At 33.4% G+C, this 51,496-nt stretch carries 43 protein-coding genes and 6 pseudogenes; 24 read left to right on the forward strand and 25 right to left on the reverse strand.

Annotation, left to right across the window (positions count from 1 at the left end; genetic code table 11):
• Positions 1 to 686: 686 nt before the first annotated feature.
• The 19 genes and pseudogenes from QO200_RS16835 to QO200_RS16925 form a co-directional block, all read right to left on the reverse strand.
• A complete protein-coding gene (locus tag QO200_RS16835) occupies positions 687 to 1,151 on the reverse strand; it encodes a hypothetical protein (RefSeq protein WP_371542466.1) in 465 nt (154 codons plus the stop codon).
• A gap of 11 nt (positions 1,152 to 1,162) precedes the next feature.
• On the reverse strand, positions 1,163 to 1,543 hold the full coding sequence (locus QO200_RS16840; RefSeq protein ID WP_371542468.1) for a hypothetical protein: 381 nt from the start codon (positions 1,541 to 1,543) through the stop codon (positions 1,163 to 1,165).
• A pseudogene (locus tag QO200_RS16845) lies at positions 1,518 to 1,711 on the reverse strand (type IV toxin-antitoxin system AbiEi family antitoxin). Before QO200_RS16845 ends, QO200_RS16840 begins: the two are co-directional and overlap by 26 nt.
• Positions 1,712 to 1,778: 67 nt before the next feature.
• Positions 1,779 to 2,120, reverse strand: a complete 342-nt coding sequence (locus QO200_RS16850) for a type IV toxin-antitoxin system AbiEi family antitoxin (protein ID WP_371542471.1) — start codon at positions 2,118 to 2,120, stop codon at positions 1,779 to 1,781.
• A 209-nt stretch (positions 2,121 to 2,329) separates the two neighbouring features.
• Positions 2,330 to 2,467: a hypothetical protein gene (locus QO200_RS16855; protein ID WP_371542473.1), complete on the reverse strand. Its 138-nt coding sequence runs from the start codon at positions 2,465 to 2,467 to the stop codon at positions 2,330 to 2,332.
• A 462-nt stretch (positions 2,468 to 2,929) separates the two neighbouring features.
• Positions 2,930 to 5,098 (reverse strand): TonB-dependent receptor domain-containing protein, encoded by a 2,169-nt coding sequence (locus QO200_RS16860; RefSeq protein ID WP_371542476.1) that lies wholly within the window; start codon positions 5,096 to 5,098, stop codon positions 2,930 to 2,932.
• 709 nt (positions 5,099 to 5,807) lie between these two features.
• A complete protein-coding gene (locus QO200_RS16865; protein ID WP_371542479.1) occupies positions 5,808 to 7,196 on the reverse strand; it encodes an alkaline phosphatase in 1,389 nt (462 codons plus the stop codon).
• A 76-nt stretch (positions 7,197 to 7,272) separates the two neighbouring features.
• Positions 7,273 to 7,913, reverse strand: a pseudogene (gene folE, locus QO200_RS16870) (GTP cyclohydrolase I FolE).
• A gap of 39 nt (positions 7,914 to 7,952) precedes the next feature.
• Positions 7,953 to 8,294 carry a MerC family mercury resistance protein gene (locus tag QO200_RS16875; protein ID WP_371542482.1) on the reverse strand — a complete coding sequence of 114 codons (342 nt, stop codon included), beginning with the start codon at positions 8,292 to 8,294 and terminating at the stop codon, positions 7,953 to 7,955.
• Positions 8,295 to 8,350: 56 nt separating this feature from the next.
• Positions 8,351 to 8,740 (reverse strand): hypothetical protein, encoded by a 390-nt coding sequence (locus QO200_RS16880; RefSeq protein WP_371542485.1) that lies wholly within the window; start codon positions 8,738 to 8,740, stop codon positions 8,351 to 8,353.
• 24 nt (positions 8,741 to 8,764) lie between these two features.
• Positions 8,765 to 9,274, reverse strand: coding sequence for a hypothetical protein (locus QO200_RS16885; protein WP_371542488.1), 510 nt, complete (start codon positions 9,272 to 9,274; stop codon positions 8,765 to 8,767).
• A gap of 351 nt (positions 9,275 to 9,625) precedes the next feature.
• Complete coding sequence (locus QO200_RS16890; protein ID WP_371542491.1) at positions 9,626 to 10,069, reverse strand: DMT family transporter; 444 nt, start codon at positions 10,067 to 10,069, stop codon at positions 9,626 to 9,628.
• A gap of 112 nt (positions 10,070 to 10,181) precedes the next feature.
• On the reverse strand, positions 10,182 to 11,051 hold the full coding sequence (locus tag QO200_RS16895; RefSeq protein WP_371542494.1) for a lysophospholipid acyltransferase family protein: 870 nt from the start codon (positions 11,049 to 11,051) through the stop codon (positions 10,182 to 10,184).
• Positions 11,052 to 11,307: 256 nt separating this feature from the next.
• Positions 11,308 to 11,758, reverse strand: a pseudogene (locus QO200_RS16900) (NAD(P)H-binding protein).
• 305 nt (positions 11,759 to 12,063) lie between these two features.
• Positions 12,064 to 13,005: pseudogene (locus QO200_RS16905) on the reverse strand (NADP-dependent oxidoreductase).
• Between the two features lie 17 nt (positions 13,006 to 13,022).
• Positions 13,023 to 13,439, reverse strand: coding sequence for an organic hydroperoxide resistance protein (locus QO200_RS16910; protein WP_371542497.1), 417 nt, complete (start codon positions 13,437 to 13,439; stop codon positions 13,023 to 13,025).
• 59 nt (positions 13,440 to 13,498) lie between these two features.
• Positions 13,499 to 13,954, reverse strand: coding sequence for a ferritin-like domain-containing protein (locus QO200_RS16915; protein WP_371542500.1), 456 nt, complete (start codon positions 13,952 to 13,954; stop codon positions 13,499 to 13,501).
• Positions 13,955 to 14,005: 51 nt separating this feature from the next.
• A complete protein-coding gene (locus QO200_RS16920) occupies positions 14,006 to 14,584 on the reverse strand; it encodes a TetR/AcrR family transcriptional regulator (RefSeq protein ID WP_371542502.1) in 579 nt (192 codons plus the stop codon).
• A gap of 1 nt (position 14,585) precedes the next feature.
• The gene (locus tag QO200_RS16925) at positions 14,586 to 14,969 is read right to left on the reverse strand and encodes a DoxX family membrane protein (protein ID WP_371542505.1); all 384 of its coding nucleotides are present in this window, start codon (positions 14,967 to 14,969) and stop codon (positions 14,586 to 14,588) included.
• A gap of 184 nt (positions 14,970 to 15,153) precedes the next feature.
• On the opposite strand from QO200_RS16925, the gene QO200_RS16930 reads away from it, so the two are divergent.
• From QO200_RS16930 to QO200_RS16940, 3 genes are all read left to right on the forward strand, one after another.
• A complete protein-coding gene (locus QO200_RS16930; RefSeq protein ID WP_371542508.1) occupies positions 15,154 to 16,029 on the forward strand; it encodes a helix-turn-helix domain-containing protein in 876 nt (291 codons plus the stop codon).
• A 224-nt stretch (positions 16,030 to 16,253) separates the two neighbouring features.
• Positions 16,254 to 17,024, forward strand: coding sequence for an oleate hydratase (locus tag QO200_RS16935; RefSeq protein WP_371542511.1), 771 nt, complete (start codon positions 16,254 to 16,256; stop codon positions 17,022 to 17,024).
• Between the two features lie 25 nt (positions 17,025 to 17,049).
• On the forward strand, positions 17,050 to 17,700 hold the full coding sequence (locus QO200_RS16940) for an oleate hydratase (RefSeq protein WP_371542579.1): 651 nt from the start codon (positions 17,050 to 17,052) through the stop codon (positions 17,698 to 17,700).
• Between the two features lie 476 nt (positions 17,701 to 18,176).
• Here QO200_RS16940 and QO200_RS16945 read toward each other — a convergent pair whose 3' ends face one another.
• Positions 18,177 to 18,299 carry a hypothetical protein gene (locus tag QO200_RS16945; protein WP_371542514.1) on the reverse strand — a complete coding sequence of 41 codons (123 nt, stop codon included), beginning with the start codon at positions 18,297 to 18,299 and terminating at the stop codon, positions 18,177 to 18,179.
• Positions 18,300 to 18,735: 436 nt separating this feature from the next.
• Between QO200_RS16945 and QO200_RS16950 the strand changes: the two genes are divergently transcribed.
• The 6 genes from QO200_RS16950 (at position 18,736) to QO200_RS16975 (ending at position 27,371) form a co-directional block, all read left to right on the forward strand.
• Positions 18,736 to 19,725 carry an alpha/beta fold hydrolase gene (locus tag QO200_RS16950; RefSeq protein ID WP_371542517.1) on the forward strand — a complete coding sequence of 330 codons (990 nt, stop codon included), beginning with the start codon at positions 18,736 to 18,738 and terminating at the stop codon, positions 19,723 to 19,725.
• A 10-nt stretch (positions 19,726 to 19,735) separates the two neighbouring features.
• On the forward strand, positions 19,736 to 20,602 hold the full coding sequence (locus tag QO200_RS16955) for a hypothetical protein (RefSeq protein WP_371542519.1): 867 nt from the start codon (positions 19,736 to 19,738) through the stop codon (positions 20,600 to 20,602).
• Positions 20,603 to 20,761: 159 nt separating this feature from the next.
• Positions 20,762 to 22,696, forward strand: a complete 1,935-nt coding sequence (locus QO200_RS16960; protein ID WP_371542522.1) for an oleate hydratase — start codon at positions 20,762 to 20,764, stop codon at positions 22,694 to 22,696.
• Between the two features lie 123 nt (positions 22,697 to 22,819).
• Positions 22,820 to 23,716: a 3-hydroxyacyl-CoA dehydrogenase gene (locus QO200_RS16965; RefSeq protein WP_371542526.1), complete on the forward strand. Its 897-nt coding sequence runs from the start codon at positions 22,820 to 22,822 to the stop codon at positions 23,714 to 23,716.
• A 103-nt stretch (positions 23,717 to 23,819) separates the two neighbouring features.
• Complete coding sequence (locus QO200_RS16970; RefSeq protein WP_371542528.1) at positions 23,820 to 24,392, forward strand: DUF4833 domain-containing protein; 573 nt, start codon at positions 23,820 to 23,822, stop codon at positions 24,390 to 24,392.
• A 630-nt stretch (positions 24,393 to 25,022) separates the two neighbouring features.
• Positions 25,023 to 27,371, forward strand: a complete 2,349-nt coding sequence (locus tag QO200_RS16975; RefSeq protein ID WP_371542532.1) for a patatin-like phospholipase family protein — start codon at positions 25,023 to 25,025, stop codon at positions 27,369 to 27,371.
• A gap of 381 nt (positions 27,372 to 27,752) precedes the next feature.
• Here QO200_RS16975 and QO200_RS16980 read toward each other — a convergent pair whose 3' ends face one another.
• Entirely contained in the window at positions 27,753 to 28,196 is a 444-nt protein-coding gene (locus tag QO200_RS16980; RefSeq protein ID WP_371542582.1) for an SDR family oxidoreductase, read from the reverse strand.
• Positions 28,192 to 28,254 (reverse strand): annotated as a pseudogene (locus QO200_RS16985) (hypothetical protein); the annotation flags it as partial. The gene QO200_RS16980 and the pseudogene QO200_RS16985, both read right to left, overlap by 5 nt.
• Positions 28,255 to 28,393: 139 nt before the next feature.
• Between QO200_RS16985 and QO200_RS16990 the strand changes: the two are divergent.
• Together QO200_RS16990 and QO200_RS16995 are read left to right on the forward strand one after the other, a co-directional pair.
• Positions 28,394 to 28,534 (forward strand): hypothetical protein, encoded by a 141-nt coding sequence (locus tag QO200_RS16990; protein ID WP_371542584.1) that lies wholly within the window; start codon positions 28,394 to 28,396, stop codon positions 28,532 to 28,534.
• An 89-nt stretch (positions 28,535 to 28,623) separates the two neighbouring features.
• Positions 28,624 to 29,775, forward strand: a pseudogene (locus QO200_RS16995) (proline dehydrogenase family protein).
• 707 nt (positions 29,776 to 30,482) lie between these two features.
• Here QO200_RS16995 and QO200_RS17000 read toward each other — a convergent pair.
• Positions 30,483 to 30,701, reverse strand: coding sequence for an aspartate/glutamate racemase family protein (locus QO200_RS17000; RefSeq protein WP_371542537.1), 219 nt, complete (start codon positions 30,699 to 30,701; stop codon positions 30,483 to 30,485).
• A 363-nt stretch (positions 30,702 to 31,064) separates the two neighbouring features.
• Here QO200_RS17000 and QO200_RS17005 point away from each other — a divergent pair, with 363 nt between their 5' ends.
• The 11 genes from QO200_RS17005 (at position 31,065) to QO200_RS17055 (ending at position 47,597) form a co-directional block, all read left to right on the forward strand.
• Entirely contained in the window at positions 31,065 to 31,310 is a 246-nt protein-coding gene (locus tag QO200_RS17005) for a transposase (RefSeq protein WP_371542538.1), read from the forward strand.
• Positions 31,307 to 32,188: an IS3 family transposase gene (locus QO200_RS17010; RefSeq protein WP_371542541.1), complete on the forward strand. Its 882-nt coding sequence runs from the start codon at positions 31,307 to 31,309 to the stop codon at positions 32,186 to 32,188. The genes QO200_RS17005 and QO200_RS17010 overlap by 4 nt, the downstream gene beginning before the upstream one ends.
• 455 nt (positions 32,189 to 32,643) lie before the next feature.
• A complete protein-coding gene (locus QO200_RS17015) occupies positions 32,644 to 35,454 on the forward strand; it encodes a hypothetical protein (protein ID WP_371542544.1) in 2,811 nt (936 codons plus the stop codon).
• 274 nt (positions 35,455 to 35,728) lie between these two features.
• Entirely contained in the window at positions 35,729 to 38,812 is a 3,084-nt protein-coding gene (locus QO200_RS17020; RefSeq protein WP_371542548.1) for a SusC/RagA family TonB-linked outer membrane protein, read from the forward strand.
• A gap of 11 nt (positions 38,813 to 38,823) precedes the next feature.
• A complete protein-coding gene (locus QO200_RS17025) occupies positions 38,824 to 40,335 on the forward strand; it encodes a SusD/RagB family nutrient-binding outer membrane lipoprotein (RefSeq protein ID WP_371542551.1) in 1,512 nt (503 codons plus the stop codon).
• A 4-nt stretch (positions 40,336 to 40,339) separates the two neighbouring features.
• Positions 40,340 to 41,989, forward strand: a complete 1,650-nt coding sequence (locus tag QO200_RS17030; RefSeq protein WP_371542553.1) for an alkaline phosphatase family protein — start codon at positions 40,340 to 40,342, stop codon at positions 41,987 to 41,989.
• Positions 41,990 to 41,999: 10 nt separating this feature from the next.
• Positions 42,000 to 43,361: an aspartate aminotransferase family protein gene (locus QO200_RS17035; RefSeq protein WP_371542556.1), complete on the forward strand. Its 1,362-nt coding sequence runs from the start codon at positions 42,000 to 42,002 to the stop codon at positions 43,359 to 43,361.
• A 4-nt stretch (positions 43,362 to 43,365) separates the two neighbouring features.
• On the forward strand, positions 43,366 to 44,466 hold the full coding sequence (locus tag QO200_RS17040; RefSeq protein ID WP_371542558.1) for an alkaline phosphatase family protein: 1,101 nt from the start codon (positions 43,366 to 43,368) through the stop codon (positions 44,464 to 44,466).
• Positions 44,466 to 45,770, forward strand: a complete 1,305-nt coding sequence (locus QO200_RS17045) for a DUF5690 family protein (protein ID WP_371542563.1) — start codon at positions 44,466 to 44,468, stop codon at positions 45,768 to 45,770. Before QO200_RS17040 ends, QO200_RS17045 begins: the two co-directional genes overlap by 1 nt.
• Entirely contained in the window at positions 45,754 to 46,911 is a 1,158-nt protein-coding gene (locus tag QO200_RS17050; RefSeq protein ID WP_371542566.1) for a TIGR03364 family FAD-dependent oxidoreductase, read from the forward strand. Before QO200_RS17045 ends, QO200_RS17050 begins: the two co-directional genes overlap by 17 nt.
• Positions 46,912 to 46,913: 2 nt before the next feature.
• Entirely contained in the window at positions 46,914 to 47,597 is a 684-nt protein-coding gene (locus tag QO200_RS17055) for a phosphonatase-like hydrolase (protein ID WP_371542568.1), read from the forward strand.
• A gap of 77 nt (positions 47,598 to 47,674) precedes the next feature.
• On the opposite strand, the gene QO200_RS17060 is transcribed toward QO200_RS17055, so the two are convergent.
• Positions 47,675 to 48,241, reverse strand: coding sequence for a helix-turn-helix domain-containing protein (locus QO200_RS17060; RefSeq protein WP_371542571.1), 567 nt, complete (start codon positions 48,239 to 48,241; stop codon positions 47,675 to 47,677).
• Between the two features lie 211 nt (positions 48,242 to 48,452).
• Between QO200_RS17060 and QO200_RS17065 the strand changes: the two genes are divergently transcribed.
• Both QO200_RS17065 and QO200_RS17070 read left to right on the forward strand, forming a co-directional pair.
• Entirely contained in the window at positions 48,453 to 48,770 is a 318-nt protein-coding gene (locus QO200_RS17065; RefSeq protein ID WP_371542573.1) for a transposase, read from the forward strand.
• A 185-nt stretch (positions 48,771 to 48,955) separates the two neighbouring features.
• The gene (locus QO200_RS17070; protein ID WP_371542575.1) at positions 48,956 to 49,546 is read left to right on the forward strand and encodes an IS3 family transposase; all 591 of its coding nucleotides are present in this window, start codon (positions 48,956 to 48,958) and stop codon (positions 49,544 to 49,546) included.
• Between the two features lie 306 nt (positions 49,547 to 49,852).
• Here QO200_RS17070 and QO200_RS17075 read toward each other — a convergent pair whose 3' ends face one another.
• Positions 49,853 to 50,884 carry a DUF932 domain-containing protein gene (locus tag QO200_RS17075; RefSeq protein ID WP_371542577.1) on the reverse strand — a complete coding sequence of 344 codons (1,032 nt, stop codon included), beginning with the start codon at positions 50,882 to 50,884 and terminating at the stop codon, positions 49,853 to 49,855.
• Between the last annotated feature and the right edge of the window lie 612 nt (positions 50,885 to 51,496).

Below are 51,496 nucleotides of genomic sequence, written 5' to 3' on the forward strand. Positions count from 1 at the left end.
GGGGTTCGGAAAATCGACTTTTTCTTGTTCAGATTATCTAACCTTTTTGGATAATCCCCAACTTTTGCGCTTGATCCGTTTTCGACTTGATCCGAAACCAGACCAACGTCAACGTGATAATAAAGATACTCCAGGTAATACTCCTTCATTAAAAGCGCCAAAAAAGAAATCATAAACTTATTGGAATTTTATTTTTTTTTAAATAGGAATGTCGAACGTATCATAGGGATTTTAGTAAACTTAGTAACCATTTTAGTGGCTACTAAAAATGACATCACGAAAGACACCTTATTTTTGATATTTAATGAATAATCTGAACTTCCGTAAATGAAAAAACCCCCCTAAATCATAAGATTTAGAGGGGTTTGCCTCGTTTTGTATTTCTACTGGCGGAGAAAGAGGCTCCGATGCCTTTATAATAATACCAGTAAATACTGGGTTTTCAAAACATTTTTTAAGAACAGGGTCACCAATTGGGTCACTAGACTTTCAAAGTCTTTTTTTTAACTAAGCAAAGGTAAGGAATAAGTGTTTAATTCATTGGTTTTTATGTGTAGTATTATTTAGTTTTTTTTTAAGGCTAACTTATAAATAAGATACCATTTTGAATGATTTTTTTTAAATTTTGAATCTGCGGAAAGAACTCTAAGTGGAATTGAAGTTGTTCCTATATTGTGACAGAACCATCAGTTTTCCAAATACCCAATTTTTACCTGTTCCAGGAGTTTTACAATCTCTTCAATCGTATTTTGAAAAAACTCTGCCATAATTTTGGCGATAATACTGGAATGAATATCAATTGTGTTTTTCTTTAGTATCTTTATTATTCTGAGAAAAAGATCTTTATTTAATTGAGCAATTTTCCCCATTTCTCTCCCTAGGACCCTTGTTGCGATCCAATGCAGGTTGATATCCTTATCTCCAAAAAGGTTATTGTGGTTTTCATATATCTCATCTGCATACATATCAAAAAAATGCTTCATGATTTTACTAATGTCTTTGATATCATCACGTTTTATTTCAGGACGTTCTTGAAAAGTAATTAATTTGAGTAGTACAATACTGGGTAAGGTGCAAAACTTAAACCAGTGCTTTTCTTCTAGTTCAGCTTCTGGAAAACCAGAATCATATATTTCTTTGAAACCTGGCATATTGAGACTGGTTACCCAGTACCTTCAACGGTTATATTTGATGGTTTAGCTTCAATTTCTCCAAACGGCATTAAATTGATTTGTATTATATTTTTCCATTTGAGTACTAAACCATTGCCTTTGTAGGAGATGAACACTTCTATATTGATAAGATATTCTCTAAGATCCGCATAGGTATTTTTGTCATTTATAAAAACGGCAAAATCGATATCTCCAGTAACTCTGCTAGGTGGTATATAGTTTATGTCAGTCATCCAAACATCGCGTGCCACGGCGCCTACGAGATAGAAGTCTATTCCATATTTATTCAGTCCATTTTCTAATGCGGTAAGCATTTCTGAAAAATGAGGCTGTTGTTGTAATTGCTTAAAACTGATCGTGTAAGTACTCATCGTAAATTTTTTGTGCGGTTTCTGTACATCTGCGGTCTGCTTGATTAATTAAGTCGGCATAGGCTAGGAGCGGATGTACCGTGTTAGTATTTTCTTATTTGTTTCCCAAAACTGTTTAAATGCTTTAATATTGCCATGTAGGTCCGGAACGAGACGGTAATTTTTCATTAAATCGCTTGTTTCTTCATTAGTGTATAGGGTAGGTTCCTCCGGACGTAAATAATTAATTAATTAATTAATTAATGAGAACGCCACTTGCCGTCTCTCCGCCCCAGATTGTTTTTCCTTTTTTAATGGGAATATCTTTCCAGTTATAAAAATCGTCTTTTTTGAGGAAACGAAGGGTCCCTATCGTTAAGGTTGGCTTTAGGCGTTTTTCATATTCGATTATCCATTTATCTAACAATTTTTTCCTGTTCTCCATCTGGAGTTCATTCTTGGTTATCTGTATTAGAAAATCTTCCTCTTTTAAACCATTGAATATGGTGTTTAAAGTACCAATTCCAGTATCAGTTAATTCAGCAATTTCGTGATAGGTACTGTTGATACAATCCTTAATTCGAAATTGATAAATCACTTTTAATCCTGTTTTAGTAAAAGCCCTATTTGTTGTTTTATTTTTTATTCAATAGGGCCATTACCATCAATGTAAAGATAGATTTCATCTTTATTTAGGAATATATTACCATTGGCTTATAGATAGGCAATGTTTTTTTTACGTAGCTCTTCCTTTATCTTAGGAAATATACGTTGTGCGATAATAATAAAAGGACTTTTTGTAATAGCCTATTCTTCTATTTTAACAAGATGTATGTTTCTAAGTTCTTTTTTAATTTCTGCATATAGTTCTATATTAAGTGTATTCAAGTACGGGAGTAGTTTTCCATCAATAGCATTGTCATTGTTGAGTTCTTTCCACTCCACATTGATAGCACTGTCCTTTTGTATATTATTTATAGTCTACTGTATAATTTCCTTTTCATTTATTTGTTCATTAATTTTACTTGTTGACGAAAACGTGAACAAGTAAAATTAATGAACTCCTATGTTGCGAAAAAACCAGATGTTTAATCTGGGATCACTATGTTTAGATCCTTTTGTAATTTGGCGGCATAATTTTTCTAGTTTGATTACTTTATGTTTTAATTTGACAGCTGCACCAGCACTACTTCTTCAAATCCTGCATAAAATGGTTTGTAAATAGTTTCGTCTGGATACAAAAAATATAAACCTCCAAAGTCAGTTTGATTTTAGAGGTTTTTTTAAGGTTAGAGAATTACTTCGAAATTTTTCAAGTGTTTATTATCCCTCAGTTGTGCAGGGATTAGTGATTCGAATAACATAAGTAAAAAATGTTTCACCTTGATTTATAAATTTTCTGCTTTTTTATATTTTTATCTTGATTCCAGCATTAACAACAAAACCGTCAAGTGGAGCAAAAATATCTTTGAAAACAGGGTTGGACAATGATCCAGTGTAGATGCTGCCAAATCTCGTTTGTCTCGTATCAGTGAAGTTTTCGAAATTAGAGTAGATAGAAAAGTTGTCCCATAATTTCTCTATCATGACTCCAAAAATCCAGTAATCACGACCGGTAGTACCATCAGTTAATTGCTGTGGGCTATAATAATATGCTTCTAAACCTATCTTCCATTTATCTTCAACTTCATACATTAAAACGTTATTTAAACGGTGTTTTGCTGTCAAAGGATTTCTCGATTTAGTTCCATCATTTTCTACCATAGCATTTGTGAAAGTATATCCTATGAATAATTTGAAATCTTTATACCCCAGCTTAAGGTTAGTTTCGGTTCCTTTAGTATTTAAATTTCCATTAACATTTATAAATTGAAAGCTATCATTTGCTAGTGGCGTTAAAATTAATGGATCATTAACCTTCGTGTAAAAGAATAATTGATTTACTGATAGTGACAGTTCATCAGTTAGATTGGTTCTATAATTCACATCAAAATTGAAACCGTAGCTTTTTTCAAGTTTGTTAACACCGCTACTGATAGGCAATACATTTTGATACTGTATCGACTCACTTTCCTCTGTAAATATAGTGGGTGCTTTATAACCGAGTCCACCACCTAAACGTGAGCTAAACTTAGGGCTAATTTTAAATAATGCAGAAACTCTAGGCAATAGTGAAAAGCCATATTCATGTACATAATCACCTCTCAACCCTGTTTCTATATCAAGCCAGTCATTTGCTTTAACCGTATTTTGAATAAATGCGCCGTAGGTGATTTGGTTGTAATCTCTCAAAGGAGCAGTACTAGAATTGTCTTCTTTGAACTCATCAGTGTATAAATTTGCTCCTGCAACCCACTGTGATAACGGACCATTGTTTGCATAAGTAAATTCAGAAAATGTACTGGTTTGAACTCCATCAAATAGGTAATCAGGAACAGTAATTACACGACTGAAATTATTGATACTATTTTTTACGGTAAAAGATTCTCTTTCATTTATTGTATGCGAAAGTGTAAACTGAGTGCTAAGTCTTTTTGTTTTATTTTTTTCGAAATAGCTGTCAGGGTATTCGCTTTCATTTTTGATGTAGTCAATGTTTCCTCCAATTCTATCCTCAAATACCGCGTTTACACCAAAATTAAGTTCGGTATTTTCATTTAGATATAGAAATAACTTTGGATTAAAATTGAATCGTTCAAATTTAGGAATAGCAGTCAATTTATTATCGGCAGGATCGTAGGCTGCATTTCTATCGTGAGAGGCAAAAACCGTGAATCCAATCTTATCAAATCGCTGCGAATAAAATCCGTTAATGTCGAGACCTCCTGCAGAAGTTCCATTAAGTAATAATCGCAATTCTCTTTCCTCGGTAGGAGTTTTCGAAACTAAATTGACTAATCCAGCGATAGCACCACCACCATATAAAGTAGAGGCTGAACCTTTGATTATTTCGACTTGCTTTAAATCTAAAGGCGGTGTTTGCAGTAAACTAAGTCCGCTTGAAGCACCTGAATATACTGGAAAACCATCTTTCAAAATTTGTGTGTATCGACCATCCAGCCCTTGTATTCTAATTGATGAGTTTCCTGAAGTTGCCGAAGTTTGTTGTGTTTGTATCCCCGTACTTTCGTTAAGCATCATACGAATGTCTCCGGGCTTCATATTTGCTTTTTCCTCCAGTTCCTCACCAGCAATAAATTCAACACGGGTAGGAATATTGCTTATCGTTCTCGTCCCTCTGGTTGACGTGATAATAATTTCATCCATTTCTTCGGCAGTGCTTTTCATGTAGACAGTTACTTCTGCTGTTTTAAGAGGGACTTGAATTGTTTTGTTTTCTAGCTCATATCCTTCCAGTTCAAAAGACAGCGCGTACATTGCTTCTGATAGATTTTCGAAAGTAATTATTCCTTCAGCATTAGAGTAAGCAGTTAGTGACTGCTCTCGTATAGTGCTTGTAACCCCATTTAAGGGCAAATTAGTATCGATATCCTTAATACTAATTTTAAGGGTATACTGTGCCTGCGCTGTGCCAATAGTTGTTATTGCCACAAGTAGTAAAATATATTTAAACATTTTTTATTTCTTAATATGAATAATTTTTTCAGCTGGTTTTTGGAATCAGCTGTTCTGAAAGATTATAGATAAAAAGAAAGTTTAGGTGGTTGCCAGATAGTACCATTAAAAGAGGAGTTTGCAACAGTAACTACATCAATATCAAGAGCTCTATCGCTGTTAATGGGAAGCTGTTTTTGGGCTTTGTTTAAAGTTGTCGTACTCATAGCGAAACCTACGCAGCTACCGCAAGAGTAAAAGGGAGAGCATTTTCCAGAGCAGTCGTTACCGCATTTGTGAGATTCTTGTTCGCACTTTTTTTCCAGCGAACATTTAGAATTTGATTCTAATGCGCTGCAAGGTACGGTTGATAATAGTAGCACCAAAAATGATAAAAGTATACTCCAGATTTTCACAATGCAAATTTAAAAATAATATTTGCGAATCAATTGTTATTTCTGAGCTAATTTACTGTGATGTCTTTTAAAAATGATTTTACTTTTTCATAAAATAGGCTATTAACTTTTTTAAAAGTCATATGTTTATCAATGCGCTACAATCTAAAAATAGTTCTTTGAGAGAGTAACTACTTCTAATGCATTGTTAACATGTCTTATAAACGAATAAAACCCACCTGATGAGGCGAGTTTTATTAGGGTAACTAAATATAATCAATTAACTAACTACGAAACCTGTAAAGTTCTTAAAATTTATTTTCAATTTCGGCTACTTATAGCATTAAGTAGTGTAAGTCGGTATTCTTAACAAATGGTTTTAGAAGTTCGCTTCCAGGTCCATATATAGCCAGTTCAACATAATCTGCAGAGTGATTCACACTAATCCAGCCTACAGCATTACTTTGTTCTTGCATTGTTGCAAACGCTTTACAGGGCAGTTTTTTGTAATTGTAAAGTCCGTCTTCTTTGTGCAAACCGTCATAATAACTTAAGACAGTTTTGGCTTCATCTGTTGAAATGCCATGGCCATTTGCTTTTTCGATAATTTCTTGAACTTGGGAAACAGATGAATCTGCTTTGATTTGGTTCAAAATCCATTCATTAGTTTGGGTGTACTTATGGATACTGTCAAAGTTAGCATTCGTTTCCTTTCCGTAAATTATTCCGGGATTGGCATTACCATGGTCAGTGGTAATAATCACTAAAGTTTCTTGGTCTTTTTCAGCAAAGTCCATTGCCACTTTAACCGCTTCATCAAAAGCTATTTGATCGTGAATTAAACCAGCGATATCATTTGCATGAGCAGCCCAATCTACTTTTCCACTTTCAATTTGTAGTACAAAGCCACTTTTGTGACCTTTCATTCGATCAATTGCTTTCTCAGCCATTTCAGCTAAGGTTGGAATAACTTTTTTCAGATTTTCATCGCTATTACGATCAACATAGTACGGTAGTCCTTCTTCTGAAAATACACCTAGAATAGGCTGAGAGGTAGTCGCTTGTTGCATTTCGCTTCTAGACTTCACCACTTGGTATCCCTTAGCTTTATAAGCTGCATATAGGTCTTTTTTGTCTTTTCTTGTTGTGGGATTAAAATAAGCAGCACCACCGCCCATCATAATATCAAAACCAAGATTTAAATAATCTTCGGCAATATCCTCTTGTGCGTTGCGACTCTTACTATTTACACAAAATCCAGCGGGCGTTGCGTGTGTAATGGGTACCGTGGTCACGCAACCTGCCATTTTTCCCGCTTTTTTAAATTTTTGCCAGAGTGGTAGGTGTGGTTCTCCCTTCGAACTTACATTCAAACTTCCGTTATTGACGCTATAACCGCCTCCCCAAGAAGAACTAGCAGTGGCAGAATCAGTAACTATAGAGCTAGCAGAAGCGGTGTCCATCAAAGCTCTTGAAACTTTATTATCCTTATAAAGTTGAATCCAGTTGCTTCCCGTTCCCGTTTTTCGATTTAAAAATAAGTCGGTCATATTTAAAGTACCCGTACTCATTCCGTCACTGACTAGAAGAATAATATTTTTAGCCTTCTTATTTTTATTAAAAGACTGGAAATCTAAAATATTTGCTGAACCTTGTAACGGATTTAATACAACGGCTCCAATTGTAAATAACGAACCACTTTTAAAAAACTTTCTTCTATCCATTTTGTGTGCTGTTTAAGAAAATTATATTTTTTGATAAATGAGTTTTGAATAATAGAGCTAGCTTTGCGTGAAGCTCTTAAATCATTTTAAAGAAATCATTTCTAATTTGGTTGTTACCAAAATCCCCTCCGTATTCTACAGTAGTTGTTTTACTGGATTTGTCATTTACTCCTCTACTTGAAACGCACAAATGTTCCGCTTCGACAACGACGATAACATCCTCCGTTTGAAGTGCCGCTTTAAGTTCGTTAAATATTTGCATGGTCATTCTGGGCGTTGACCATAGTAGCGTACAATACGATTCATCTTAGATAATCCAATAACTTTACCAGATGAAATATAACCTATGTGTGCCTTTCCTACGATAGGTAAAAAATGGTGCTCGCAGGACGAACTAAAGGTGATATGGCTTTCCACGAGCATTTTACTGTATTCGTATTTATTATCAAATACAGAAATTTCAGGCTTGTTTTTGGGATCTAATCCAGAGAATAATTCGGTGACATACATTTTAGCCACACGATACGGGGTTCCGCTCAAACTATCATCAGTCAGATCCAAACCAAGGGCTTCCATTATTTTTTTATAGTGAAAGGATATTGTTTCGATTTTTTGATCGTTTTTTCTATCGAAGGCATCTTTTCGTAAAGGCGTCTCTGCCGATGTACCGATATGATTGTCGCCAATCGCATCTATTTCTTGTTTGTTGTTTTTCATTCGAAAAAAATATAAGGGTTCTATAAAAATCGTTGCTACTTAGTGCGATTTATAATTGATAAGATGCCCGATGATCATGCCAATTCCTCCTATCAAAATCAATGAGGAGTTAATGGAAAAGAAAGATTCTAAAACTACGCCAACAATGACAGTAATAATGGAGCAGCTTAGCAACACTTTTACAATTAATGGACTAGTGCTAAAGATGATTTTTAAAACAACACATAACGAGATACATATAAAAAAAAGATCATTATAATGGTTGCTACCAAAACCCAACGGGAGTATTGTTAAAAGCGGAAAAATTAGGCAATGTACTAAGCACAATGTTGCGCTTGATATACCCAAAAGATCAAAAACGATAGTTGATTGTTTTTTCATGACAGATTTATGATAAGCATGCGGCCTGATTCACCGCATGCCTATTTTTTTAAAGATTAATGTGCAGCACTGTTCTCATGACCAAAAAGGGTAATGCTATACGGTGTAGTTGAAGTTTTAATTTTTGTGGTTTTTAATGTCGAAAGGTTTACTTGCACTAATTCACCTGTTGATGGCGATGTGATGTATACAAATCTTTCGCTTAGGGCAAATTGTGGTTTTTGAGTAGCAGTTTCAGATACAGCTGCGATTACGTTTCCATTTTTCACTGATTGTAAAGTGTTTAAATCAAATAAAAGGAATTCACCAGAATATAGTAAAACACCCAATTTTGAAAGATTGTAACTCGATTTGCACTGCACAATTTTTGTACTTTCGATAATAGGAGTGATGCTATTAGTTACCACATCAATCAAGTACGCTCCTTTAGCAGCGGTATATCCCACAAATTTTCCAGTCGTAGCCGTTTCTCAGATAGTACCAAACCAAGCCGTTCCAAAATCAGTAGGATGCGGAATTAGTTTTTGATTACCATTGCTTTCTGCTACAAGAACACCACTAGCTGATCCAAAAATAGCGTACGTACCATCAGATGCATTTCCGTGTATTCCAGCAGTGCTTACTTTTGCAGCGTAAAGTGTTTTTCCTGTACGATCGATTACTTTTTCAGGTAAAGTCCCCGTTATTGTATTGTCTTTCTCTGTTATCGCATAGGTATCATTACTAAAAGTTGCCATAGCTCCGTGATGCGCTAATAAACCTGCATTTATGGTTGTAAAAGAAGCATTTGTAGTATGCACGTCTGATTCTTTCGCCACTGATAACGTACCATCACCATCATTGAAAGTTAGGATTTCGCCTAACTTACTTTTAAAGTGGGTAGGCAATAGTGAACTTCCAGTAAGTGAACCAAATTTAGGCGTACCTTTTGTGTCCACGTGGTCTCCGTGGTATTCAAATCCGCTATCAAAAGTTTCCACAGTATTGTCTTTTCTTCTCCAATGTTATCCACAAAAAAAAAACTTAACTGCCCATTAACCACAAAAAACACATCACGGCAAATATCTCCTTGGCTAAGGATTATTTCTTTTTTCTTGATTTCATTTACTCGAAATTTTGAAGAGTAGTAAATCCATTCTTTATCGTTTATTTCGATATAATTTGAAATAACTTGATGTATCTTTTTGAATTGATTATTCATTCTTATTAAATTAATTTATCTTGAGTTAATCCATAACTAGATAACTTAAAGAAGGCTTTAACAATCTTCAAACATTGAATATAAACTTTCTCACCTATTATTTTTATAATTTGTCAGAGGAAATGTCATTTCAAAAATTCTTCATAATTATTACACCCACGATAATTAATAGCATACCCGTAATTCTGCCAATACTGATTGGTATTTGTTGGGCTCCCATTATTTGAAAGTGCTCCATCAACATTGATATTAATAACTGTCCTGTAACTACTAACCCAAATGTTAATCCAGGCCCTATCTTAGGAAAGGCAAGTACAATAATTGTAACATAAAAAGCTCCCAATATTCCACCTGCCCAAGCATAAGATGGAGCATCTTTTATTCCTTTCCAAGATACATTTTGAGAAGTTAAAAGAATATAAATTACTAATACCAATAAACCTATTGCAAATGATATCATTGAGGCATGAACAGGACTACCGCCAGTTTTAGCCAGTTTGTTATTCATGCCAGACTGTATAGGTAAAAATGATCCAGCAAAAAATGCTAATATAATCCAAATAAATTTTTCCATTTTGTCTAAGTTATAAAGTTTAACGTTTTTTGAAATTATTCTATTAAAGTTGGATACACTCCTAATTTCATGGCTGTATTAGCTAATAGATAAGGGCTTCCGAACACTATATTTATCTCTCGGTCAGTTTCCATCTTCTATGACTCCAAAGCCACATTTCTGGAACTGTCGTAATGGTGTTTTCTAAACATCTTGCATACTTATCTACAGTTTTATAGCCTGGAGAGCGCGATGGAAATTCTTCGATTATTTCAAAATAGAGTTGATATTCCCCCCTTTTAACTTTAGTAAATCTAGGAAAGAGAACAACATCATTAGTTTTTCTCGAAATATTGTTTGCGCCAAGGTAGAATGCTGTTTTTCTATTAAAAAAATTGCACCAATGGATGGCACTTTCTTTTCTAGGACTTTGATCGCCAATAATGCAATTCATCACTATTTCTGAATTGTTTTTTTGTTTAATAATTGTCCTATACCCTTTAGATTTCTCAACACATGTTACTCCAAACCGCTCCCGTATTAGAAGAAGAAGACCATTGAAATAAAGGTTATTTAGTGGGCGGTAAAAGGTATTTGAAGGATACGGTAATAATAAAGGTAAATATACAAGCAGCTCCCAATTCCCTTGGTGAGCTGTATACAGAAGAATACTTCTACCATCTTTAACAAAATTCTCAATGATTTCAGGGTTTTTGAGATTTAGTCGTTTTTTAGCATCTTCTTTGGAAATCGTTAATGTTTTAATTGATTCAAAAATAATATCGCAAAAATGACGGTAGAACCGTTTGGAAATATCATTAATTTCATCCTTATTTTTTTTAGGAAATGCTTTACGAAGATTGTCTAGAACCACTTTTTTTCGATATTGTATAATGTAGTATATAAAAGTATAAGTACAATCGGAAGAAAAATACAGTATTTGCATAGGCATTACTGAAAGCATATAAAATGGAAAGTATTTTAAGATCTTATAAAATTTCATATTTGTAATTGTAATTAGTGCGTACAAATTTCGCTTTGTTCAAAATTTATTATTATTTACCAGAAAAAATTAGAGTCTAGTTCCATTTGAAACTTAATTCATGTTACTTAGATTAGAAGCGCTAGTATTGTGATCAATCTTGACCGATAGCACGCAATAAATATTATTTAAATTGTTATGACAAATTTTGATTAGGTACCCTTATTGTTTCTATGTATTGAAAAATAACATTAATTTAAATGTCAATAGTATATGTTTAATTTAATCGAAGTGTATTTTCAATAGGAGTTTTAAACTCCAAAGGCTCAAAAATTTGGTTTTGCATAACGCCGTTATCCAATACTTCAACTAAGGCTTTAGCAACATCAGCTCTTGGAACACTGCCGCTTTTGTTCAATTTGAAACCGAGTTCGATTCGATCCTTACCATCTTCATTTGTCAATTGACTTGGTTTAGCGATAGAATAGTCCGAACCACTTGCCCGCAAATACTCATCGGCGTTTTGTTTTCAAGTACGCTTCAAGATCTTTATTTTGGGAAGGATTATCTGCTAGCCTAGAACTTAACATCACTAATTTTTCGACGTCGGCTTGTTTTGCCGCATAGGTCAATCGTTTAGCTCCTTCTTGGTCTACACCAAGTACGTTTTGGACTTTTGACCAAGCGGCGAAAATTATTTTATCAATTTGGGCGGCGACTTGGCTCAAATACTCTTCTAAATCGGCTAGTACCGTCGTAACACATTTTCGCTTTCAAAATGCTCTTTTGTTCTTGTTTCCGTACCAAGGCAACCGGTTTATAGGTATCTGATTTTTGAAGTATATCAATAATGGTCCTTCCAGTGTTGCCATTAGCACCAGCTACCAATACTTTTTTTTTCGTTATTCATTTTTTTTTCGTTTTTAATAGTTATTCTTTAGGTTTTCCTCTTTCATATTGTTCAGGCCAATTTGGTATGATATGCACTTAATCTGCTCCTATTAATGAGAAATAGGGATTTTGTAGCATCTCCCTACCGGGGAATTGCATCAAACCCCTCTACAATGGTTTCCGTATAAGTTAGTTTACCTTCTTTAAGCCATTTTGATAATTGTTTTGCTCCTTCCGAAAACTTCTCCGCATAGTTTCCAATGATAAAACCTTGCATAAGGGCACTTTTTCTAATCAAAAAATGTTCTACCCTCGGCCCTGTTGGAACAGAGGTTTCATTGTAGACCGAAATGGCTCCACAAACGATAATCCTACCAAACGTATTAATGTTGGCATGTACACTATCTGAAATAGTACCCCCAACATTGTCGAAATAAATATCCACCCCGTTGGGGCAAGTAACGGCAATTGATTTCTTTATATCTTTAGTAGTGTTATAATTGATGCCATCATCAAAACCAAATTTTGATTTTAACATTGCTACTTTTTCTTCGGTACTAGCAATTCCAACTACACGGCAACCTAGTATTTTTCCTATTTGACCAACAATACTACCAACAGCACCAGCAGCACCAGATACCACTATGGTTTCCCCTTTTTTTGGCACTCCAATCTCCGTTAGCCCTAAATAGGCCGTTAATCCAGTCATTCCTAATATTCCTAAATAAGCGGATAGCGGAGCTGCCGATGCATCTATTTTTGAAAGGTCATTTCCGTTTGAGACTTGATACTCTTTCCATTCTAAAGATCCAGATACAAAATCCCCTTTTTTAAAAGATTCATTTTTAGACTCGATAACTTCTGCGATACATCCTGAGCTAATGGATTTATTCAATTTGAAAGGTTCTACATATGATTCAGCATCACTCATTCGACCCCTCAAATAGGGATCCACTGATACAAGCTTTGTTTTTAGAAGAATTTCTCCGTTGGCGATCTCAGGTTATTCTTCATCTATAAATTTAAAATCTGTAACCTTGGGCTTTCCAGTGGGGCGATTGTTTAAAAGAATTACTTTAGTCATGTTGATGGTTCTTCTTCTTATAATAAATTTAAATTGACCGCAATATTGCCTCTAGTTGCATTGGAATAGGGACACACTTGATGTGCTTGTTCAAGTAATTGCAGAGCAGTTTCTCGTTCTATTTCCGGAATGGAAACGGCAAGATCTACTGCAAGTGAAAAACCTCCTTCATCGTTTTGACCGATAGTGACCGAAGCTGATACGGAAGTATTCGTGAGTTTTATTTTCTGCGTTCGTGCCACAAGGTTTAATGCACTGTCAAAGCAAGCTGCGTAGCCTGCTGCAAAAAGTTGCTCTGGATTTGTAAAGGCGCCGCCGCGTCCTCCCATTTCTTTAGGGATCTCTATTTTAAAGTCTAATACTCCATCATCCGATTTGGTACGACCTTCTCGACCTCCGGTTGCAGTTGCATTAGCAGTATATAATTTTTTCATATTTTTTTATTTAATTATTATTCTTTTGTAAAATTCCTTAATTAATTATGTGTTAATGTCTACATTTGAGTTGTTAAATAATTTGCAACACCAACATTATTTATTAGGCTTACTTGTTGACGTAACCAATTTGTATGCAAAGTTTCATCTTTTAAGAAATCTTCAAAAACCATTCTGGTTGCGCAGTCGTTTTCTGATAATATTATTAACTCCTGTAATCGATTTAAGGCAATAACCTGTTCCGCGAATTCTTGTTCAAGCTGTTTAGTCACATCTAAATGAATAGGTAAGGATTTATGTTCTGTGTTTGGAATTCCACCCAAATTTAAAATTCTGTTCATGAGAATTTTAGAATCGGAAATTTCATTTTCAAATTCAGACCGCATACGTTGCGCCAATTTTGGAAAACCGTTATATTCGTTGATTGTAGCATGTGCCAGATGCTGTTCAGCACCAGCAAAAGTTGCAGAAAGGATTTCATGTAGTCCTTTTATAAGGATTGTTTTGTTTTTCATATGTTAATAAATTATAAATGAACATTCATTCTTTTTTTTAATAAAAAAATATTACACTTTTATAGCATCCCAAGCCGCTTGAAAAGTTTCATCTAATACCTTTTCATTGAGAGTATATAGGTTTCTTTCTTGCATAGACATTAGAAAAGACAATGGATATATAGTGTAGGCATAAAGGACAAAACTTGAAAGCGGTTTAATAATACCTTCGTTTTTTCCTTTTTCCCATAAATCAAGTAAAGGTTGTAAGTGTTTTAACCCTTCTTTTCTAATCTCTTCATCAATCATCGGTGTATTATCGGATTGCGATAAAAATTTAGCTTCTTTTATTTGATTTAATTTATAGTCTGCAATATTGTACCAAATTATTTCAAAACCCTTTTTTACAGGCAGATTTTCATCATAACCTTTAAGAGCACAATTACTAAAAGAGGCTTTTACCTCAAGATAAAGTGTATTAATTAAATCTTGTTTGTTTTCAAAATAAAGGTAAATTGTGGCTGTTGCTACACCTGCTAGTTTAGCAATTTTGGACATTGGAGTATCATGAAACCCATGATCATTGACCAATGTTAAGGTAGCGTTCAGTAAAGCACTTTTCTTATCCGTTATTTTTTTTTTATTAATCATATTAATTTTTTTTTGATAATTCACTATGAACTTTCCAAGCAAAGATAATTAATATGAATTGTATTGGGAGCCTTATTAATGCAGCATTATGACTCCCTATTGCGGGGTTTTTAGAAAACACATCCCAGATGTGGATTGGCAAAAATAATAGCATTAAGAGAAATACACCGAGAGCTCCATGTCGTGCATATTTTTTGTTCAGTAGTAGAGCTATGCCAAGAACAATTTCTATGAGACCCGAAATATAAATTATTACCATTGCATATGGTAAAAATGGAGGGACATACGGGATATAAAAATCCGGTTTCACAAAATGTTGTATTCCTCCATAAATCATAAAGAGTGCCAGAATAATTTTAATAATGTTCCAAAAAAGTTTTTTCATTTTATTATGTTTTAAGAATTCAAATTTATAAAAAAAATAATCGTTCATTTATTTTTTTGTCTAATTAACTAAATTTTAAGATATTTACAAAAAAAACTTGCACTGAATATTCTAATTAATTTTATAGTAAATATTTAGTCTAACTATTAAGGACTTTTTTAGGGTTAAAATTATTATTACATAAATGGAGAACTACAAAAATTTACAGGATACACTTTCTTTTTTTAATATTGATTGTAATAATTCTTATTATATCTCTACTGGTAAATCTATTTTTGAGTTTCCAAATGAACCTTTCCGAATGGATTATTATACCTTTTGTATTTGTACTAAAGGAGAAATTGATTTAAAGATTAATGGTATTGAATGTATAATAAATGTTGGTAGTATAATTTGTTCCGCACCGTCAACTATAGTACATTTTCTCAACGCAACAAATGACTTTCAGATGCAGTTGGTTTTTTTTGATAAAATTTTTTTGTTGACAAACATTTCTGATCCATTTATCATTGAAAGAATGGGACTGTTCCAGAATGATTCATGTTCTATTGTTAATACTTCTGAAAAAAATATAAAAAACTTACTAAATATTGTAGATAAATTAAAGAGCGAAGAAAAAAGCACCAATGATTTTATGATTCCAAAAATCCGAACTTTAATTTTCCTTCTACTTATCGAAATTGCCGAAATATATCTTAAACTAGCTCCCAAAACAATTGCAGATAAAGACCCTCAAACGCATTTATTTTTTAGATTTAATAAACTTATTCAGGAAAATATTTTAGCACATAAGAAAGTTACTTTCTATGCAAATCAATTATGTATTTCTAATAAATATTTAATAGAAATCACAAAAAAGACAACAGGTAGAACACCACATCATATTATTGATCAAGCACTACTGAAAGAGGCCTACGTGCTACTTGGCAATCCTAGATACAATATTACCCAGATTGCAGATTTGCTCCAGTTCAGTTCAGTTTCTGCTTTTGGACGGTTTTTTAAAAAATATGCTTGCATTTCCCCTACCGAATACCAAGAAATGCAGGGCATATCTTAACCAGAATTTAAGTATACAATATCTGAATTTAGGGATACTAAAAAAAATAAGTATTCCACTAACTTTACTAAGTGACCTAGTAATAAAAGCAAAGGCACACATATACCTCAACTTTACGATATTAATTTTGTAAAAAAAAATAAATTATGTAGTACAGTAAAGGAAATTATAAAGCATTTGCACGTGCTAAAAAGCCTGCAAACATAGATGAAAAATCAGCCTATTTGATTGGTTCGGGATTGGCATCTCTTTCTGCTGCAGCATTTCTGATCCGTGATGGACAGATGAAAGGCAATAAGATTCATATCATAGAAGAATTAGCACTACCTGGCGGTAGTATGGATGGGATTTGGAATGAGCAAAAAGGATACATCATCCGAGGTGGTCGCGAAATGGAACCTCATTTTGAGACGCTGTGGGATTTATTTCGAAGCATTCCTTCTCTTGATACTGAAGGAGCTTCAGTATTAGATGAATTTTATTGGTTAAATAAAATAGATCCTTCTTTTTCCCATACAAGGGTAATTCTCAATAAAAGGGAACGTCTCTCTACCGATGGAAAACTTACTTTAACGCCAAAAGCTATAGAGGAATTAATAAAGCTAATTTTGATTCCCGAAGAAAAATTGCAGGATTTACAGATAGATCAAATATTTACCGAAGAATTTTTTAAGTCTAATTTTTGGCTTTACTGGGCCACGATGTTCGCTTTTGAGCGATGGGCAAGTGCTTTAGAAATGCGTCGTTATGTATTGCGTTTTATTTCTCATGTGGGCAAAATTGCAGATATGTCTTCGCTTCGTTTTACCAAGTACAATCAGTATGAATCATTGATTTTGCCTCTGGTTAGCTATTTGAAAGAGAATGACGTTCATTTTCTGTACAGAACGCAGGTTCAAAATATTGTGGTTGATACAAAAAATAATAAAAAAGTAGCGCAACGTAGAATTAATTCAAGATGGCGAAGAAAAATAAATCCATCTAACGGAAAATGACTTAGTATTTGTAACCAACGGTTCTATAACAGAAAGCAGCACTTATGGTGACAACAATACGTCGGCTCCTGTAAATAAGGACATTGGTGGGAGTTGCAAACTTTGGAAAAGATTGGCGCAACAAGATGTCAGTTTCGGGAAACCGGAAAAATTTTGCGAAAATATTCCTAAAGGTAATTGGGTCATTTCGGGTACTATTACTTTAACAGACGATAAAGTATTACCATATATAGAAAAAATCATCAAAAAAAATCTCAAAAGTGGTACGATGGTAACTAGTGGTCCGGTAACCATTAAAGATTGCCACTGGTTATATGGTTTTTCTATCAGCCGCCAACCCCACTTTAAGGCTCAAAAAGAAAATGAGGTTATTGTTTGGGTATACGGCTTGTTTTCTGATAAACGGGGTAATTATGTCAAGAAGAAAATAACCGATTGTTCAGGCATTGAATTATGCGAGGAATGGCTTTACCACATTGGTATTCCTGAAAGTGAAATTCCATCTATTGCCCAAAATTCTGCAATTACTATCCCTTGTCGTATGCCATACATTACTTCGTATTTTATGCCCCGTGCACTGGGCGACCGTCCTTTGGTGGTTCCGAATGGTTCTGTCAACCTTGCATTCATAGGCAATTTTGCCGAAACCGAAAAAGATACGGTATTCACTACTTAATATTCCGTGCGTACTGCAATGGAAGCAGTTTATACCTTGTTACAGGTTGATCGTGGGGTTCCTGAAGTTTTTGCTTCCTCCTTTGATATAAGGGTACTTTTAGAAGCTATTTATTTTCTGAATGATTAAAAGAAGCTTAAAGAGCTGGAACTTCCCTGGTTATTGTCTTTGGTAGAAAAATATGGATTGAAAAAGATTGAAGGAACATACGCAGAGGAACTATTAAAGAACGCAAAACTCTTGTGATAGGTAATTTCGGCAACCAGTTATCATGATTTTTTCAACTGGTTGCCGGTTTTGTAATTTTACAGGACAGGAATTATGCGCACCAATAATTGCGAAAACAAGCCTGTTTTGTTGGTGGTTATTTGTTTTGTCAAATTTTAATTTTGTCTTTTTTCCATCGGTAGCAACCTCCCTAGTTCCCTTAAAGAAAAAAGCACATTTTTTCAATCAGGAATAGCAGTTCCTTTATTTTAAAGAAACTGTAAATTATTGACCGCCCTTGGAAAAAATGCCATTGCTATTTTTAATTTATCCGGTTGCGGTTCTGTATCCTTAAGTCTTTTTTCCAGTTCATAGTTTTTTTTCCAGTTCATAGTTTTTTTTCCAGATTTGGATTTTGTTTTAAATTTTCTTTTCAAGAAAAACTTCCTTCTCCAAATTCTTAGAGCTCTTTATGCCACTTGTGTAGCTGTAGAGATGTTCTTTCCACCACTCCGGTGAGTTCTGATACATGTTTTCTCTCATAACTCAATTGAACGGCTCTCTCTTTAAAAGCTCGGTAATAAACTTTACATACTATTTTCATAATTTAGAAATAAGATTTCATGCATCACTTTTAGTGTCGACTCAGTTAGTAGGCGCACTATTCCAACCTTGGGTAGATTCCTTAACTATCAAATCAATTACTCGCCATCTGCTTACAAAAGAGGCAAATAATATTTTTTTTAGGATACAATATCTGAATATGGGGATACAATAGAAAGTTTCGATAGTGATAAATTTGAGTAATTAATTCTAACTCTATAAAAAATGAATAAAGTATTAAAAATTCTAGCTCTTGGAATCGTTTTTTTTTCTGTTTTGAGTATGATTGTTGCGCCTTCTGTTTACAAAAACACTCAAAGTAAAACAACAATATTGAAACATGTTAAGCATGGTTATGTTAATTCAGGAGGAGTAAATATACATTATGCGGAAATGGGCAAAGGACCTCTTATAGTAATGATTCATGGCTTTCCAGATTTTTGGTACACTTGGAGGGATCAAATGGCTGTTCTATCAAAAAAATACCGTGTAGTTGCTATAGATCAACGAGGTTATAATAAGAGTGACAAACCTATTGGTGTTGAAAATTACACTATGAAAAAATTAGTAGGAGATGTTGCAGCAGTGATTCATCATTTTAAAGAGGAGAAAGCAATTATTATAGGTCATGATTGGGGAGGTGCCGTTGCCTGGCAGTTTGCTATTAATCTACCAGAAATGACAGATAAACTTATAATTTTAAATATTACACATCCTAACGGAATGCTTAGAGAATTAGCGAATAACCCGTCCCAACAAGAAAGTAGTAGCTATGCTCGTAAGTTTATAGATGGCGCAGCCGAAGACCCTACTATTTTATTTGGTAAACCTATGACTGCCGAAAACTTAGCGTTTTGGGTAAAGGATTCCGTTACTCGTATTGAGTATGTAGCTGCTTTCAAAAGGTCGAGTTTTGATGCTATGCTTAACTTTTATAAAGCAAACTACACCAGAGAGCCTTACATGGAAGAATGGAAAAAAGCACAAGAGAATCCATTGCCAAAACTTAAAATGCCGTTGCTTATTTTTCATGGTCTAGAGGATACCGCTATTAATGCTAATGGTTTAAATAATACATGGGAATGGGTAGAAAAAGATATGACACTTGTTACCGTTCCCGGTAGTGGTCATTTTATACAGCAAGATGCTAGTGAATTTGTCTCTGCAACTATGAGTTCTTGGCTTAATTTACAGAGTGAAATGTTAAAAAAATAAATTAGGAGATATGAGTATCAACATAAAAAAACTTTTGCTAATATTACTTTTTTTATTTGTAAAGCAAGTTAAAGCACAAAACGAGAATAAAGATTCAGAGCACATTAAAGAAATGAGTAAAGAGTTTTTAAACCCTCTTTCAGATATTTGGAGTTTGCAAATACAGAACGATTTTGCGTTTTTGAGTGGCGATGCAATTTCTGGAAACCGAAAAGCAAATTATACCAACATTCAACCTATAATGCCAATACCATTAGGAGATAAATGGAATTTAATTAACAGACCCTTAATTCCTTATGTCATCCTCGAAACTCCGCAGCAAAATGGAAGTTATAAAAATGAAAGAGGTTTGGGTGATATTGAACTTATTCAAGTTATTTCTCCTTCGAAAGGCTTGGGTTTTTTTAACTTAATAGGAGGAGGTGTAACTTGGATTTTTCCAACTGCTACAAATTCTGTAATTGGATCAGAGCAATGGTCTGTTGGGCCAACTTTTGGAATGGGGCGTGTTGATGATCATGTGATGTTTGGGTTTATTGCACAACAAAATTGGTCATTAGGAGGCCAAAAAAACAGTGTTGACATTAATAGATTTAAACTTCAGTACTTTTTAAAGTATCGACTTAGTTCCACTTTTAATATAGGAATTAGCCCAATAATAGTTGCAAATTGGGATCGAGATTCTTCAAATAGATGGTCTGTACCAATAGGGTTTGGATTTGGTAGTACTACTAAAATTGGAAGATTACCAGTAAACTTGAGTTATGAAATACATCATTATGAAAAATCTCCTGAGTTTATAGGTGCACAATGGAATTTTAGATTTACACTCACCACAGGTATAATGAATCCTTTAAAACAAGAATTGAATAATTAAAATGAATATTTATTTATAATACATACTAGAACAGTCTAACTATTTTAGAATTAATAAAAAACCTAAAAAAATAAGGATAGAATTTCTGAATTTCGGGATACACAAGATCTTAGTAATAAAGGTAATTTTGTATAATATATAATTTAAAAACAATTTAAAATGAATAAAGTAACATCAAAATTTGACAAAGTATTAAAAGCATCTCCCTTTCCTGGAAATGTAGAACATGATCCAGATGCAAGCAAAGAAGTTTTGCGCAATTCAAAAGATAAAGCAATGCCTTTTGCTGATTTAACAGGGAATTATCAGCGTAATAAAGGAATTCCTTCTAAATCATTTGAAAATAGTAAAGTTTATATTGTAGGTAGTGGTATAGCAGGTTTATCAGCGGCTTATTATTTTATTAGAGATGGTCATGTGTTAGGAGAAAACATTGTTTTTTTAGATAAACTTCCGGTAGCGGGAGGTTCGCTTGATGGTGCTGGAAATGCCGATGATGGTTATATCATTAGAGGTGGTAGAGAAATGGAGATGACTTATGAGAATCTGTGGGATATTTTTCAAGATATTCCTGCACTAGAACTACCTGCTCCCTATAGCGTTTTAGATGAATACCGTTTGTTAAATGACAATGACCCAAACTATTCAAAAGCCCGATTAATACATAATAAAGGCGTTGTTAAAGATTTTAGCAAGTTTAATTTAGAAAAGAAAGATCAATTAGCCATCGTAAAGCTTTTATTAAAAAAGAAAGAAGAGTTAGATGATGTGACCGTTGAGGATTATTTTAGTAAATCATTTTTGGAAAGTAATTTCTGGACTTTCTTTCGTACCATGTTCGCTTTTGAAATCTGGCATAGTGTACTTGAGTGCAAATTATACCTGCACCGATTTTTGCATCTTACCGATGGTTTTAAAGATTTTTCTTGCTTGATTTTTCCTAAATACAATCAGTATGACACATTTGTAAAACCTTTAACCGAGCATTTGAAATCTAAAGGGGTGAAAATTCAGTTTGACACACTTGTTAAAGATTTAGACATTCATATTAATGCTGAACAAAAAATTGTCAAAGGTATTATTACTGAACAAAACAATAAAGAAATAGTAATTCCTGTAAGAGAGAATGATTATGTAATTGTTACCACAGGTTCTATGACCGAAGATACATCGTACGGAACTAACACTAAACCAGCTATTGAAGCTATTGATAATAGTAAAAGCGGTACCAGTATTGGATGGGAATTATGGAAAAATTTGGCTGCTAAGTCTCCCGTGTTCGGAAAGCCCGAAAAGTTTTGTAGTGATATAGAAAAATCAGCTTGGCAATCAGCAACCTTAACTTGTCGTCCTTCGGATTTGACTGAAAAGTTTAAAGAATATTGTGTAAATGATCCCTATTCCGGAAAAACAGCCACAGGAGGTATTGTAACCATTGCCGATTCTAACTGGTTGATGAGTTTTACCATTAACCGCCAACCCCATTATCCTACGCAACCAGATGATATTTTAGTAGTTTGGGTGTACGCCTTATATATGGATAAACTAGGGAATCATGTTCAAAAAAGGATGCCTCAATGTACAGGTAACGAAATTTTATCTGAATTATGTTATCACCTTGGTTTGGAAAACCAATTAGAAAACGTAATAGAAAACACCATTGTTCGTACTTCTTTTATGCCATACATCACATCTATGTTTATGCCTAGAGCCGCTGGTGACAGACCAGAAATAGTGCCTGCTGGATGTACCAATTTAGGTCTTGTAGGTCAGTTTGTAGAGACTAAAAATGATGTTGTGTTTACAGTAGAATCATCAGTGAGAACTGGTAGAACTGCCGTTTATAAATTATTGAACTCTAACAAACAAGTACCTGATATTGCAGGAGCACAATATGATATTCGACATATATTAAAAGCTACGAAAGCATTAAATGACAATAAACCATTTCCTGGTGAAGGAATTTTAAAACGTGTCTTAAAAAACACTTATTTTGAACATATTTTACCTATGGACGAAGTACCTGAAGAGCATCATGAATCTTTTATTGCAGAGCAATTTGGAAAACTTCAAGAATGGGCAAAAAGTCTTTAATTTATAATTTTAAAAAAGGGTTTGATTTTTTAATCAAACCCTTTTTAAAAGAAATATAATAATGAAATACTTGCTTTATTGAATCACATTTTTTGAAGTGAGTACTAAAAAAAACTAGTCAAAATGAATTACAAAAACATTACAGTAGCCGGAAGCGGCGTTTTAGGATATCAGATAGCTTTTCAAGCAGCTTTTCATAATTTTAACGTAACCGTTTATGATATTAATGAGGATGTCTTAGCAAATGCAAAAGCGAAATTTTCAAGCATGTGTGCTGCTTTCAAAAGAGATTTGCATGCTTCAGAAGCAGATTTAGCAGTTGCTTTTGACAATTTAGCGTATAGTTCGAATTTAAAAGATGCTGTAAAAGATGCTGATTTGTTAATTGAAGCTGTACCAGAAAACCCAGCTATCAAAATAGATTTTTATAAAAATCTTGCGGAAGTTGCAGTTAAAAAAACCGTATTTGCTACCAATTCATCCACCCTTTTACCAAGTCAATTTGCTGAGTTTACTGGGCGTCCTTCTCAATTTTTGGCACTTCATTTTGCCAATGATATTTGGAAAAATAATACTGCAGAAATTATGGGACATTCAGGCACAAATCCTACAATATTTAATGATGTTGTTGCTTTTGCAAAAGCCATCGGAATGTTAGCCTTGCCTTTGCAGAAAGAACAACCAGGCTATATTTTAAACTCATTATTAGTACCGCTTTTAACAGCTGCAACAACACTTTTAGTTAGAGAAGTTGCCGACCCTCAAACTATTGATAAAACATGGATGAAAGCCACCGGTGCACCCATGGGACCATTTGCAATTTTAGATATTGTAGGAATCAATACGGTGTATAATATTAATAAAATGGGTTCAGAAAAATCAAAAGACCCTTTTAAAATTAAAATGACTGCCTATATAAAAGAACACTTTGTAGATACTAATAAATTAGGTGTTTCAACAGGGGAAGGTTTTTATACCTATCCGAATCCTGCGTATAAAGAAGATGATTTTTTAAGTTAATTAAGTGATGCAATTTTTTTAACACAAATTGATTACGACACTATTTTTGACAGTATTTTACGAACAGTAATGTTATAAAATACTGTTTTATAATTTTATAAAAATGAAACACATAATTACTTCTAGAAATAAAATAAGAATGCATTTAATAAAATTTATAACATTTTTTTTTGTTTTGGTATTCTATCCTTATTTAGGATTCTCACAAGAGAATTACCCCACACCTAAAAAAACAAAAACATTACTTTTTTACATTCAACATAGTAATAATCACAACACCTATTTATATGAAATAAATATGAATGGACAAACTGTAAATAGTAGTGATCCTATTAAAGAATATCGAATCCTTTATGCTACAGACGGAAGTAAAAAAGAGCTAACAAAAATGCAAAAAAAAATAGCTTATGGTATTGTTTTAATATCGTTAACTGATAATTTATACAAATTTAGGCTTGCTGCGACTGATGAATTATCGTTCTACCTAAATTTTGAAAAAAAAGTACCCCCTAGAATTTATGTTACAATAAACAATCAAAAAATGTATTTAGACAAGATGTTTATTCAACTTGAAGAGACTAAGTTGGGGAAAAACATAAAAATTGCATACATACTATTTTATGGTAATGATTATAAATCAAATAAGGCCGTTATAGAAAAGTTTATATTAAAATGATTAAATTTTTAATTAATTCATTTAGTTTTTCTAAAAACTCTTTTTCATAAATCTATTGATTAAATTAAGTATAGATTTTGGCAACTTACCAGGCCTAAAAACAACTTTTCGTATAAATATTACACTTTTTTTTTTAAATAGATAAGGTTTTACAAAAATGACATATCTCAAACTACTTCTAAAATTTTTAATAACTGAATGTTATCTAATATTTTATCATAATCTGCATTAACGTTAACTGTCAAAGACATTTTGTGTAGTTGTTAACCATACTCCAAAAACATGAAAAAAATAATTTATAAAATTTATTGATTAATGACAAAAATTTTAATAAACATTATTTGTTTAAAACCTGTCAAAAATTCCAAATGACTTATATTGCTTCGTTTTTTTGCATTCATATTTTATAAAATTAACCCAATTGGAAGTACTAGGAATGAGAATATTATAGAAGAATTATCAGTTTTAAATGGGTATTCTAATGGAATTTCTGTGAAATTATCTTTATAAATGTATAAACCATCAAACTGTGGCGTCTCCTAAGTATTTCAATGATCTCATTTATTGTAGAATTTTCCAAAGGTTTACTCAAATAAATAACTTATCAAAAAACATTAAATATTAAAAATAATGAATTATATTTCAAGAATTGAAAAACTTGCATTCTTTCTGGTACTTTTACTTATATTTCCTACTATTTTACTCGCTCAGAAACCTATTGAAAAGAAAAAGCCAAGAGTTGCCTTAGTATTAAGTGGTGGTGGTGCAAAAGGGATTGCACATATTCCAATCTTGCAAGTACTCGACTCTTTGGGTATTGTTCCCGATTTAGTAGTTGGAAATAGTATGGGAAGTATAGTAGGAGGATTATATGCAATGGGATATTCTGGTGATAGTATTGAAAAGATTGCAAAAAACGCGAATTGGGATGAACTAATTGGAGGTAGTGTTTCTTTAAACAATGTTAGTGTCGAGGAGAAAAACGAATTTGGAAGATATTTAGTTGGAACTGGAGTCAAAGAAAGTAAAATAAAAATAACCCCATTTCTTTTAAATGATCAAAATCTTAGGTCTTTTCTATCTAACTTAACATATCCTGTTTATAAAAACACTGATTTTGATAAACTAGCAATTCCATTTCGTACTGTAGCTACAGATATCGTGAATGGAAAAGAAGTAATTCTTGACAAAGGCGATTTAGCTTTCGCAATGAGAGCTAGTATGTCTATTCCTGGAGCTTTTATGCCAGTACCATATGAAAACACACTTTTGATTGATGGTGGTGTTCTTAATAATTTTCCGGTGGATATAGCTAAAAACTTAAATGTTGATATCATTATCGGTAGTGATGTAGGTGGCGGTATGGAACCAAAAGAAAAGTTAGACAATATAGTAACTTTACTTTTTCAAACAGGGATGCTACATAGTAATCTAAAGAATCCTGAAAATAAAGCTTTATGCGATATATTGATTGACCATACACCAAATTTAACCTTTTCTACAGGAGATTTTGATAGTTGTGAAGATATATATGAAGAAGGTAAAATTGCGACAATTCAAAACTTATACGCACTTGTTGATTTATCAAAAAAGTTAAAGGGTTTTAAGCAATTAACCCACGAATTACCTAATATAGAAGAAGAAATTGTTTTAGACACCATTGTCTATAATAATATAAGCAAGAGTAATCTTGCATTAGTGAAAGCTAGAACAAATATTAAAGCAAATAAAAAATATATACGACAAGACATTTTAAAAGGTATAAATAGAGCTATGGGAACAACGATTTTCAGTCACATAACATTTACCTCTATAATAGCTGAAAGTAAAAAAGGGCTAGAATTAAATGTTTTTGAAAAATCTAAACATCAAATAAATGGTGCTTTGCATTATGATAATTATCATGGAGTAGGATTAATTATGAATTATACAGGTAGAAATATTATAGGTCATGCTTCCCGTACACTTGTAACGCTAGATATTGCTGAGGAACCTAGATTTAGAATTCAACATCAAAAGAATTTTGGTTCGGATAGAGAATGGTGGTGGAGAACAGAATTTTATGGGCAACAAATAGAACAAGATATTTTTATTAGTGGAGAAAGTGTTGAAAATATGAAGTATCGTTTCTTTGAATTTAATAATCAAATAAATAGAAATATTAATTCTTTAAAAAGTTATGTTGGAGTTGGGATTAATTACCAGAATACACATTTAAAACCAAAGATAGATCCTAAATATAACGCCAACGTTTTTGAATTGAATAAGTACGATTATTATACTACGGAAATCGATGTTCATTATATTCAGAATAGTTTTGATAAAGTGTTTTTTCCAACGAATGGTTTTATGCTAAAAGGTTCTATAAGTCGATCTTTAAAGACAGATATTCATATTAGTTTTTACAATTCAGATCTTTCTAATATTAGTGGTTCTACAAATAATTTTAGTAAGTTAAAGCTTGAATTCGAAAAAAGATTTATATTAAATGGCAATACAACTGCGATTATGGGAGCAAGAACAGGCTTAACATTCCAAGGTTATGAAAAGGATAATGATGTTTCTTTTAGCAATTATGGAGTGGGTGCAAAATATTTTCTTGGAGGAGTTGCATTGCAACCTAGAAATGAAAACTTTGTATTTCCAGGATTATATGAAGGAGAACTATTAGCAAGTCAGTTTATGAATTTAAATTTAGGTTTACAGGTAAAAACGGGGATAAGCAAAGTTTATATAACTCCTCATTTTAATGTAGCCTCTGTTGGCTTTCATAACTTTAACGATTATTTAGAAAATGTATTTAGAGCAAAGGGTAAATGGGAGGATTCTATAGAAACGAGCTTTCTTTTATCTTCAGGAGCTACTTTATCGTATAATTCATTGTTGGGGCCTGTTAATTTAGATTTATCATGGGTTGATAATATTAATAAGGTAAGATTTTTCATTGGTATAGGTTTCAATTTAAATAGATCTAATTAATGTTTCTTAATTGATTTTAGCATTGTGAATCATAATCATTTTATTCTCTAATTATTGTTTAGCGGGAAGTAATATAAGTAACAGTATGTATTAACATATATTCTTCGTTTTTGATAATTTGGACTATTCTAAAAGTTTAAAAGAAACAATAAAAAGACCACCAATAAGATTAGACAGTGCTTCTTGATTAGCACTCATGATTACCCCTAAAACAATTTGAATAAAAATTAAAATTATCTTTTTAATAGTTTTACTAAAAAGATATTAACTTACCCAAAATAAGAATATGGTCGAAGTAGGCAATGGCAATACAAAAGCTATAGTAACTGCAATTGCTTCAAAAAATCCTAAAATAATAGTTTTTATCATTTTTTTTATCAATTATGACATTCCTCCATTTCCTCCAATATTTTGAACATTGATCCATTTTGCATCATCACTGGCTAAAAAGAGTACTATTTTTGCAATATCACCTGGTTCTTCAATTCTGTTAAAAGGTGAAAGAGAAGCCAAACGATCTATAATTTCTTGAGGTTTTTCAAAAGTAAAAAGTTCGGTATTTGTAGTTCCAGGAGAAACAGAGTTTACATTAATTCCTCTATCGCCAATTTCTTTTGAAAAAACTCTATTCAATTGTTCTACAGCGGCTTTTGTTGCAACATAAGTACCATAAGTCGGTAACATAATATGATTTATGGAGGCAGAAAGATTAATAATACTTCCGTTGTCTACTAATATAGTTGATGATTCACGTAAGGCGTTGAAAACTCCTTTTACGTTGATGTCAAACTGACGTATAAAATCTTCGTCGGTTGTATCTTTAATTAATTATAATACCCGCATTATTTACTAACACATCAATTCTACCAAAACGTGAAATAGCTTGGTCAAAAAGATTTTTTACATCTGCTGTTTTGCTTACATCCGCCTAAACGGCAATTACTTCTCCACCTAAAAGCAACACCCAAAAAGCAGGATAAATTTATCAGTGCCTTGAAAAAGGATTTATCACTTCAGAATGTATCAAAGGTGATTTAATTACTTTATGTAAAGATAAAAATCATAAAAGAACAAATGATGGTGAAATTACACTTTTTAAATCAGTTGGGATTGCTATAGAAGATTTTGTATCGGCTAAATTAATATGGGAAAATAGGTATTGAATATCTAACCTAAAAACGTAATTCATAAAGATTTGATTTTAACAAAAAATCAAATAAGTGGTTCAAATAGTGCGAAAAAAATAAAAAAAATGATTAAAATATTTAATAATACACAATTGGCTTTTGCATTAAAAAGCGATTCCGAACTTGACAGAGCTTATTTTCTTTTTAAAATAATTGACAATAGGCTGTTAGTTAGAATTGGAACTGCAGTTACAAATTTTGCAATAAAACTAAAGCTTCCGGTTGAAAAATTAATTCGAGTGACTGTTTTGACCATTTTTGTGGAGGTGTTAATGAAGAGGATTGTTTGAGTGTAGTGGGTAAAATGTTTACCAAAGGAGTCTCTGCTGTATTAGATTATTCTGTTGAAGGTAAAGAGGAGGAAGATCAATTTGATGCAGCTCTTCAAATGACTTTAAAAACAATTAAATTTGCCAAAAAACGAAAGGCAATTCCTTTTGCAGGTTTTGGGCGTATTGGTTTGTACGAAAAAGTGGGTAAAAAACAAGCCTTAACCACAGAGGAACAAGCAGAATGGAATAGAATAATAGCTCGTTTTGATTTAGCATGCAGTGAAGCATATAAAAAAATGTAGCTTTACTTATAGACGCTGAAGAAAGCGGGATGCAAAATGCAGCTGACGATTTGGTTACACAAATGATGCAAAAATACAACAAGAATAAAGCGTTAGTTTTTAGTACTTTACAAATGTACCGTTGGGATCGTTTGGATTATTTGAAAAGCCTACACAAACAATCCGAAAAAGAATGTTTTTTCATAGGTATGAAATTGGTTCGTGGTGCCTATATGGAAAAAGAAAAAATCAGGGCAGAAGAAAAAGAATATCCTACACCAATTTGTGCTTCAAAAAAAACACAGATCAAAACTATGATGCGATGGTTCTTTATATGATAGAACACTTAGATAAGATGTCCATTTTTGCAGGAACATATAATGAACAAAGTTCTTATACTTTAATGAGTTTGATGAAGGAAATGGGAATCAAAAATAATGATAACAGAATCTGATTTGGTCAATTGCATGGGATGAGTGATAATATCAGTTACAATTTAGCAGCACAAGGTTATAATGTAGCAAAATATTTGCCGTTTGGCCATGTAAAGGACGTTATGCCTTATTTGATTCGTAGTGCTGAAGAAAACACTTCTGTAGCGGGACAAACAAGCACAGAACTGTCAATGATAAAAATAGAAATAAAAAGGAGAAAAGAGAAATAGCTTTTTTGATCATAAAATAACAAATTAATAAAACAACAACGTACCAAAAGGAATTTACAACGTTCCTAAAGCGTTAAGTCCCGCCCTTCGAATGGAATAAATTATCTTTATTTACTCTTGACAAAAGTTGTAAATAATTAGCCATTTATGCGATAACCAAAGATATACGATTACTGTATGATTAGAACAGAATTTTAAAAAAAAAAGCGAAATAGCATTAGTTATTAAAAAAAATAAGTCAGTTTTAAGGCGAGAACTAAAACGTAATTGTGATTTAGCCCAGCGTAATTATGATAAACGACAAAAAAGAAAAACCAAAAGAAATGATTTAATAGTAGGAATTAAAGAGAGGAATAAAGAATACTCCATCAGGAGTTAAGTCCAAAACAAATAATAAGGGTTTGCTCAAAAAACGGATTGATTTGTGTGTCAATAGAGTCTATTCATCAACATATTTGGAAAGATAAAAAAGAACAGGGGAATTTGTATTTAACTCTACGAACAACTGGAAAAAGTGAAGAAAAACACGGGAAAACCAGACCGATTTCTACTTATAAAAAAAGAGGACTGTAAATCCTCTCGAAATTCGCCTAACTATTTTACGATAACTCCATAAGGCTAGAAGTATAATCGGCTCCGTTCAACCGCCAGTTTATTGTCTGACTTTCTGATGCAACGAACCCTTAGCTGTTAGCAGTTCGGCTTTCTTATTTTGTCTCTTCACTTAAAGATAATATGTATTCAACAATGGCTTGTGAATGAATTTTTGTTGTGTCAAATATTGGTACATTAAAATCCTCTTGACTTATCAGCATTGGAATTTCGGTGCAACCTAATATGATGCATTCGGCACCATTTCTCACTAATTCATTCACAATTTCAATATATCTATTCTTGGTTTCAGGATTAATAAAACCGATACCCAATTCTTCTTTTACAGTATATTGTATATAATCTCGTGTTTCTTGTTTTTTTGGTAACTAGATTCAATTAATTAATGCAACTCTCAGGAAAAAAGATAGGATAATTTTTTCAAAAGAAAGGACATTTAAGTCCTCTCCTTCGAATGGAATAAATTGTCTTTATTTACTCCTGACCAAAGTTGTAAATAATGAGCCATTTAACCAGTGAACAAAGGTATACTATTAGTGTATTATTAGAGCAGAATTTCAGTAATGGACTTGCTAACTTTACCCGCATAAAAAGTTAAGAATAAAAACCTTAATTTTAATTTATGAAAAAAGAATCGAAAAATTTACGACGTAGCTTTCAAAGAGAAATCCGTTCAATTGAGTTATGAGAGAACAAATATATCAGAATTAGCCAGAGAATTAGGAGTTACCGCTCCACAGTTATATAAATGGCGAAAAGAGTATGAAGATTTTGGAGAAGGAAGTTTTCCTGGTAACGGCAATGTAAAACAAACGCCAGAGCAGAAGCGGATTTCAGAACTTGAAAGAAAGCTAAAGGATGCGGAGATAGAACGGGATATATTAAAAAAAGCAATAGGCATCTTTTCCAAAAACGGTCGATGATTTATACTTTCATTAGAAACAATGAAAAGATATTTCCGATTGAAAAGATGTGCAAAGTATTACAAGTTGGTCAAAGAAGCTATTTTCAATGGAAAAGCGGGTCTATTTCAGATAGAAAACAAAGGGTTGAGCTTCTTAAGGAAATAACAACCTCGATCTATTTCGATTCAAAACAAAGATATGGAAGTCCCCGAATAACGGCAGAATTGGCTTTTTTAGGCAATAAAACATCAAGAATTACTGTTGCCAAATACATGAATGAACTCGGTTTACGAAGTAAATTAAGCAAGAAATTTAAGGCTACAACTAATTCTACGCATAACCATTTAATTGTCCCCAATGTTTTGAATAGGAAGTTCTCGGTTGCAGAACCGTCAAAAGTTTGGGTGTCAGATATCACCTACATCCGAGTAAAAGAAGGGTTTTTATATTTGACCACCGTTTTAGACCTCTACGATAGAAAAATCATAGGTTGGAGTTTAAGCAATGGGATGAGTGTAAAGGAGACTTCCTTGGCAGCTTTGAGAATGGCTGTTAAAAACAGAAACATTGAAAGAGGTTTAGTTTTTCACTCTGACCGTGGCCTTCAATACGCGAGCAAGAAGTTTACCAATGTGATTGATTCCTATAAAATGATTACACGAAGTATGAGTAGAAAAGGGAATTGCTGGGATAACGCAGTAGCGGAAAGCTTTTTTAAGACTTTGAAAACGGAACAGATTTATGGTAATACCCTTATATCAAAAGAGCAAATGCAACTCGATATATTCGAATTCATTGAAATATGGTATAACCGAAAAAGAAGGCATTCTACTTTAGATTACAAAACAATTGAAGAATTCTGGATACAGAAAAATAATTTCAAAAATGTTGCTTAACTAATACTGCGGGTTTTATTTGCATATCCACTGTGTTATATTTTGTAATAGTATAATGTTTTGAAAACAACTTTTTCCTGTTATGCGCTGTATATCTTTCGATTAAATACATAAGTTTTTGGTGTCTGCTCTCATAATCTGTCTATTGCTTTACTCAATAGTTGATTAACTATTGAGCATTTTTTTTTATAGTTAATATACACTTAAATCTATAAATCAATTAAAAATTATTTATATAACAGTATAGTAACACTACGTTGATATTTAAAATAGCACGCAAATTTTTTAATCTTATATTTTTGTCGCTATTGATATAAAACCTAAAATAAATTGATTTTAATCTTAAATAGTAAAGATATATTTTGAACTTTACTTAATCCAATGTTCTTTTCAATAAATTTGAAGACCAAGGACCTTGTGTCAAAAGCAAAAAACATACTCTATATACAAAAATCATGAAAACAATTATTCTATCGTTATTTCTACTCCTTTTTTTTGTGGGATGTAGTGGTGTTAAAAAAGAGGTGTCAAAAAAGATATTATGGATTATATCTGCACCTAGCGGAAACCAAATAACAAATATTGATAAAAAAGGAATAACGGTAATTCCGAACGGTCGCTTTATTACTCCCGCCGGAAAAAATATAATAACTGCGCCTCATCCTTACGGATTGACTTTAAGTCCAAATGGAAATGTTGCCGTTACAGCAAATTCAGGAACTAATCCTTTGTCGATTACTATTATTCGAGATGTTTTGTCGGATAATCCAGTAGTACAGCAAATTCCTCCGGGTCCAGCTACGGATAAAGGCGTTTTGGCTTCTGTATTTATGGGTTTAGCAATTGCACCAGATAATCAAACGATTTATGTTGCTGGTGGGCAAGAAAACAAAGTGTATTTGTTTGATGTCGATACGGGTGTAAAAAAAGACTCTATCGATTGCTCCTTTAGTTCTGAAGATAGTGATTATAGCCATGGTTATATTGGAGATATGAAGTTGTCTAAAGATGGAAAAACCCTGTATGCTGTGGATCAAATAGGATTTAGGATGCTAATTATGAACACGGAGACTAAAACCCTGATCCATTCTGTTCCTGTTGGACGTTATCCTTTTGGTATCTGTTTGTCACCAGATGAGAAAAAAGTCTATGTCGTTAATGTAGGTATGTTCGAATACTCTTATATAAAAGAAAGTAACGAAAAAGACGCTAAGATAAAATCAATTAACTATCCTGCTTTTGCGTATGGTGCTAAAGAAATGAAAACGGGTATTCAAAATGATACCATAGCTATAAAAGGGTTAGGGGAGCTTAATGCAATTGATGCCTTTTCTATATTTGCCATAGATATTGAAGATACTTTACAGCCAAAAGTAGCAGCGAAAATTAAAACGGGAAATTTGGTTGGTGCTTTAGTAGAAGGTATTCCTGCAGTGGGAGGTTCCAGTCCCAACTCAATTGTTGCGACTGATGATTATGTTTTTGTTAGTAATGGTACTAATGATAATATTTCGGTTATTTCTATTGCAAAGGATTCTGTTGTTAATACCATTCCTCTGAAACTAGATCCTCGTGTAAAGCAATTTCGGGGCGTGATTCCTTTTGGATTGGCTTTAAGCCCAGATCAAAAACGTTTGTATGTAGCGGAATCTGGAATAAATGCTGTGGCAGTAATTAATGTAGCAGATCAAAAAGTTTTAGGACATATACCCACGGCTTGGTTTCCTTCTAAAATTGAAGTAAGTCGAGATGGAAAAAAACTAATCATTGCCAATGCTAAAGGTTTTGGAAGCGGTCCTAATGGAGGCGCTACTTATAAACTAGGTCCTGACGGTAGTTATATAGGTTCGTTAATGAAAGGAACTGTGCAAGTCGTTCCTATTCCAGAAGACAAACAATTGCAAGAGATGACAAACAAGGTTGTTTCTAATAGCTTTCTATTTACCAATGCGACCGATTCTGTTTTTAACAAAAGAGCAAATAATCCAATTCCTTTGTTTCCAGGAGAGAAAGAAAGCCCAATTAAACACATTGTATTTATATCGAAAGAAAACAGAACTTATGATGAAATTTTTGGTCAGATTAAGAAAGGAGACGGAGATGCAACAATAGCACGATATGGCGAAAATGCTTCTTTTTCGAACCGAAAGAAAACAGATTCGGTTTCCAATACTACGGTGATGCCTAACCATTTGGCCTTAGCCACACAATTCAGTCTTTCGGACAATTTTTATGTAGATGCCGATGTTTCAGCAGACGGTCATCGTTGGCTAACCAATACGTATCCTAATGAATGGTGTGAAACCGCTACAGCAGCAAGTTATGGAGGTAATCGCAGCTTTAAAAAAGATTCAAAAGCGCCTGGAGTTTTTGCAATGAATGGCGCTGCAGGAGCCATTTATCCGGAAGATTATAATGAAGCAGGATCGATGTGGGATCATTTGGCTCGTCATAAGGTTGAATTTTATAATTTTGGTTTCAGCATTATGTTCGAACCAGCTTTATACAAGGCTGAATTTAAATATACGGGAATCCAACAATTTGTTAACTTTCCAATGCCCGAACCTTTATTCGAAAGGACTTCTAAAATGTATCCAACATATAATACAGCCATACCTGATCAATTCAGGATTGATCAATTCATTAAAGAATTCGATGAGAAATGGATGAATGGCAATGGGAATATGCCTCCGTTTTCAACGGTTATAATTCCAAACGACCATGGAGCTGATGATCGCCCAGAAGCCGGATATCCTTTCAGAGAAAGCTATATGGCCGACAATGATTTGGCTGTGGGCCGAATTGTAGAATATTTATCTCATACACCGTATTGGAAAAACATGTTAATAGTTATTACTGAAGATGACGCACAAAATGGAGTCGATCATATTGATGCACATAGAAGTATTCTGATGCTAATTTCTCCTTGGGTAAAAAGAGATTATGTAGGTCATCAACATTATAGTTTTGGCAGTATATTTAAATCATTTTGGAATATTCTCAACATGCCTTATTTAAATCAATATGATGCAGGTGCAACTGATTTAAGTGATCTTTTTACCACTATTCCAAACTATAAACCGTACAATGCTTTAGAAGTTGATCCTAAAGTTTTTAATCCTCAAAAAGCATTAGATCCTTTTGATGAAAAATTTAATTGGAAAGCACTTAAAGACTCACCTAAAATTGATAATGTAGAAGATATGTTTCGAGATAGTAAAGAGCAAGATGCTTATCGATTAGAAAATAGAGAGAAAAAGCAATAGTATTTAACTCGTTATTTTTTTATTTCAGCAACAGCCCAACAGAATTACTCCAGTTAAGGGGGATTTTGTTGGGCTGTTTTATTGGTTTATTTTTTTAATTTCATTTTAATAGACTCATTCTTATTTTTCCTTTTTTTTGTCATTGCATAACATTTAATTGACAATAGAATAAAGCTCTGTTAAAGATTTATTAAAGTGTAAAAGTTTACTAATATTAAAATAAACACCAATTTTACACCACAAAATTTACTAATAGTAACTATTTAATTATCTGATGAAAAAATTTAAAATTGTAATGAATTTATTATTGATGTTTACGACATCCTTAATTTTTGCACAAACCACCCTTTTTAGGGGAAAAGTGGTTGATGAACAAAATGTATCACTACCAGGGGCAACAGTACTTGTTAAAGGCAATGCCACTGGAGCAGGAACGGACATGGATGGTAATTTTGAAATACAATTACCAAAAGGGTATGAGATTATTACAATCTCTTATATCGGTTTTAATTCAGTTGATTTTAATACCTCAAAACTGAAAAGCGCCGTAATCACACTAAAAGCAAACTCTGAAAATTTAGAAGAAGTTGTTGTCACTGCTTTAGGGATTAAAAAAGAAAAAAAGAGACTAGGATATTCGGTCCAAGAAGTAAAAGGAGATTTAACAAAATCTAGAGATCCAAACGTGATGAACTCATTGTCAGGTAAAGTTTCCGGTTTAGTAGTAGCTTCTTCAGCAGAATTTTTCACTGCGCCAAAATTATATTTACGTGGAAAAAAACCCTTGATAGTTGTTGATGGTGTTCCTTTAGGAACCGATACTTATAATATTAGTCCGGATGATATTGAAAGTATAAATGTATTAAAAGGGGCCAATGCTGCAGCATTATATGGATCAGATGGAGGAAATGGTGCAGTTCAGATTACTACTAAAAGAGGTACGAAAGATAGTCGTGGTTTTGTTGTAGAGTTTAATCAAAACACCATATTTCAAGGCGGATTTAATGCAGTTCCAGAAACACAAAATAGTTATGGTCCTGGATCTTATGGAAACTATGCCTTTAAAGACGGTAAAGGAGGCGGTGTTAATGATGCAGATTATGACCAATGGGGACCAAAGTTTGATGGGCAGTTAATTACACAATATGATAGCCCATTAGATGGAGATGGAAATTTAGTGCCAACACCGTGGTTAGCCAGAGGAGCAAACAATTTTAATAATTTTATGGAAATGGGGATTTTAGAAACTAGTAACCTTGCCATAGCATCTCAATTTGATAAGGGAAATATTCGTTTCTCATTGTCACATACGTATCAAAAGGGAATTAATCCTAATACAAAATTGAATATCTATAATTTCAATTTAAGTAGTAAATACAATTTTAGCAAAAAAACATCTATAGATGCAAGTGCTAATTTTAATTTTCAAACATCACCTAATAATCCCAATGTAGAATATGGTCCCAATAGTTATATATACAATATGCTGATTTGGGGAGGAGCTGATTATGACGTTAGAGATCTTAGAAATTATTGGCAAGAGGGTAAGGAAGGTGCTCAACAAAAGAATTTTGAATATACGCGTTACAACAATCCTTATTTTATGGCTTATGAATGGTTGAAAGGTGTTCAAACAAACGGGTATACAGGACAAGTGACTCTCAAACATAAAATAACTGATGATTTTGATGCTAGTATTAGAACTAATGCAGCTTTGGAGAATGAGTTTAAAAACGAAAAATTCCCTTATTCTATGACTACTTATGGTAGAGAAAAAGCGCAAGGAGATTATAAAGAATGGTATAATTATAAATTAAAAAGTTATACTGATTTTATGTTGAACTATGATGATACGTTTGGCGATTTTGGAATAAAATCAACTTTAGGGGCAAATATAAATATTCAGAAATATAGAGACTCCTATGCTACTACAGACTATTTAATAGTACCGGGACTTTATACTTTAAGTAATACACAAACTCCCGTTCAACCTTCAAGCTATAGAAGTCACTATGAAACTTATGGATATTATGCATCTGCTGATTTATCCTACAAATCGTTCTTATTTTTGGGTGCAACTGGTAGAGTTGATAAAGATTCTAGATTACCAGCAAAAAACAATACTTTCTTTTACCCTTCAGTGTCTTTAAGTGCTGTTTTAAGTGAAGTACTTAATATTCCTAGCGTAGATTTCTTAAAATTGAGAGGGTCGTTTGCAAAAGTAGGAAGTTCATTAGACATTTATAGTAACTTAAATACGTATGCATTAAATAGTCCTTTTACAGTAGGTGGTGTAACATATAATCCAGCTTATGTAAACTCTGTTTTGTCCAATGAAAATTTAGAGCCAGCTTTTAACTCCTCAACAGAGTTTGGTATAGAAACACAATTATTTCATAATAAATTAGGTATTGATCTTACCTATTATGAAAATAAAAATGGACCACAAATCTTTGATTTAAAGTATTCTGAAGCTTCAGGATATAATGCAAAAAAACAAAATGGGATTACTACAAGAACCAAAGGTTGGGAATTAGCGGTATCAGCAACACCTATAAAAGCGAAAGATTTCAGCTGGAATGTTAGAATAAACTGGTCTGCCTATAAAGAGTATTTAGAAGAGGTATATGGAGAGATAACTAACAACGGGCAAATTAAAATTGGAGATCGAGTTGATGCTTATTACATCACCGATTTTATGCGAACTACTGATGGTCAGTTGATTGTCGGATCTGATGGTAAGCCATTAAAAAATGCTTACGAAACAAGAATTGGCTATGCAGCTCCTGAATGGTCTGCTGGTATAGCAAATAATGTAAGTTATAAGAATTTCTCTTTGGATTTTTCATTAGATGGTCGATATGGAGGAAAAATTGAAGATTATGTCGCTCGAAAAATGTGGCAAAGTGGTAGACAAGTAGGAACTGATACTCCAGAAAGAGCTAATGATGTTCAGGGAATAAAATCTTATGTAGCTGATGCTGTTGTGGTTTCGAGTGGCGCCTTAACTACGGATGGACAAGGGAATGTGATTTCAGACACCCGTACTTTTGCCCCAAATGCAACAAAAATGTTTTATCAGGATTTTTCAAAATCGTATAATGGACAAACAGCTGCCAACATTATCGACAAAACATTTTTTAAATTAAGAGAAGTTAATCTGACCTATACGTTTCCTAAGAAAATATTAACAAAAACATTTATTAACAATGCTTCTATTTCTTTAATAGGACGAAATTTAATTTATTTCGCTAAGCATAAAGATATCGATTTAGATCAGTTTAATGATGAAAAAGGATCTCCATTACAAACACCAACAGTAAAGAGTTACGGATTAAATATAAACCTTAAGTTCTAAATAAATAAAAGATGAAAATATATAATTTAAAAAAAGGAGTAACACTTCTAATCGCAACAACACTCTTGTTTTCTTGTACTCAGTTTGAAGATTTAACTGATGATCCAAATAAGGCTACAAGCGTACCACCATCAATGTTACTGTCAGAGGTGCTAAATGTAGTAAATAATGTTGGAGATGAAGGTCCGTGGAGTGATGCTCAAAGAGACAATCAGTTTTGGGTAATTTCATTTGATTACTATGGAAACCAAGATTATAATTGGGGAGCTATAAATAGTTATAGATACAAAACACTGGCTACTGTTGTTGCGATGGAAAAAGAAGCTCAAGGACTAGATAATCAAAGTAAATACGAAGCGTTAGCTAAGTTTTTTAAAGCTTATTTTTACGATTATATGGCTAAACGAGTTGGTGATATTCCGCTAAGTGAATCTTTAAAAGCCGATGCCGAAATTTCAATAACACAACCAAAATATGATTCCCAAAAAGAGGTATATATCGCTGTTTTGGATTTGTTAGAGGCTGCAAACGATCAAATTACTACAGCAAAAGCTGAGGTAGGAACTTCACAAGTCTTAGGCGATTTTTTCTTTAATGGCGATTTAGACAAATGGCAAAGAACTATTAACTCTTTTCATTTAAGAGTATTGATAAACTTAAGTAAAAGGAACAGTGAATTAAATGTTGCTAGTAAATTTAATACTATCATTTCTAATCCTTCTAAATATCCAATATTAAGAGGAGTAGAGGATAATATGGTACGAAATTTTGCTGACGAACAAGGAAATAGGTATGAGTTGAATCCTAGTAGTTATGGATTTAATAGAAATAGAAATATTATGGGAGCTACCTATTTAAATATTCTTAAAAGCAATAATGATCCAAGAATCTATATTGTGGCAGACCCAGCTCCGTTTTATTTTAATGCAAATGATCCAAAAAATTTGAATGCCTACGTTGCTGCTAATAGTGGAGATGAGCAAGGACAAATGCAAACAGATTCAGATGCTGGTAAATATAGTTATCCAAATGAATCTAGATATTACAGTAACTTTAAAGGAGAGCCATACATTCAAATTGGTTATTCAGAACAAGAGTTTACTATTGCAGAAGCAATAAATAGAGGATGGATTAGTGGTGAAAATGCTGAAAGTCATTATTTGAATGGAATTAAAGCATCAATGCAATTTTATGCCGTAGTACAGGATGATATAGATGCTTTTCTTTTAAATCCAAATGTTAGCTATAAAGGAAATAATGCAACTGGATTAAATCAGATTTTAACTCAAAAATACATATCGTTTTTTAATAATTCTGGTCGTGAGTCCTATTTTAATTATAGAAGAACGGGTGTTCCACGCTTTGATGTTGGTCCTGCAAATAATAATGCTAGTAAAATTCCATTACGATGGAAATATCCTGTAAGCGAATTTGAAAATAATTCTTCCAATGTGAAAGCGGCAGTAAGCTCACAATTTGGAGGCTCTGATGATATCAATGCAGCAATGTGGCTAATTAAATAGTAACATGAAAAAAACAAAATATTTTATTATGGCGATAGGGATATTCTCCCTTTGGTCTTGTGTTTCAGTAAAAGCACAAAAATCACCCCAAATTAAGCATGTGGTTGTAATCGGTTTTGATGGATTGAGTCCAAACGGACTAGAAAATGCCAAAACACCTAATTTTGATAAAGTAATAAGTGAAGGTGCGTCAACGATGCATGCCAGATCTGTTTTGCCTACAAGCTCTAGTACTAATTGGGCTTCTATGATTATGGGAGCGGGACCAGAACAACACGGTATAACATCTAACAGTTGGGAGAAAAATAATTTTGTTTTGCCTCCTGTGGTGCAAAGCGAAGATTTTCTATTTCCCACTATTTTTAATTTGGTTAATACCAAAATAAAAAATGCAGAAATAGGAGCGATTTACCATTGGGATGGTTTTGGAAGGCTATTTGAAAAGAATGCTGTTGATTATGACATTAGCCCTAAAACAGAAGACGAAACCGCTCAACTAGCGAGTGCGTATTTAAAATCAAAACAACCTACGTTCATCTTTATTCATTTCGATCATGTAGATCATGCAGGACATGAATTTGGACATGGAACCCCAGAATACTACAAATCTGTAGAAAAAGCGGATGCTCTTTTAGGAGAAGTGATGCTTGCCGTAAAAAATTCTGAAATGGCAAATAAAACCTTGGTTATTATCTCTTCTGACCACGGTGGAATAGGAAAAGGGCATGGTGGTGAATCTTTACAGGAAATTGAGATTCCTTTTATTCTATGGGGAAAATCGATTAAGAAAAACTTTAAAATCATCGATCCTGTTTATCAATATGACAACGCAGCAACAGTCGCTTTTGCTTTCGGTCTAAAATTGCCTATGGCTTGTATTGGTAAACCGGTTAAAAATGCATTTATAGGTTTTAATGAATCCAATGAATATCCTATCGTCAAAAGGCTCAAAGAACCAATTATTTTACCAAAAGCGGTGTTAGCTAAAAAAGCAGGTGGTTTGTATAATGATGAAGCCACAGTAGTGATAGAAAATGCAAATGACGAAGGAGTTATTAAATATACAGTGGACGGATCAATGCCTTCTAATACTTCTAATAGCTACACAAAGCCATTTAAAGTATCTCAAAATGCAGTGGTAAAAAGTGCGATTTTTAAAGATTTGAAAATAAACAGTATGGTCAATGAAGCTTTTTTTAGAGTAAAAGGGTCTAATTTGAAAATGCCTGTTTCTTATGAAGTTTTTTACTTATCTAATTTAGAGACTGTTCCCTTTTTAGAAAGTTTAACTCCAAATGCCAAAGGAAATTGTTTTGAGATTACTTCAGATGAAATAAAAGAGACTATAAAAGACAACACCGTAGTTCGATTTAAGACCAACATTACTATTGATAAAGAAGATACCTATGGTTTTTTTACGCGCTCAGACGATGGTAGTATTCTGAAAATTAATAATGAAATGATTGTAAATAATGATGGAGATCACGGTGTAGAAGAAAAAGCAGGTAAAATTCACTTAAAAGCAGGAATTTATCCTTTAGAAATTGTTTGGTTCAACGGAGGCGGAGGGGGCTGGTTAGACGTTTTTTACCAAAGCAGAACTCTACCAAAACAGATTCTTCCAACGACTATTTTAACAGCTCAAGAGCTTTAGAAAATTTAAAATGCAGCAAGAAAATTCCAAAAACAGTGTAACCGAAGGCGATATCAATCTGAGCGAGGCGCGTATCGATTGGTTGGCAACGACGGTCGATGAAAAGACAAAAGCACTTTTAGATAAAGATGCCCGTTATTTTTTTCATCAGGCCTTGTCAACGCCTTGTCTGGATGTTTTAAGTGATTGCAGTGACGCTAGTATTACCTCCATTTCAGGTAAAAAATACTATGATTTTCATGGAAACAACGTTCATCAAATAGGATATTCGAATCCTACACTGATTGAAAATATTACTGCTCAGTTACAAAGTTTATCTTTTTCTCCAAGAAGGTTCACAAACGAAGCTGCCATTAATTTTGCAGAGAAATTAGCCAGTTTATGTCCAGGAAGTTTAAACAGAATCCTCTTAACGCCAAACGGAAGTTCCGCGGTGGGAATCGCTTTGAAATTGGCGCGAGCCATAACTAAAAAGTTTAAAGTTGTTTCTTTCTGGGACTCTTTTCATGGGGCTTCTTTAGATGCAATCAGTGTGGGAGGTGAGTCAGCTTTTAGAGAATATATGGGGCCGTTATTGCCCGGGATTGAACGAATTCCTCCTCCAGTTACTTACCGTGGTATTTTTGAAAATAATGAAAATAAATGTTTAGAATACCTAGAATATGTTTTTGAAAAAGAGGGAGATATCGGAGCTTTTATAGTGGAAACAATTAGAAATACCGATGTCCAAATTCCATCGAAACATTTTTGGAAAGAGGCAAGAAAGCTCTGTGATAAATATGATGTTTTATTGATATTAGACGAAATTCCAATTGCTTTAGGCAGAACCGGAAAGATGTTTTCTTTTGAACATTATGATATCGAACCCGATATTTTGTGTTTAGGCAAAGGCTTGGGCGGCGGTATTTTTCCGCAAGCTGCTATAATTACCAGAGATGAATATAACGTTCTTGGCTCTATTTCTTTGGGCCATTATACCCACGAAAAAAGCCCTGTTGGTGCAATTGCTGGCCTCAGTACGATTCAATTTATTGAAGAAAATAATCTATTAGTAAAAGTACAAGAGGATGCGGTTTATATGCAATCGAAATTATGTGGGTTTCAGGAAAAGTTTTCACTCATTGGAGATGTTCGCGGTATCGGTCTTTTGTGGGGAATAGAATTAGTGAAAGACAGGGTCACAAAAGAAAAAGCGATTGCTGAGGCTGAAAAAGTAATGTACGCTTGTTTAAAGAGTGGTCTTAGTTTTAAAGTTTCGGCGGGAAATGTTTTACAATTGTCTCCAGCATTGACCATTAGTAGAGAAGAATTAAATGAAGCTTTACAAATTTTAGAAGAAAGTTTAACGATGGTACAACATCAAAAAATATAATAAAATGAAAAGATCAATCGTACTAACAAGTTTATTAACAATATTTTTTTTTGGAACTCAGGCACAAGAGAAAACAGAAACCAAAAAGCCAAAAGTCATCTTAATCACCTTAGATGGTTTCCGATGGCAAGAATTATTTACTGGAGCCGATGCTAAACTGATTGCTAATAAGGAATATGTAGAAGATACATTGGAGTTAAAGAAACATTTTTGGAGAGCAACTCCAGAAGATAGAAGAAAAGTGTTAATGCCCTTTCTTTGGAATGAAGTGGTTACAATGGGGCAAATTCATGGTAATAGAAATTTGGGGAGCAATGTTAATTTAACAAATAGCATGTGGTTTTCGTATCCTGGATATAACGAAATATTATCAGGAGTAGCGGATGATAAACGAATCAAGAGTAATGCTAAAATTAATAATCCTAATACAACAGTCTTAGAAAAAATTAATAATACGCCACAATACAAGGGCAAAGTGGCTGCTTTTGGTAGTTGGGATGTATTTCCTTTTATTATAAATGAAGAGCGTTCGGGAATTCCTGTAAATGCAGGTTTTGAAACATCAAAATCCAAAACTCTTTCAGATAGAGAAATATTTTTAAATGATTTGCAATCTAAAATCCCATCACCTTGGGGATCAGTAAGATTAGATGCCTTTACGTCAAATTACGCCTTGGAGTATATGAAAAAGGAGCATCCTGAATTGGTCTACGTTTCTTATGGAGAAACCGATGATTTTGCTCATGATGGAAAATACGATGCGTATTTAAAATCCGCACATACCGCAGATGCTTTGATAAAAGAATTGTGGAGTTTTACTCAAGAGGATCCTTTTTATAAGGACAACACGGTTTTTATTATCTCTACTGATCATGGACGCGGAACTCAGCCATTAAAAACATGGAAAAGTCACGGATCGGATATCGTTGGGGCAGACCAAGTTTGGTTAGTTGTTTTTGGGAATGGTGCAGAAACACTTGGAGAAATAGCATCAAAGGAACAGTTATATAGCAATCAAATCGCACCCACAATATTACATCTTTTAGAAGGTGCTGCAAAGGATACTGATATGAAAGGAAAAGTGATAAAAGTATATAAAAACTAATGCAAAAGTCAGCAAAAAAATCAAATATCCCATTTGTACTGAACGCTTCGTTAGCTTCTTTTGGGGCCTATTTCTGTATGTATGCTTTTAGGAAACCTTTTAGTGTAGCGACATTTGAAGGCTTGGAAGTTTTTCATATTGATTACAAGATTATTTTAATTATTGCACAGGTATTGGGGTATGTACTTTCTAAGTTTATAGGTATTAAAGTGGTTTCAGAATTAAAGGCAAGCCAAAGAGCCTATTATCTTCTAACCTTAATTTTAATAGCTGAACTAGCTTTAGTTTTATTTGCCGTGGTACCCAGACCTTATAATATATTTTTTATGTTTATCAATGGAGTTCCTTTAGGAATGATTTGGGGAATTGTATTTTCCTATCTAGAAGGTCGAAAATTCACAGAGATATTAGGAGTGGCTTTAAGTACCAGTTTTATAGTTTCTAGCGGAGTAGTAAAATCAATGGGACTTTTAGTGATGTCATCCTGGGGTTTTTCCCAGTTTTGGATGCCCGCCATAACAGGTTTACTATTTGTTTTGCCCTTGTTATTTTTTACCTGGTTGTTAGAAAAAATTCCAAAGCCAAACGAAGAAGATATTGAGCTGCGATCGGAGCGTGTTCCTATGACTGGAAAAGACCGGAAGAAATTATTAATTCAATTTTTATTTCCAATAACGATATGGGTACTGTTTTATACCTTTCTAACAGCCTTCAGAGATTTTAGAGACAATTTCGCAAGAGAATTATGGGATAGTATCGGATATAAAGGGGATATCGGAGTTTATACAAGTTCTGAAACATTAGTCGCTTTTATTGTATTATTAGTCTTGGGTCTTGCCTTTTATTTTAGAGATAACATGAAAGCATTACTTTTTTATCAGATTTTGTTATTGATAGGATCCCTTTCAATAGGTATTTCTACATTCTTATTTCATTTGGGGAGTTTAAACCCATTTACATGGATGGTCGTTTCAGGTTTCGGGTTATACATTTGTTATGTACCTTTTAACTGTCTCTTTTTTGACCGTTTTATGGGGGCCTTTAAGATTAAAGGTAATGCAGGTTTTTTAATTTACATCGCTGATGCTTTTGGTTATTTGGGCAGTGTTTCTGTTTTACTTTATAAAAACTTTGGACAAGCGACTTTATCTTGGTTGAACTTCTTTATGTATGGAGCCTATTTAGTTGCAGGAATAGGACTGATTGTGACTACAAGCTCTATTATTTATTTGAATAAAAAATATAAACAACATACAAAACACAGTACAAATTATAAATTAGAATTCCATGAAAACAGTTTATGACCTTATCGTTATTGGTGGTGGTGTATTGGGAACTTTCCATGCTTATCATGCTTTACAAAAAGGACTTCGGGTCGCTATTATAGAAAAAGATAAAAAACCAATAGGGGCCACTATTCAAAATTTTGGACAAGTGGTACCTTCTGGAATGGACTCTAAATGGCAATCTTATGGTAGAGAAAGTTTGAGTATTTATAAAGAAATTCAAAATCAATTTGATATTTCTATTCGGCAAAATGGATCTGTTTATTTGGCATCGAATGAGGAAGAAATACAGCTCATAGATGAGTTGTACCGAATCAATAAAGCCAATAGTTATCAATCATATTTGTTGACTAAGCAGCAATGTCTGGATAAATATCCAGGTTTGCGTTCCGACTATGTAAAAGCAGGGTTATTTTTTCCTGAAGAAGTTACTGTGGAACCCAGAACTATGATTTACAGATTACAAGAATTTATGATCCTAAAAATGGGTTTAAAACTAATCACAAATACAAGTATTATTAATTGTGAATCAACTTTAAACGGAGTCAGGATTTTAAGTTCGGCAAATGAGAAATTCTCTGCAAGTAAAGTTATTATTTGCAACGGGAATGAGTTTAAGAATTTGTATCCAGAACTTTTTAACAAAAGCGATTTAGAGGTTTCTAAATTACAGATGATGCAGACGAAGCCACAAAAAAATTATGTTCTTCCAGGATCAATACTAACTGGTTTGTCCATTAGAAGGTATGAGGCATTTTATGAGTGTCCATCCTTTAAAACGATAAAAGCAAAAGAAAACCCTGATGCTTTAGAAAAAAAATGGGGTGTACATATATTGTTTAAACAAGCGGCCGATGGTTCTGTCATTTTGGGAGATTCTCATCATTATGCTGACGCCAAAAATAAAGATGATTTGGGTTTTGACTTAGATATGAATATTGATAATTTCATGATACAAGAAGCAAAAAAAATAATTGATTTACCTAATTATGAGATTAAAAACAGATGGTATGGCATGTATTCGCAATGTAAAACCAAAGATATTTTTGAGGAAACCATTGATGAACACATCCATATTATAACTGGAATAGGAGGAAAGGGAATGACGGGTAGCGCTGGATTCTCAAAAGGAAATATTAATAAAATTTTTAATAAATAAGAATGAAAAAAAGAATGGAATTGGTGGTCTTTGACATGGCCGGAACAACGGTAGACGAGGATAATGTCGTTTACAAAACAGTACAGAAAGTAATTAATGACGAAGGGTTTAATGTTAGTTTAGATCAAGTCTTGAAGTTCGGTGCAGGAAAAGAAAAGCATCAGGCGATAACTGCAGTTTTAAAAGAGTGTACCTCGTTAACGGATACAAGTTTAGTAGCTAGTATAGCTTTTTCAAAATTTAAAATAGCCCTAAAAAGCGCCTATGATACTCTAGAAATTAAAAGTTTTGAAGGCACAGAACAGCTTTTTAAAGATTTAAGAAAAAATCATATTAAAGTAGTTTTAAATACGGGCTATGACCGCAAAACAGCTAATTTATTAATAGAAAAACTAGGTTGGATTGTTGGAGAAACCATTGATGGGTTAGTAACGGCTGATGATGTTGTAAATGGACGGCCAGAAGGGGATATGATTCTTTTGGCAATGAGCAATACAGGTGTGCTTGATGCTGAAAAAGTGATGAAAGTGGGAGACTCAGCAATAGATATTGAGGAGGGTAAAAATGCCAATTGTGGTATTACTGTTGGTGTTCTTTCAGGGGCACAAACGAGAGAACAGATTCAAAAGGCCAATCCTAGTTATATTTTAGACAGTATAACCGAACTGAGAGCAATACTCTTATAATTTTTTTCATTTGTTTTTTGTTTAACTCTCCTTTTTGATTAACTAATTAGGAGAGTTTTTTTAAGCTTTTTCGAGAGTTATATAAAAAAGTAAAGTACTAACATTTTAGCGGCTGTTTTACTTCTATTGATTGGGACGTGCGGTATTCTTCCATCAAAAAATATAGAGTCACCTTCTTTTAATAGTACTTCTTCATCGCCAATAGTATAAATACATTCTCCAGAAAGCATGTATTTGAATTCATACGCATCTGTTTCTACTTTTTCTCTCTGAGAGTTGGGTTGTATTTCGAGTAACACGGCTTCAAAACCTAAAGAAGAAAGCTGTTTTCCGAAAATATAGTTATAAGCAAAGCCTTTGGCCTCATCTTCTTTTTCGATAATTGCATTGTCTTGACTACGAGAGACGATATAATTATTTTCAGGAGTATTTGACATACCCTCAAAAAAATCACATACTTCCACTTCCAAAGCATTAATTATACTCAGTAAAACAGGTAGAGAAGGAATGGTTCTGCCATTTTCAATTCTTGAGATTAGTCCATTGCTTACTTTTGCATCAGAGGCAACAGTATTAATTGTTTTTTTATTTTTTTTTCGAATGTCTTTAATTCTTTTTCCTATACCTATTAAGTAATCATTCATGGATTTCTTGTATTTAATACGAATATCTATATTTCGATTGAAATAAAAAAGAAAGGCATGTTTTTTTATATATAAAATAAGAGTTTATTTGTGTCATTTTATTATATATTTTAATTTCAAGACAGGCAAGTAAGTTTGAAGGACTATATGTTAGATGGACATGCTAACTTAGCCATCACAGAAAGTTAAGAAATAATCTTAATTTTAGCCTATGAAAGAAGTCCGTAAAATTTATGACAAAGCTTTTAAAGATAAAGCCGTTCAATTAAGTTATGATAGAACAAATGTATCAGAACTCGTCAGAGAGTTGGGAGTCACAGCACCACAGTTGTATAAATGGCGTAAAGAGTCCGAGGAATTTGGAGAAGGAAGTTTTCCTGGGGAAGGAAATTTAAAACTAACTCCCGAGCAAGAAAGAATCTACGAACTGGAGAAAAGACTCAAAGACGCCGAGTTAGAACGTGATATATTAAAAAAAGAAATGAACAACTATTCCCGATTGAAAAAATGTGCAAAGTTCTATAAGTGAACAGCGGAAGTTATTACCGATGGAAAGAGTAAATAATCACCGTTAGACAGCAACAAAAAATGGTAATAAAAGAACAAATAATATCGATTTATTTTGAATCCAAGTAACGATACGGAAGTCCCAGAATAACATTAGAACTTCAAAGTTTTGGTTATTAAACTTCAAGAATTACATTGGCAATATATATGAAAGAGCAAGGTTTACGAAGCAAATTATACAAGAAGTTCAAAGTAAAAACCAACTCGAATCATAATTATTTAGTTGTCGAAAATGTATTAAACAGAGAATTTCTTTTCAAAATGCCTTCAAAAGTATGGGTTTCAGACATTACTTATATCCATACCAAGGAAGGGTTTGTATACCTGACGACTATTATGGATTTGTACGATAGAAAAATCATAGGCTGGAGTTTAAGCGAGGAAATGAGTACAGATGAAACCTCACTTAAAACTTGGAAAATGGCGGTTAAAAACCGAAATATTGCTCAAGTTTTGATTTTTCATTCTGACAGAGGTGTCCAATATGCCAGTAAAAAGTTTGTAAATGTTCTTGATTCCTGTAAAAAAATATCCCGCAATATGAGTCGTAAAGGAAATTGCTGGGATAATGTAGTAGCGGAAAGCTTCTTCAAATCTTTGAAAACGGAATTGATTTATGGGAACAAACTGATTTCTAAAGGAAAAATGAAACTGGAAATCTTTGACCTGAGCGAAGCGAATAGGCGAAGCAATACATTGAAATTGGGTAGAACAGAAAATGAAGACATTCCGCTTTGAATTATGTAACTATAGAAGAATTTAACGATAACATTAATTACGACAATGTAGCGTAACTTATCCTGCAGGTTTTATTTGCATATCCTAAGTCTATATCGTAAACGCTTAATTTACAGTTTGAAAGTAATCATGTAACTCTTACCGCCCCGCAATTGTTCTGACCAAAGGGAGGCCAATTGCGGGGCGACGCACTTTCTTGCAGCATTTCGCTTAGGTTGCTATCGCTGACTTTTCAGGATCATTGTCATTTAAAATTATATATAATTATAAATAGGACAGGCAGTATATTCTACCTGTCCTATTGTGTTAGTTTAGTTCTACTATAGTACCCTTTGCAGCATAATTGGTACAAAGATCAAAAGCAGTTTGCACACGTAATTGTCCGGTACCACCCATTAGTATAGAGGCTAGTTTTGCTTCATTATCCTTATAAGAACGTACATTTTGAAAGTATCCTGTTATGGCGTTATATGCTCCGAAAACCGTGCCTTTGGTGGTGTTCATTAGTTGAGTAGGGTCGCTCATGGCATATTCGTAAGCATTATCTACCATATTAATAAAACAAGTTGATAGGTCCTCTGTTCTACCTTCTTGTAAGGTTTTAAGAACCTCTTTACTAGGAGCCAGAGCAGACTGAATGAGCTTTTTTACTTCATTATCTGAAATACGTACTTTTGTCCAGTTATTAAAAATTGATTCCAATTGTAAAGCTAGGCGATCAGAAATTCCCATGACTTTGTGTGCTTGCTCAAGCCTTTGTTTTGCGTTAGAAGTATGGCGTATGCGAACAGTATTAGTTTGGTTTCGCAATGCTGCATTGAGAGTGTTGGCACATACGATACGGATGGGAGTAAAAGCAGCGGTAATGCTTCCACTTCCATCGTGGGAGGTGGTCAAGAACAGGTATTTTTCGATAAGGTCATCATTACCCACACGGATATAGTCAGGTAGCTTGGCAGTTATGAAGATGCGTTCCCCATTACCCAATGCTCCAGCTGTCTCGTAGAGCATACCGTCGCCACCCACAATGCTGTCAAAAAAAGAAAAAGCATCTCTATTCTGTACGATTTGGTAGTCTTTACCTACCACTCCCAAAACGGTATCGTTGTCCGTGCGTACGGTACTGAAAAAGTTGGGGACTTCTATGCGCATGTCCTGGAGACTGCTTGTGAAAAGTTTTCTTTTTTCGACTTCGTAGTCCAGGCCTGCGTGTTTGATTGCCTCCGCGCTTGTGGGGTAGTCTTGAATGACTTGCCCTAGATTGTGCCATGCTTTTTCCTTTGTGCTAAAAAAACTGTGTTTTTTTGTTTGCTCATTGTAATTTAAATGGTGTGCCATGATCTAAAAATTTTATGATTACTACTATTTTTATTTCTTCCCAGTCTCCTCAAAAAAATGTTTTCAAAAAGAAAAACGGAGAAAAAGAAAGCAAGAATAGAGGGGCTTAAGGAAGTGGAGAGCAATAAGTCCCGTAGGGTGACAAGTGCAACGCAGTCATTATGTGCTAGAAACGTTCTTAAGACACTATCTTAGCTGCCTTTTAGTCCGTTTCGAGTGGAAACTTCCTTACAACTTCTTGTTTTTTCTACGAAAAAACCTCTGCAATTTTATTATCAGCTGGGGGTAATTTTTACTAGAATATGGAATAAGGTATCTACTATTGAATTGGGAGAAATAGAAACGGCTCCAAATCCGATGGCTGAGGGATGATGCAACTGCAGAAAATACTAGGGGGTGAGAGACGGAATACTGCTGGAATGAAGTGAAACGGAATGAAGCGGTATTATGGCTGGTTTAGACCTGCCGAATAGAAGAAATGAATGTGTAAAGATTAAGAACGAAACAGTGCAAAAAAAACAGCTGCTGTTTTTCAGAGGGCACTGAAAAAGTCTTTTTAGGAATTAATTGTTAATAAAAAGGAGTAGAAAACTATAGTTTTTTGCTCCTTTT

The organism is Flavobacterium sp. Arc3 (genome assembly GCF_041431375.1).
GTDB lineage: Bacteria > Bacteroidota > Bacteroidia > Flavobacteriales > Flavobacteriaceae > Flavobacterium.

Bases quoted from the DNA above. Each gene is read 5' to 3' on its own strand.
- QO200_RS16835 (WP_371542466.1), bottom strand. From the start codon at position 1,151: ATGCCAGGTTTCAAAGAAATATATGATTCTGGTTTTCCAGAAGCTGAA.
- QO200_RS17060 (WP_371542571.1), bottom strand. From the start codon at position 48,241: ATGAATGATTACTTAATAGGTATAGGAAAAAGAATTAAAGACATTCGA.
- QO200_RS17040 (WP_371542558.1), top strand. From the start codon at position 43,366: ATGAAAAGATCAATCGTACTAACAAGTTTATTAACAATATTTTTTTTT.
- QO200_RS17070 (WP_371542575.1), top strand. From the start codon at position 48,956: ATGAAAGAGCAAGGTTTACGAAGCAAATTATACAAGAAGTTCAAAGTA.
- QO200_RS16945 (WP_371542514.1), bottom strand. From the start codon at position 18,299: ATGAACTGGAAAAAAAACTATGAACTGGAAAAAAGACTTAAGGATACA.
- QO200_RS16890 (WP_371542491.1), bottom strand. From the start codon at position 10,069: ATGGAAAAATTTATTTGGATTATATTAGCATTTTTTGCTGGATCATTT.
- QO200_RS16860 (WP_371542476.1), bottom strand. From the start codon at position 5,098: ATGTTTAAATATATTTTACTACTTGTGGCAATAACAACTATTGGCACA.
- QO200_RS17035 (WP_371542556.1), top strand. From the start codon at position 42,000: ATGCAGCAAGAAAATTCCAAAAACAGTGTAACCGAAGGCGATATCAAT.
- QO200_RS16875 (WP_371542482.1), bottom strand. From the start codon at position 8,294: ATGAAAAAACAATCAACTATCGTTTTTGATCTTTTGGGTATATCAAGC.
- QO200_RS16955 (WP_371542519.1), top strand. From the start codon at position 19,736: ATGAGTATCAACATAAAAAAACTTTTGCTAATATTACTTTTTTTATTT.
- QO200_RS17015 (WP_371542544.1), top strand. From the start codon at position 32,644: ATGAAAACAATTATTCTATCGTTATTTCTACTCCTTTTTTTTGTGGGA.
- QO200_RS16950 (WP_371542517.1), top strand. From the start codon at position 18,736: ATGAATAAAGTATTAAAAATTCTAGCTCTTGGAATCGTTTTTTTTTCT.
- QO200_RS16920 (WP_371542502.1), bottom strand. From the start codon at position 14,584: ATGATTAATAAAAAAAAAATAACGGATAAGAAAAGTGCTTTACTGAAC.
- QO200_RS17020 (WP_371542548.1), top strand. From the start codon at position 35,729: ATGAAAAAATTTAAAATTGTAATGAATTTATTATTGATGTTTACGACA.
- QO200_RS17065 (WP_371542573.1), top strand. From the start codon at position 48,453: ATGAAAGAAGTCCGTAAAATTTATGACAAAGCTTTTAAAGATAAAGCC.
- QO200_RS16840 (WP_371542468.1), bottom strand. From the start codon at position 1,543: ATGAGTACTTACACGATCAGTTTTAAGCAATTACAACAACAGCCTCAT.
- QO200_RS16965 (WP_371542526.1), top strand. From the start codon at position 22,820: ATGAATTACAAAAACATTACAGTAGCCGGAAGCGGCGTTTTAGGATAT.
- QO200_RS16910 (WP_371542497.1), bottom strand. From the start codon at position 13,439: ATGAAAAAATTATATACTGCTAATGCAACTGCAACCGGAGGTCGAGAA.
- QO200_RS17010 (WP_371542541.1), top strand. From the start codon at position 31,307: ATGATTTATACTTTCATTAGAAACAATGAAAAGATATTTCCGATTGAA.
- QO200_RS16930 (WP_371542508.1), top strand. From the start codon at position 15,154: ATGGAGAACTACAAAAATTTACAGGATACACTTTCTTTTTTTAATATT.
- QO200_RS16895 (WP_371542494.1), bottom strand. From the start codon at position 11,051: ATGAAATTTTATAAGATCTTAAAATACTTTCCATTTTATATGCTTTCA.
- QO200_RS17055 (WP_371542568.1), top strand. From the start codon at position 46,914: ATGAAAAAAAGAATGGAATTGGTGGTCTTTGACATGGCCGGAACAACG.
- QO200_RS16970 (WP_371542528.1), top strand. From the start codon at position 23,820: ATGAAACACATAATTACTTCTAGAAATAAAATAAGAATGCATTTAATA.
- QO200_RS17030 (WP_371542553.1), top strand. From the start codon at position 40,340: ATGAAAAAAACAAAATATTTTATTATGGCGATAGGGATATTCTCCCTT.
- QO200_RS16960 (WP_371542522.1), top strand. From the start codon at position 20,762: ATGAATAAAGTAACATCAAAATTTGACAAAGTATTAAAAGCATCTCCC.
- QO200_RS17045 (WP_371542563.1), top strand. From the start codon at position 44,466: ATGCAAAAGTCAGCAAAAAAATCAAATATCCCATTTGTACTGAACGCT.
- QO200_RS16975 (WP_371542532.1), top strand. From the start codon at position 25,023: ATGAATTATATTTCAAGAATTGAAAAACTTGCATTCTTTCTGGTACTT.
- QO200_RS16915 (WP_371542500.1), bottom strand. From the start codon at position 13,954: ATGAAAAACAAAACAATCCTTATAAAAGGACTACATGAAATCCTTTCT.
- QO200_RS17075 (WP_371542577.1), bottom strand. From the start codon at position 50,884: ATGGCACACCATTTAAATTACAATGAGCAAACAAAAAAACACAGTTTT.
- QO200_RS17050 (WP_371542566.1), top strand. From the start codon at position 45,754: ATGAAAACAGTTTATGACCTTATCGTTATTGGTGGTGGTGTATTGGGA.
- QO200_RS16865 (WP_371542479.1), bottom strand. From the start codon at position 7,196: ATGGATAGAAGAAAGTTTTTTAAAAGTGGTTCGTTATTTACAATTGGA.
- QO200_RS16925 (WP_371542505.1), bottom strand. From the start codon at position 14,969: ATGAAAAAACTTTTTTGGAACATTATTAAAATTATTCTGGCACTCTTT.
- QO200_RS17025 (WP_371542551.1), top strand. From the start codon at position 38,824: ATGAAAATATATAATTTAAAAAAAGGAGTAACACTTCTAATCGCAACA.